Here is a 41,200-nt window from a genome sequence, read left to right on the forward strand (position 1 = left end):
TCGCCAACGGCTGGATTATCGGCGACTTTAAAACCGTGAGTAGTGGTGATGATTTCTGGGCCGCACTGCCAGATCCCTTCGACCCGCTGTTCCGCACCCGCGCCGAAGCGACCGTGGCTCAAGTTCGCGAAGAGATCAAAGACACCCCATGGTGTGTCGGTATCTTTATCGATAACGAGAAGAGCTGGGGCCGCATGGGCACCATCGAAGGGCAGTATGGTATCTCGATCCACACCCTAGGTCGCGACGCTGCAGAGTGCCCGACCAAGGCGGTATTCGTGGAGCTGATGAAGAATAAGTACAGTAGCATCGATGCGCTGAATGCCTCGTGGGGCACCGCAATCGCCTCGTGGGACGCCTTCGCCAAAGGGGTGAAAGATCTCGAGCACAACGACGCGCAGCTGGTAGACTACGCCATCTGTCTGGAAGCCTATGCCAGCGAGTACTTCCGCGTGGTTAACGAGTCGCTAAAAGCGGTACTGCCAAACCACCTGTACCTTGGCTCACGCTTTGCCGACTGGGGGATGACTCCAGAGGTGGTGCGCGCCTGTGCCAAGCATGTGGATGTGGTGTCGTACAACTACTACAAAGAAGGTCTGCACCCGCAGCCTTGGAAGTTCCTGGCTGAGATCGATATGCCAAGCATCATCGGCGAGTACCACTTCGGCGTGAAAGGCGAAGGCCTGCACCACGCGGGTCTGGTTACCGCTAGCTGCCAAGAAGAGCGTGGCAAGATGTACGAAGCCTACATGCACTCGGTTATCGACAACCCGTACTTTATCGGTGCCCACTGGTTCCAATACATCGACTCACCAGTCACCGGCCGCTCCTACGACGGCGAAAACTACAACGTTGGCTTCGTCACCAACGCCGATATCCCTTACCAGCCAATGGTGGATGCCGCTAAGCGAATTCACTCCAGCATGTATCAACGCCGTTTCGGTGGTAAGAAGTAACGATTAGTTGCTAGGGCCTGCACTCTTTAGGGTTTGGCTTTGTTCAAACCAACATCAAAGAGAACAGGCTCTAATGATTAAATTGAGCGTAAGAACAAGCCCGGCGAAAGTCGGGCTTTTTTGTGTCCAGTCGAGTCGTTGAGATATCTACAATATGGTGATTGAAAGCGTGCCTTGACCTGCATCATAGGCGTTGCAACAGCTGCCCTGAGATAATAATGACGAGTTAATCGTTAGCGTTACTAATCAAGGAAGAACCGAGGGCGATATGGAGTTAAAACACACCGAAGTCGGAGCCGTACTACTTATCAAACGGCGGCTGACCATTCCCGAAATCGGCGCAGCGAGCGCCGCATGTTGTGACAAGGTTTTCCTAAAAGCCAGTGAGCTCGGCCTTGAGGTGACTGGGCCTTGGCACTTTATCGCTTATAACCTTCCCCAAGATATTGAAACCCCATTCGATATTGAGTTTTGCCTCCCCGTTTCTAGCGCCGATGGGCTGGCGATTGAAGACGAGATTAGCACTGGCACTCTTGGCAACTTCTACTGCGCAAGCCGAACCTACAAAGGCAGTCTGCAAGGCTTGTTCGAGTTGGGCTACCAACCACTCGTCGCGCAGATTAATGCCGCTAACGGCCGTTACACAGGTGAGAGCCGTGAGATCTATCACGTGTGGCAAGGGCCTGAGTCGGATAGTAATGTTGTTGAGATTCAGTTTGGCTTGCTTGAAAGTGGCAGCGATTAAGTTGCGACCAATCCTAGCGCTGGCTACCCAAACAACTCTTGCGCAATTTGCTCCTTCTCTTTCGCTGCACGCGCTAGGTGAGTCTCCAAAAACAGGGCCGCTTCCTGTAACTGCCCGGTCTCGATAAGTTCCAGTAGCTGAATATGCTCCTGACATTCTCGGCGAGGGATGGGGCGCTTGCCGTTGACGTTGTATTCCACTAAGCGGCGTAGACGGTTTACCCGCTGTAGGGCGTCGAGCAGGAAGATGTTGCCAGACATGGCAACCAGCGCTTCGTGAAACTGTACACCGGCGTTAAACATCTCAGCGGCCGATACCAGCTTTTGGTCGTTGTTGAGGATGTCGATCTGGGCCATCCGTAGCATCTGCAGTGTGGTGTGGTCGATGGAAAAGCCGGGATCGCGCAGGGCCTCTGGTTCAATCAATTGGCGAAAGCGGTAGCTTTGGGCATAGGCGGTGGGGGAGGAGATAAACTCATTGAAGCCCCAGCCATAGCCGATGTTGCGATTCAGCCAGCTGTCTTTTTCCATGGCGAGCAGCGCTTCTTGAATGGCCTTACGGCTAAGTTGGTAGCGCGCCATCAACTCGTTCTCGCTGAAGGTCTTGTTGAGCTTGCCCGACAAGTAGTCTTGGCCGATCTGATAGCAGATCGGGGCCAGATCGCGCCGCTCTTTATCCACCGGGGTTAGCACATTGCCGACATCGCGCTCTGGTAGCTTGGCCAAGAAAAAGCCTTGGTTGGGCTTTTTCGTGAGATAGCCCTGCTGCTGCAGATGGGCCAAGGCCGAGCGTATTGGTGTGCGCGATACCTTGAGCACCTTAGATAGCTCGACTTCCTTTATATGTGCGCCCACGTCCAACTGCTGTTCGATGGTGTAATCAAGTACCCGAGTGGCTAGTTGCTCTGCTGAGCTTGCTCGTCGATTGCTTTGCTGTGTATCCATACCTTAACCAAGTTTGCCCACTCTACGGCTGCGTGGGTGACGCGTATAAGGCCAATTGGCCGTCTTTTTCAGTATTGTTCACTAATTGTATTTTGTGAACAACCTTTGTTTGCTGTGTTTGATATGTGAAAAATGTGTTGTATTTCACAAACCAAAAATACAATAAATATCCTTTTAGGTGCTCGCTCTTATGGGGGTTACTCAGTGCTTCATCCATAACTATCAGATATAAAAGAAAATAACGCTTGGTTTTTAATCTTTGCTACCCACAAAGAGGGTGTTAACGGGATGTTGACACTTTAGCGTGCGTAATCCAATACTGTATTCAGTGTTTACAAAATACAATTATTGAGATGAGCAAAATAACCCTGATACATGCCGTTGATATTGCCATTGCCCCAGTAAGACGTGCCTTCGCACAACACTGGCCAGAGGCCCAAGTCACCCACCTTTGGGATGAGGCGTTGGGCCTTGAGCGCGCCAAGAGCCCCCAGTTGACTCCCGCGCTGCGCGATCGGGTCGCTGTGCTCTACCAGTTGGCGCTTAGCGGCGGCGCCGATGCGGTGATGTATACCTGCTCTGCCTTCGGTGAAGCGATTGAGGGATTGGCCGCTGACGCTAGCCTGCCAGTACTAAAGCCCAACCAAGCAATGTTCGACGAAGCCATCGCCCTTGGTCAGCCAGTGGCGATGTTGGGCTCGTTCCAACCGGCCATGGAGGGGATGGAGCGCGAGTTTCTGAACGCGGCTGAGGGCTGTGGAAAGTGCCTGGCACTGCGCAGCGTGTGTGTTCCCGAGGCCCGCACTGCGTTGCAAGCGGGCGATCTCGATGTTCACAACCAATTGATGTTAGACGCGCTGCAGCAAGTGAAGGAGCCAGTGGTGATGTTGGCGCACTTCTCCTCGGCCCCGGCCAAGGACTTGCTGGAGCTGCGCAGTGACAAAACAGTGTTATCCAGCCCTGACTGCGCGGTTAGGTATCTGCAACACATTTTACGGTCTGAATAGGGCGCTAGCTGATTCAGTGATTTAACAAGAGAGGAAACGATGAAACTACTCGTGTTACCCGGTGATGGTATAGGACCTGAAATCACCACGGCAGCGGTCAGCGTACTGCGAGCCAGCAATGACAAATTTGGCCTGGGCCTGAGCTTCGACTTCGACGATGTGGGCTTTGATAGCCTGAAGAAATACGGCACAACGCTACGCCAAGAAACCTTAGAGAAAGCCAAGGAGTACGACGGCATCGTGTTGGGCACCCAGTCGCATGCCGACTACCCCAAGCCTGCAGAGGGCGGGCGCAATGTATCGGCCGGGTTTAGGATTGGCTTGGATCTTTATGCCAACGTAAGACCGGCGCGCTCGCGGCCATTTCTGCCCACCAATATGAGTGAGGGCAAAAGCATCGACCTGGTGATTATGCGCGAGGCGACCGAGGGTTTTTATCCGGACCGCAATATGACAGAGGGCTGGGGCGAGGTGAAAACCTCACCGGACATGGCGTTGTCTATCCGTAAGATCACCCGCCACTGCTCCGAGCGTATCGCGCGCCGGGCCTTTGAGTTGGCTATGCAGCGCAACAAGAAAGTGACTGCAATCCACAAGGCAAACAGCTTCCACATGACTGACGGTCTGTTTCTGGAGGCGGTGAATGAGGTTGCTAAAGACTTCCCCGAGGTGGAGCTGGACGACCTGCTGGTCGACGCCTCGACCGCCCATTTAGTGCGCACACCAGAGCGCTTCGACGTACTGGTTGCCACCAACTTCTATGGCGACATTATCAGCGATCTGGCTAGCGAGCTGTCTGGCAGCTTAGGTCTGGCCGGTTCGATGATGGCCAGTGACCATCACTGCTGCGCCCAAGCACAACATGGCTCGGCGCCGGATATTGCTGGCAAAGACATCGCCAACCCTACTTCAATGATCCTCTCCGTAGCCATGTTGCTCGAATGGATGGGGCAAAAACACCAGCGCAACGATCTGACTGAGGCGGCCAAGGCCATCAGCCAAGCGGTGGATGCTGCGCTGGAAAACCCTGATACACGCACTGCAGACCTGGGAGGCTCCATGGGCTGCCAGGCCTTTACCGAAGCCGTACTCGGCCAGCTTACTAAAGGCTAGCCGCCCCGCTGGGAAGAGCTGTACAGCACACATAAATGAACAACAGTACCCATACTGAAAGAAAAGGAACATCTCATGTCACTACTTAAAAAGTTCATCGCTCTGCCCGTTCTCGCTGCCACTTTGGCAACGTCAATGAGCGTGGCCAGCGAGTTGGACTACCCAACCAAACGCTTGAACTACACCATCGCCTTTGGACCGGGCGGCGGGAATGACCTGATGTCGCGCACCGTGGTCGATATCCTGAAAAAGTACAAGTTCTACGACAAGACCATCCGGGTGGATAACTTGGCCGGTGGCAGCGGCGCAGTGGGCTTTAACTACGTAGCCCAGCAGCAAGGCAACCCTTATCACTTAACCTCGACCAGCGGTAACTTCTTGGGCACGCCGTTGGTATCGAACACCGGTTGGACCTACCAAGACTTCACGCCCATTGGCCTGTTAGCCCAAGACGCCATGTTTATTGTGGTGCGCGCCGACTCAGACTTTCAATCGGCATCCGACTTTGTGGAATACGCCAAGCATAATCGCGTCACCATCGGTGGCACTGGAGCGGCCGGGCCAGAGCGGGTAGTGGCCAGCTTATTTGCTGAAGCTGCGGGCTTTGATTACGACTACGTCCCTTCGCAAGACGGTGGCGGTATGGTGACCTCACTCACCTCGAAGAGTGTGGATGCGATTGTTGCCAACCCCTCAGAGGTGTCAGGGCAGATCACGGCAGGCAACTTCCGTCCACTGGCGTACTCCGAGTCGCAGCGCAGCACGGTCTATCAAGACGTGCCTACCTTTAAAGAGCAGGGCTACGATTTTGCCTTCTCGCTGCCGCGGGGAGTGGTAATGCCAAGTGAGGTCGACCCGGCGGTACAGCAATGGTGGGTTGAAACCCTACAGAAAGTGGTCGACACCCCTGAGTGGCAGGACTATCTGACCACCAACAGCTTGTCTGGTAACACCGTGTGGGGGGAAGACTTTGCCAAGAATCTGGCTGCCACCAATGCCGATTTCAAGCGTGTGTTAACCCAGATTGGTGCAATTAAGTAGAGAAGGAGGCTGTGCGGCGTTAAGCCGCACAGCGCAGGAGTCGCTATGCGTTTTTGGTTTTCTGTAAGTAGCTTGGTCTTTGCCTTGGGGTTTACGCTCTACGGCTGGCAAACCCTGGAGCTGCATGATTTTAATGGTCGACCTGGCCCCGGTTACTTCCCGTTAATCATTGGATTGGGTTTGACCGTTTGTACCGCAATCAACGTCTTTAAAGACCTACGTACACTGCGCAGCAGCAGTGGTCAGTTGGCTACATCTGGCGTTGACGGTGGGGCAGATGCAGCGTCGCCACGCTTCCAAAAGGACACCCTGGCGGTTGCCGTGTGCATCACGCTGTTGATTGTTGCGCTCAACAGCTTGGGAGCCATTATCTCGATGATGGTGTTTTGCTTGGCCTTCCTTAGCTACTTTAACCGCGGCAAAACGCTGCAGAATATCAGCTACTCAATCATCTTCCCGATGTGCGTTTATCTGCTGTTTGACGTGTGGCTTCAGGCGGGATTGCCTGATGGCTTACTGCGCCATTTCTACTAAGTGCTGTTGAGTACGCGCGAGGGATTGTCTTATGGTTTTTGCAGAAATATTTGAACATCTGGCCTTTGGTTTATCGGTGGCACTCACCCCGACCAATGTGCTGTTTCTACTTATTGGTGCCTTGGTGGGCATGGTGGTGGGGCTGTTTCCTGGATTTGGGCCCGCCGCGGGTATCGCGATTCTGATCCCGATGACCTTCGGGTTAGATCCCACCACGGCGATCATTATGCTGTCGGGCATCTACTATGGCTCGATGTATGGAGGCACCATTACCTCCATCTTGATTAACACTCCCGGAGAGTCGGCCACGGTCGCATCCACCCTCGATGGCTACCCGATGGCCCAGCAGGGGCGAGCAGGCCCTGCGTTGGTGATGCAAGCGATCGCCTCGTTTGTGGGCGGCACTTTGGGGGTAATCCTTATCTGTGGCTTTGCACCGCTGCTGGCGAATTTCGCCTCCTCGTTTGGCCCATCTGAGTACTTTCTGATCATTATGCTGGGGCTGTTGCTGCTGACCACCATGATGGGGGAGAACCGCCTGAACGGGATTATCTCGGCACTGTTTGGCTTTGCTATCGCCATGGTGGGGGTAGATTCGGTAAGCGGCGCGCAGCGTTACACCTTTGGCTCGCCGGAGTTGATTGGCGGCATCTACTTCGTACCGGTGGCCATCGGTCTGTTCGGTATTGGTGAGCTGCTGTATTGCATCTATACCGGCCAGCATAAACGCGAGAATGAACGGGTACAGTTCAGCTTTCGTTCCCGCGATTTTTGGCCAACCACCAAGGACTATATCAGCTCGCGCTTTACCTTTGTGCGTGGCTCAATTATCGGCTTTGTCGCTGGGGTCCTGCCAGGCTCCGGCGCCACCATTGGCTCTATCCTCGCTTATTCGGTGGAAAAGAAGGTTGCCGACGACCCAGAGCGCTTTGGTAAGGGCGAGATGCGTGGGCTGGTCGCCCCGGAGACGGCCAACAATGCCGCCTCTGCCGGTGCTATGGTGCCGCTGATTTCTCTGGGTATTCCCGGCTCTGGTGCGACCGCGGTATTGCTGGGCGCGCTAATGATGTGGGGCTTACAGCCCGGGCCGATGCTGATCGATTCCAACCCCGACCTAGTGTGGGGGCTGGTGGCCAGTATGTACATGGGCAACATGATCTTGGTGGCCTTGAGCATCCTGGCGATCCCACTGTTTGTGAAGTTTCTGGATATCCCCTATCGCTTGGTGGTGCCGGTGATTGTGATCCTGTGTGTGATTGGTGCTTACGCGCTCAACAACAGCATTATCGAAACCTCGATGCTGCTGATCATGGGCGTGGTGGGCTTTGGTATGAAGCTCTATGGCTACTCGCCCGCTGCAACCGTGTTGGCGCTGGTGTTAGGCGGTATGGCCGAGAGCACCTTCCTGCAATCGTTGATTATCAGTCAGGGCAGTCTCGCCATCTTTGTGGAGCGGCCCATCTCCTTGGTGCTGACTCTGGTGATGCTATCCACTCTCGGCCTGTCTTTAGCCTTGCGCATCTACAAAAAGGCCCGTCGCAACAAGCAACCGGAGGTGAACTGTGAACATGCCAAGTAAGCCCGTTGCTGCAGCCACTATACGTGCAGGAGGGCGACTATGAAGATAGGTGTGATTGCTGATGATTTTACCGGCGCTACCGATGCCGCCAGTTTTATCGTCAAAAACGGCTTGAGCGCAGTGCAGTTCTCCGGCGTACAGCCAGACAGTGGCTATGTGGAAGCCGATGCCTTGGTGGTCAGTTTAAAGACTCGCTCGTGCGCGCCAGAGCAGGCGGTAGCCCAGTCACTGGCGGCCTGCGATTGGCTGCTCAGTCAGGGTTGTACCCTGATCTACTTTAAATACTGCTCCACCTTCGATAGCACCGCCGCTGGTAATATTGGCCCGGTTAGCGAGGCCTTGATGGAGCGGCTGGTGGTGGACTGCTGCCTTATCTGCCCGGCGCTGCCGGTGAATGGCCGCACGGTCTATCAGGGGCACCTGTTTGTGTTCGATGCGCTACTCTCGGAGTCGGGTATGCGCAACCATCCGATTACCCCAATGACCGATGCCAACCTGCTGCGCCTTATTGAGCAGCAATCCTCTGGTCAGGCGCAGTTACTCGACTGGCCCACCGTGCAAGCGGGCCGTGAAGCGATAGCTGAGCGGCTTGAGGCCTGCCGCGCCGCTGGCAGTACCTTTGTGGTGTGCGACAGTCTGACTGAGCAGGACCTACTGGCGATCGCCGAGCAGGCTAAACGGCTGCGCTTAGTCACGGGCGGCTCGGGTTTGGTAGGGGCGATTGCGGCCTCGGTGGAACGACAGCAGCCCAGTTTAAAGCGCACAGACGGAGGTGGTGTACAGTCTCAGTTACCCCGCCGTGGCGTGATCCTATCCGGTTCCTGCTCGGTGATGACCAACCAACAGGTGGCTGCCTACAAGCCCCTGGCGGCGCACCATAAAGTGGACATTGGTCGCACCCTCAGCGACCCCGACTATCTTGAGGAACTCACTGGCTGGGTGCTGGGGCACGCTGATGCGCGCTGTTTCCCCATGGTGTATGCAACGGTGGCTGCCGACGAGCTGAGCGAGATCCAACAGCGCTATGGTGAGCAGGCGTCGGCAGCGGTTGAGCAGCTGTTCCATGATTTGGTCAAACAGCTCCACGAGTTTGGCTTCAACACTTTTATCAGCGCAGGGGGAGAAACCTCGGGCACGATTACTCAAGCGCTGGACGTCGAACGCTTCTCGGTGGGGCAGGAGATCGCCCCCGGGGTGCCTTGGATGTACAGCCTCGATGGAAAGCTGCAGTTGGCCCTAAAGTCGGGCAACTTTGGCAGTGAACAGTTCTTTCAATATGCACAGGAGCAACTAGGGTGACGGAACAAGCACAACGTGAACAGCTGGTGGCACTGGCTAAATCGATGTTTGAGCGTGGTTATGCCACCGGCGGTGCGGGTAATCTTTCAGTCCGACTTGGTGACGAGCATTTGCTGGCCACACCAACCGGCGCATCGTTTGGGCGGCTCGACCCGGCGCGTTTGTCGCTGTTGGATATGAATGGCCAGCACCTAAGTGGCGACAAGCCCTCCAAAGAGGTGTCGTTTCATCTGGCTATCTACCAGCAGCGGCCCTCGGCCAAAGCCATCGTGCACCTGCACTCCACCTATCTCACCGCCTTGTCTTGCTTGAGCGAGTTGGATCGGGCCAATGCGATTAAGGCCTTTACTCCCTACTATGTGATGCGGGTGGGGAGCTTGCCGGTGGTGGAGTACTTTAATCCGGGCGATCCGCGCATCGGTAGTGAGCTGGCCAAGCTGGCACCAGACTATCGCGCCTACCTGCTGGCCAACCACGGCCCCGTTGTCACCGGTAGCGACTTACTTGATGCCGTCGACAACGCCGAAGAGTTGGAGGAGACCGCCAAGCTGTACTTATTGCTGCGCGGTAATCAGGTGGCCTATCTATCGGATGAGAATGTGGCGATCTTGGCCAGCAAAGGGGTGTAGTAGCTAAGCCCTGATGGTAACAACAACCCGGCTAACCAACCGGGTTTTCTTTAGTGCTAGATAAACTGCAGCTTCTTCAACACCCATACCTCTATGGCGACCGCTACCGTTAACCCGCCACAGAATGCCGCGAACGCCCAAGGGGTGTCGGTGCCGGGAATGCCTGCGATGTTTACGCCGAGTAGTCCGGTTAAAAAGCCTGCGGGGACAAATACACCGGCGACAATCGAGAGCAGGTAGGTGTTGCGGTTCATTTTTTCTGCCTGAGCTTGCTGCTGCTCTAGCAAGGTGCTGTGTAGCTGTTCGAGGATAAACTCAACGGTTTCGAAGATCCTCTTGGCGTTATCTGACGCATTCTTCAGGCGTAGTTGGTGCTCACTGAATAGACTGAGTTGGCTGCGCTCCAGACTGTCGAGTACCGCGCTTTGTGGCTTAAGGTAGCGCTTTAGTTTGAGTAGGCGGCGCTGTTGTTCGGCGGCGAGCTGGGGTAGCTCTGGGGCGTCTTCTTCGATTAATAACTCAACCGGGCTTAGGTAGTTGTCGATGTGCGCGTTCAGGCCATTAACGATGGCGATGACCACATCGCCGAGAGACTCGGGACCGCTACCCGCGTCAAGTTGATCCAAGATCAGTCGAACGCTTTGCGAGGGAAGCTTACGCACACTTAACAGTGCACCGCGATGCCACAGAATGCGTACGCTCAGCATATCATCGGGCTGGGCACCTTGGTTGAGGTTCACCCCTCTCACGTTTAATAGCAGGGTGTCGGCACTGAGCACCTCACAGCGGGGGCGAGTGTCTTCGGCGAGCAGAAAGTCGATGATTGCTAGGGGTAAGCCTTGGCGCTCCAGCCATGGGCGCACAGCCTCGCCGCCACGCTGCAGGTGAAGCCATTCTCCGGGGGCGATCTGATGATTGCTTGCGGGAGCTATTGGCGTGCGCTGGCCTGCTTGATCGAAGTGCCACGCCGAGACGATAAACTCATCCATTGATCACATCCTTTTGTACCCGAGCAACTTCAAGGTGCGGGTGTAAGCCTGTGCCACTAGCTTGGATGAAATCGCGGGGCTTGTCACGAACACAGCCCGGCGAGGCCGGGCTGTGCTGTGCAGGGGGGGAATGGAATGAAGGCACAGGGCATGTGGCCTATTGGCGGATGCCCTCAACATGCAGCTCCATATCCACATAGCTGGAGCTGCCCATCACTGGGATGCCAAAGTCGGCCAGCTCTAAGCGAGTGGTGCCGATAAAGCCGGCGCGGTAGCCACCCCATGGGTCTTGGCCTTCACCGATAAAGTCGGCGTTGATGGTAATCGGCTGGGTGGTGCCGTGCAGGTTTAGCTCACCTTCGATGGCCAACTTACCGTCGCCCAAGTCGGTTACCTTGGTGCTGGTGAACTCGGCCTTGGGAAACTTGCTGGCATCGATAAAGTCACCACTGCGGATATGCTTGTCGCGCTCGGCGTGGTTGCTGTCGAGGCTGCTGGTATCGACCACAACATGAACCTTCGCGGCGTTAACATCGCTGGCGTCGTAGGAGAAGTCGCCACTGAACTGGTTAAAACGGCCCTTGATAAAGCTGTAGCCAAGGTGGCTGATCTTAAAGTTGATGGAGGCGTGAGCCCCTTTAGTGTCGATAACATAGTCGGCAGCATTGGCTGCCAGTGGCATGCTCAACATCGCTGCCAGTCCGGTCGCTAATAAACGCTTGTTCATTTTGAACTCCCTATCATTTTCCGTAGTGTGTTGTCTTTGTCGACAAAGTGGTGTTTCAGCGCGGCAAGCGCGTGTAGTGCAGCTAAACCTATCAGGGTATACGCCAAGTAGTAGTGAACGGCTCCAGCGATATCCGATTGATTGGCAAACAGTTCACCAAGCGAGGGCACGGTAAACCAGGTAAAGACCTCGATGCCCCGGCCATCGGAGGTGGAGATCAGATAGCCGGAGATAAACAGTGCGAACAGCAGCAGGTACATCAGCAGGTGGGCCGCCTTGGCTGCTACCACCTCATAGGGCTTGCCTTCTACCTCTGGTGCGCCTTTGAGGTGCTTCCAAACCAGTCGAAACGCCGTGACCAGCGCCAGCAGGATACCGACAGACTTATGCCAGTGCGGGGCGGTGCGGTACCACTCGCTGTAGTAATTTAGTCCGACCATCCAATAGCCCAGCGCAAACATGCCGATGACGACAACGGCAACTAGCCAGTGCAGGATGCGACTCAGAGGGTGGTAGTGCTTAACCGTGTTTGCCATTGTCTATGTCCGTTGTTACTTCTCTATAGCGCAGGTAAATAAGAACCGTTCACATCCGCGATTGATACCTTCAATCTAGCTGGCTTGAGGGGCTGGGTAAACGTGACCTACGTTGATTTATTCACAACGCTGCATTGTTAATTGCTGGGTTTTACTGGGTATAGCGCACTAATTAAAAGATAAAAGTCAGAACCCTAAGGATTGGCCAGTATTGCCCGGCCAATCCTCTAACTGCGAGCTCAGACAAACATCGCCTAGCGTTGATCCTTGTTCTCGATAAACGCTTGTACGTCATCGGGCAGCACTGGGCCGTAGCTTCCCAGACAGCAGTCGGTGCACTGCTCTTGGCAGAGCGGCTCAGCGCTATCTGTTTCGGCGGCTGCTATAGAGTTTGGCGCTGACTCTGCTTCACCACGGCCGAGAACCCGAGCGCTAATCGCAAATACCAGCAATACCAGTAGGACAAACAGTTTGAATATCATAAATACATATCGGTTAGGGAGTAATGGCGAGAGGATAAAGTCTTGAATCAATCTAGAGTCAACCCTGTGGCCAAATATCATCGCTTAACGACATAGCTGCTGACCAATAGGGGCAATGGGCGCTGGCTTAGGCGCTGCATAAACCAGTGGGGTGAAGAAAACAGCGACTGGAGTTTGAGTGTGGACTATCTGAAGCGAATAGTTGAAGGCGAAGAGTTGAAAGCGGACAGTGGGAAGGGAATGCCGCAAAAAGGCTAGGCAACTAGCTCCTCGTCATCTTCATCATGCAGAACCTGGCTGGCTAGCTGAGCGGCAGCCTTGGACGACGATGAGTTATTTAACAGGTGGCGATGGGCCAACCGCAGCACGATGCTGAGTAGTTTAACCAGGCAAATGAGTAACACAGTCTTGCTCCACGTGAGAATCAGGTGGCGCAGTCTAAAGTCTGGTGTCGTACTAGAGTCAATGACAAAAACAGGATTTATTCGTGGCATGCCCGGAAGGTTACGATGAGCATAAGTCGTACTTGAAGCAACTAGGCAAAGGACCTGCAGCCATGGCTTACAGGCCCTGTTGCTATTTGGTTCCCTTAAACGGATTATGCTGAAAATCGGTGCGGTATTTGCCCATGTTGCTGCCCATATACAGCACCTCTTTCTCTTGCGTGGGCACGCCGCCCAGCCAGTTCAAACGATCGTGGTCTTTCTGCAGGGCGTTCATGTCCAGTGGCCCACTCTTGCCGCGGATCGACATCTTGATATCGCCGGCTAGACGCTGCGGGCTGCGTAGCAAGCGATTCGGGATGGTGTAGGCATGCAGCTCATTGGCGTTGCGGGTGATGGAGCGGGCCCACGGATCGGTGGAGGTGTGCAAGCCATGCAGATCGCCGGTTAGCGAGACAAACTGCGACTGATTTTGCCCCTGAGTGTGGTCCGAGCCGGCCCTTGGCAAGCTGTGTTGAATGCGCTGCTGGGCCACCCCCTTGCTCCACTGTTCCGCCATCTCAATACCGGTGGGGGCGTTGAGCTTGGGGGTGTTATGTGACGCCTGATCCTGAAAGCGATGCAATGTTTGGTAGTTGTTGTGAATGGTATCGGCAACAATCGAGCGGGCGAGTTGGCGATCGATCCCCCCGTTGTTCACTCGGCCGACATTCGCGACATCCTTTTTCATCTGGCTGGTGGAGGCACCAAAGTGCGCCGACAGCACCCCGGCTGCCCGCGCCATGCGTTCGCGTGTAGTCATTGAAAGCTCCTTGTTTGTGAAACGATCACTAGCGACTAAGCAAAGAGCGATCCTTTTGCCTAAAAACCTCTCCCCGGCGTAGCTGCCGGGCGCTTCACTGCTTGCTGGCGCGGGATCTGGACGCTGCGGGTGGGTTAAGAACGACCCAAGCCCTTGGCACAATTCGGCGCAATGCACTCGAGTGCAATATCGGGCCTAACAGAGGCTGTTTTCACTGAACAAACAGTGGGTGTGGCTCTTTGCGTTGCTATGGGTAGATCGCCCCACATCCCTTAAACCGTCATCTTGTCTTCATTTGGCTGACATATTTCCCCTCTAACGTTGCAGGGGTATTGATTGAACGCGTGTGCAATTGCAGTCAAAGCAATGGAAACCAACAAGGAGACCCCCATGTTCCAACGCACATTACTCGTATCTGCTCTGTTCGCCAGTAGCCTTAGCTTGAATGCTGCTGAACTTGTTATCGCAGGCCGTGACAGCAGCTATGGCGATGCTCTGCAGTTTGTGGTTGATGAGTACCAAAATCAGCAGCCCGACACCAACATCACCTTGGTCAAGCGCCCCAGCAATGGTTTGTATGAGAGCGTGGTGCTGTCGATGCGTGAGCAAACCGGCAACTACGATGTCATCTTGATGGACGATACCTGGGCGCCAGAGTTTCTTAGCAACAACTGGCTCAGCCCCCTGAGTCAACAGGTTGAAGACGAAGACTTTATCTCCGCCTCCTTCGACATTGGCCGCTACCCGAACGCCAGCAGCGCCGCCTACGCGATGCCGATGGTGGGCAACGTGGCGATGTTCGCCTGGAACCGCGCGCTATTTGAACAGAATCAACTGTCAGAGCCCAAGTCTTGGAGCGATGTTCTGAAGTCCGCCGAGGTGATCAGCCAAAGCACCGATACCAATGGCTTGGTGTTCCGCGGCGTGAAGGGCAACCCAATTGTGACCGGCTTCTTGCCCATCCTGTGGGGCTTTGGCGCGGATGTGGTCGACAGCGAAGGCCAAGCCTCGCTGGATACTCCTGAGGCCAAGCAAGCACTGGAAGCCTTCCTGGCGATGAAGCAATACGCACCGCGCGGTGTGGACGTATACAACGCCGATGAAGTGCGCGATTCGCTGCAAAAAGGCAGTGCGGCGATGGCTATCGAGGTGTGGCCGGCTTGGGTGCCGAACCTGGATAACCCTGAGGTTTCTGCCGTGGTCGGCGATATGGAGATTATGGCGCCGCCAGCCGAGGTGGGTCAGCCTTCGCCGATGCTGGGTATCTGGCAGCTAGCGGTACCGGCTGATTCCAACAACAAAGCCGAAGCGGAGGCCTTCCTGGCCTTTGCCACCAGTGCTGAGATCCAAAAAGCGCTGGCGCTGGACTTTGGTATGCCGCCAACCCGCAGCAGCGTTTATCACGATGAAGACGTGGTCGCCAAGTATCGCTGGTATCCCCAGCAGGCTGCGGCACTGAGTACCGGTAAAGCGCGCCCGCGCATCCACAACTGGGCTGAGGTCGAAAGCATCCTTGGCGACTTTCTGCAGCTAGCCATGATGGGTCAGATGAGCGCCGAACAGGCCCTTAAGCAGGCTCAGCGCCGTATTGAGCGCGTCATTAAGGTGTAATCGAACTCGGGTAAATCAGGGCAGCAGCTCTGATTTACCTGACCTAAACCACTATGTTATTTGAAAGCCGTAAACAACTGACCTTGCTGTTACTGCCGGCCCTGTTAATCCTTGGGGCCTTGACGCTGTATCCGATCCTCTCGGTACTGGTAAACGCCTTCGGCTCGGTGGATTATGCCAGCAAGCACTACCTCTTCGTCGGTCTCGACAACTTCCGGGAACTGCTCGACGACTTCTTCTTTATCGCGGCGGTGAAGAACACCTTTGTGTTCACCGTGGTGGCCTCCTGCGCCCAAGTGCTGCTGGGACTGTGGCTGGCGGTATTGTTCCATCGCCAGTTTCCCGGGCGCCGCTTTGCGTTGCCGATCATTATCTATCCGATGATGCTCTCCACCTTGGTTTGCTCGTCGATTTGGCGCTCGTGGTATCACTACGATTTTGGGCTGCTCAACACCGTGCTGACATGGCTGGGATTACCCGCTCAGGAGTGGCTGTTTAACCCAGACTTAGCACTGTACTCGATTGCGCTGGTGGATACTTGGCAGTGGACGCCGATGGCGTTTCTGATCATCTTGGCCGGGCTACAGTCGATCCCCAAAGACATCAGCGAAGCGGCCATGGTCGATGGCGCGAGGCCGCTACGCGCTTTCATGCACATCACCCTGCCGCTTATCCAAAAGCAGGTGATGCTGGCGTTTTTGCTGCGCTCCATCGACACCTTCAAGCTGTTTGACAAGGTCTATGTGATGACCGGAGGGGGGCCGGGTAATGCCACCGAAACCCTGTCGATGTTTGTCTATAAGTACGGCTTTCGCTTTTTCAACCTCGGTATGGCGAGTGCGTCGGCCTTGGTTATGTTATTGATTTCTATGGCGATGACCCTGCTGTACGCACGCAAGGTGATGAAGGGAGGCAAGCAATGAGACGCTACCTACATGGCCTAACGGTGTGGATGATGGTGGGACTATTTGTGCTGCCGGTCGTCTGGATGGTAGCCACGGCCTTTAAATCCCCCGGCGAGATCCTCAATGCTGGCGCGCGGCTATGGCCCGAACAGATCAGCCTAAGCGCCTTCGAGCGTTTGCTTGCCGGGGAGTTTCCGCTGCTGATTGGCAATACCTTGTTGATTGCCCTGATGGCCACCGGACTGTCGCTGCTGGTGAGCTTCTTCTCGGCTTATGCCCTGGTGCGCTACCGCTTTCCGGCTAAGCTTGATGGCGCCTTTTTGCTGGCGGTGCTGGTGATCAAGATGATGCCGCCGATTGTGGTGGCCACCCCACTTTACTCGCTGATTAACCAACTAGGGCTGCTCAATACCAAGCTGGGCTTGGTGCTCTGTTATCAGGTGTACACGCTACCGTTTTGCATCTGGATGCTGCTGGGCTTTATTCGCGATATTCCGCTGGAGATTGAAGAGGCGGCAGCGATGGATGGCGCTCACTTGTTTAAACGCTTGGGCTTTGTGGTGTTCCCGCTGTGTGCCCCGGGCTTGGTCGCCACGGCCATCTTCTCGATGATTTTAGGCTGGAACGAGTTCTTGTTCTCACTGCTGTTTATCCACACCCCTGACAAATTCACCATCCCGCTATATCTGGCCAACTTTATGACCGAAGACGGTACCGCCTGGGGCGAGCTGATGGCGGCAGGATTAGTATCGTCGCTACCGATGCTGGCACTCGCTGGCTATATGCAGCGCTTCTTGTTGCGCGGCTTCTCTCTCGGGCTGAAATAGGACTCATCATGAAACAACTCGAACTAAAAAACGTCACTAAAGCCTATGGTAAGCAGCGGGTCATCCCCGGCGTCGATCTGAGTATCGAACAAGGAGAATTTGTGGTGTTTGTTGGGCCATCGGGCTGCGGCAAATCGACGCTGTTAAGAATGGTGGCCGGGCTTGAGTCGGTCACTGCCGGCGATATCCAGCTTAATGGCCGCTCGTTAAATGGCGTCTATCCTTCCGAGCGCGAAGTGGCCATGGTGTTCCAATCCTACGCCCTCTATCCGCATTTAACCGTGGAAAAGAACATGGCGTTTCCACTGCGTATGGCCGGTCTTAGCAAGGCCGAGGCACTGGCCAAGGTGCACAAGACCGCCGAGAAGTTGCAACTGGGGGCCTTGCTCAAGCGCCTGCCCTCTGAGCTCTCCGGCGGCCAGCGCCAGCGGGTTGCGATTGGCCGGGCCATCGTGCGCGACCCAGCCTTGTTCTTATTTGACGAGCCCTTGTCCAACCTCGATGCCAAGCTACGCGGCGAGATGCGCCTATACCTTAAACAGCTCCATCAGCAGCTTGGTCGCACCATGATCTACGTGACCCACGATCAGGTGGAAGCGATGACCTTGGCTGACCGCATCGTGGTATTGAATCAAGGTCGGATTGAACAGGTGGGCGCGCCAGAGGTGCTCTATAACCAACCGGCCAACCGATTCGTGGCGGGCTTTATCGGTTCGCCGGTGATGAACTTTGTCGACAAAGCGCGCTTTGCTGAGCTTGGTTGTGATGTTGCGTTGCCGACCCACACCGACAGTTTTGGGATCCGCCCCAATCAAATCGCGGTAGCCGGTCATAACCCCGACCTGCTGATGCAGATCTCGGTGGTGGAGCCGCTTGGCCATGCGCGCCTGTATTATGGCCAGTTGAGTGGTGTGAGTGGCGAGCCCTGCAGCGATATCCCGTTTGTGGTGGAGAGCGAGGTGCGTTACAAGGCCGGGGATCTGCTACCGCTGAGCGTGAGCGAGTCCATCGTGCACTGCTTTGACAGCAGTGGAGCACGTATCGAGACCCTCGGCAGCGAACAGGAGGCTGACCATGCTGCATAACCTGAGCCTGACGCTGATCGGCGTTGGCAATGCCTATGACGGCGCGCATACCAACGCCAGTATGCTGGTTGAAGAGCTGGGCTATCGTTTGCTGATCGACTGCGGCCCAACGGTGCCCGCCAAGCTGTTCAGTCAGCTCGAGGTGGGTTCCCTTGATGCGGTGTACCTGACCCACACTCACCCCGACCACTGCTTGGGCATTACCAGCCTACTTAACTGGATGGCCTCAAAGGGGCGCTCGCGTCCGCTTACGCTGGTGGCGCAGCGCGCCCAGTGGCAGGTGCTTGAGCCCTTGGTCAACTTTGCTCACTGGCCCGAGCCCGCGCTGCCATTTCAGCTCGATTGGCAGGCCAGCGAGCAGCTGCAACGCCTTGGGCCGTGGCAGTGTAAAATGGCGCCGACCCGTCATGCCCTGAGCAACCTTAGTATTCAGCTTACCAGCGCCCTCGGGCCGCGGGTGTTTTACTCAGGCGATGGCCTACTCAGCGCCCTGGGTGAAGCCTTAGCCGCAGACAGCGACATGGTGTTTGTGGAGTGTGAAACGCTAAGTCATCACCCCAGCCATGGCTCATGGCAAGATATACAACACCTGCCGCGCAAGGCGCAGAGTCGCTGGTGGCTATACCATATTGAGCCGGTACATCGACAAGCACTGGCAGGTTTGTGCGCTAGCCACTGTGATATTGCAGTGGCGAAAGAGGGGATGCACTGGCAGCTTAGTGCCGATGACAGCAAGGCAAGCAGCAGACACTGGTGTGCAGAGATGTTGAGGGAGAATACCCATTAGTACCATCAATAAGAAAGTGACGGCCTCGGATGTGGCCGCCCATGTCGGCTTGTCGCGCTCTGCGGTATCCCGCGCGTTTACCGAGGGGGCCAGCATTCACCCGGATAAGCGGCAGCGCATCCTCGCGGCTGCCAAGGAGCTGGGTTATCAGCCCAACTTCTTTGCCCGAACCCTAAGCACCCCTGCTCAGCGCAAGCGCTCGAACTTGGTGGCGATCCTCACCAGTGATTTCTCCAACCCCTATCAAAGCTATCTGTTTGAGGAGCTCTCCACGGCGCTGCAGCTCAGCGGTAAGCAGCCGATGCTACTCAATGTGAAGCAGGCCGAAGACCTTGATCAGGCGATCCTTCGCCTGTCTGGCTATCAGGTGGATGGGGTGATTGCGGTGATGGGCTCGCTGCCCGCCGCCAGCTTTAGCCAGTGCTTGAAGCTGTCGCTGCCCTTGGTCACCATGGGGCGCGCCGATGAGCGAGGGCGTATTCCATCGGTGCAGACCGACAACTACCGCGCCGGGCAACTGGCCGCGCAACATCTGTTGAAAGCTGGCCTGACTCGCTTAGGATTCGTGTGTGGTCGGGCCGACGGTCAGGCAAGTATTGAGCGTTTGGCGGGCTTCGGTGATGCGCTCACCGAACATGGGGTGGACGCGCCGCAGGTACTGCATGCCGGGCGCTATGGCTATAGCGCGGGCTTTGAGGTGGCGACCCGAGAGCTGGAAGTGCTGCGCCACTTAGAAGGGGTGTTTTGCGCCTCTGACGCCTTGGCGATGGGGCTGCTAGACAGCTGCCGTGAGGTGGCCAACCTGAACGTGCCCGGGCAACTGCGGGTGATCGGTTGTGACGATGTGCCCCAAGCCGCCTGGCAAGGCTACCAGCTGAGCACGGTGGCGCAGCCAGTGGCCGATATGGTGGCAGCAGTCTTGTCACTGCTCGAAAAGCAGTGGCAAGGCCTGCATAGCGAGCTGGCGGCGGTGCGGGTTGCTCCTTCACTCGTGCTTAGGCGAACCTAGGCGTATTTCGCTTCAAAGCAGCTAGTTGCCGCTAAAGTCCGCATCAAACTCGGTGGCAAAGTAGAGATCCTCGGCGTCGGCTTCCAGATCGTCATGGTTGGCGATCCGCATTAGCTGGCGCTTACTCTTCTCGATATGCATCCACACCGCATGGCGCGCTTCTTCGGCGTTGCGGCGTTGCAGCGCGTTGAGGATCTGTTTGTGGTCATCGATCCACTCGGCCTGCAGCTCTTCTTCGTGCAGGTATTGGTTGTTGAGCTCGTCCCACATCGGATTTGAAACGCGCACCGAGTTCCACATATTGCAGGCCTGATTGATCAGCACCCTGTTTTGGGTGGACTCGGCAATCATCATATGAAATTGCTGGTCCAGCGACTCAAAGCGCGCGCTGTTGCCGTTGATCTCGCGCTCTTGCATCTGCACGATCTTCTTCAGCTCACGTAGCTCGTTAAACTTGATCTGAGTGGCGGCAAAGGCGGCGATGTTGCTCTCTGTGATCTGCCGGGCTTGCAGCAGCTCAAAGGGACCAACGTCACTTTGTGGGGCGATCTCTCGCGGCTTCTGAGGTTGCGGTGTGTCGATAAAGAAGATCCCTGAACCTTGGCGTACTTCCACCAGACCTTTCAGTTCTAACATGATGATCGCTTCGCGAACGGTGGCGCGGCTGGTTTGAAAGCGGCCGCTTAGCTCTCGCTCCGAAGGCAGGCGTTGTCCGGCTTTGAACACCCCGGAGTACAGTAGTTCTTCGATTTGCAGGCCAACGTCATGATAGCGTCGGCGTGATTCTATTTGCTGCATAAGCTTTAACAGACCAAACCAAACTGTGTGCTAGCACCGTCGTGCCAACTCAAGATGTTTGTCGTTTAGCTTGGTTGCCCCTTGTTAGTGAAAAGATAAATGATTATGTCTTTGAAAAGCGGTTCTCTGTCGGAACCTATTTAGAGAAACAAGCATTGCCTGGACAGCAGCAGTACTGTCCAGGCATGCCGATTGCCATTGACTACGACGAGGCGGTAACAAGCATGCCACTCGCCCAGTCAGGCAATTAGGAGACCAGGTAGTCGTATACCGACTGCGCGACTGGAATACCTTCTTTGTCACAACGCTGCTTGTACTCAACCTGCAGGTCGTTTGGTGCCAGTACCTTGTCTTTACCCGGTACTGGTGGCACCGCGTGTAGCTCGCTTACCAAGGTTGCCATGGTAGCGGCAAACAGCGGCGTACCCAGGCGGCTTGGGTCAATCACAATCACCAGGCTGGCCAGCTTACGCATCTTGTCGTAGTCGCCGTACATCTTCACGATGTGGTTGCTGTAGTTAGCGCCCATCAGTACGCCGGTCAGCGCGTCGATGGCCAGTGAGATGCCTGAGCCTTTGTGGCCACCGAATGGCAGCAGGGTCGATACTGCATGTGGGTCGGTGGTGTCGTTACCTTCTGCATCCAGCGCGACGCCCGATGGGATTGGCGAATTGGTCTCTTTGGCGTGCAGCAGCTTACCGAAGGCGGTCGCGCTGGTGGCCATATCGACGATCATTGGGGTGCTGCCCTCAACCGGGAAGCCAAATGCAATCGGGTTAGTACCCAAGAACTTGCTGGCACCGCCGTGTGGCGCAACACAAGTGTCGGTTTGGGTCATCGAGATACCAATCATGCCCGCGCTGGTGGTCTGCTCCATAAAGTAGGACAGGGCACCACAGTGCGAGGTGTTCTTCACGCTAACAAAGCCCAGGCCGGTTTCGCGGGCCAGCTCGATGGCGTGGTTGGTGGCTTCGATCAGGGCTGAGTGGCCCATGCCGTCGTCAGAGTCGAGGATGGCAACTGATGGCGATACTTGCTCGATGCTGAAGTGGGCGTTCGGGTTCAAGCCACCTTCGTTCAGGCGCTTACAGTAGTGCTCTACACGCATTACACCGTGAGAGTGAACACCGGTTGAGTCGGCGTGAACCAACACATCAACCACTTGCTTGGCGCTGTCAGGGTTTAGGCCTGCAGCCAGCAACTTGTTTAAAGCCAGTTGCTTAAGTTCGCTTTCTTTTACAAATTGAGTAGACATGGTCGGTTCCTTAAAAGTTAATCACGCCTTTAATGAGGTCGGCGTTTTCGACCACATCTTGCTTATAGGTCAGACCCACAGTGTCGAACTGGTAGTCTTTGTTTTTCATGATGTCTTCGCTGATCTTGCCTTGGTCCATCAGCTCGATAACCCGCTCGAAATCTTCACGAGTCGCGTTGCGGCTGCTCAGCAGGGTGGTTTCTTTCTTGTGGAAGGTTGGATCGTCCAGTACCAAGTCACCGATGTACAAACCGATGAACACGATCTTACCGCCGTGGCGGATAAGCTCGACGCTGCGGCTCATTGAACCTTTGTTACCGGTCGCATCTAACAGCAGGCAAGGTAGCTCGCCACCGAAGGCGGCTTTTAGCTGGTCAACGTAGTCGTCGGTCAGCGGGTTCAGTGCAGGCACGCCCAGAGCTTTTTCTACGTGGGCGCGGCGCTCGTCGCTAACATCGGCTACCACTACATTGGCACCTTCTGCTTTGGCGATAGCGGCGGCTGCCAGGCCGATTGGGCCAGCACCGATCTGCAGTACGTTTTGACCGGCCTTAACTTCAGCGCGGCGAATAGCGTGGGCGCTAATCGCGAAGCACTCAACCAGGCTACCAGCGCTGTCGCTCAGATCGCTAGGCAGGGCCACCAGGTTGTTCTCTTTTACTGCCAGGTACTCGCTGAAGCCACCGTCTTGGTGAACACCGTACAGCGATACATTCTCACAGCAGTTGGTTTTGCCTTCTTTACAGGCGGCACATACGCCACATGGCAGGCAAGGGATAACCGAGTAGCGGGCGCCTTCTTCGGCCACCTTACAGTCGGCGCCTTTGGCTTCGACCACGCCACAGATCTCGTGACCCAATACACGTGGGTAGCTAAAGAAGGGCTGGCGACCGGCGTAGGCGTGGATGTCGGTTCCACAAATACCTACCGCTTTGATCTTCAGCAGCACTTCGTCGGCTTGATACTCAGGTAGCTCGCGCTCGATATATTCAATCTGATGCGGCTCATTACAGATAAGTGTTTTCATTGTTGTGTTCCTATTTACCGGCGATGGCTTCGATATTGGCCGCCACACTACCTTGTTGAATTGAGATAAACGCGTGCTCTACAGCCGCTTTGAATTCTGGGTTGCTGGTGCTTAGGTCACCGAATACCGCTTTCACAGCCATCAGTGCCTGACACTGTTCGACACCTTGGCTTGCACCCACCAGTGCCTGCTTGAACTCATCAGCCAGTGGGTCGTGCAGTGGCTTGTCGTTGTTCAGGGCATCCAGTACGAAGTGCATCCAACCGGCAATCAACGTTGGCAGACAGGCAGTCTTTGAGCCGCGTTCCAAGTGGTTGAGGATCGGGTCGATGGCGCGCTGTGGCAGCTTTTGTGAGCCGTCCATCGCGATCTGTGCAGTCTTGTGCTTCACATTCGGGTTGCTAAAGCGGGCCAACAGCAGATCGGCGTACTCTTCGAGGTTCACTTCCAGGCTTGGCGACAGGGTCTTGGCCTGCTCTTCCAGCATCAGCTTGCGGGTGGCACGCTTAAAGGTGGCGTCTTCCATGCACTGATAGATGAACTCGAAACCAGCCAGGTTACCGTTGTACGCCAAGAAAGAGTGCGAACCATTGAGCATGCGCAACTTCATCTCTTCATAGGGCAGAACATCGCCAACAAACATCGCGCCGGCTTTGTCCCACTCTGGGCGGCCTGCTACAAAGTTGTCTTCGATCACCCACTGACGGAAGTCCTCACACACGATGCCACAAGGGTCGGCATAGCCGGTGGTTTGCTCAAGGATGGCAAACGACTCATCGGTCATGGCGGGCACAATGCGGTCAACCATGGTGCTTGGGAAGGTCACGTTTTGCTTAATCCAGCTTGCCAGCTCAGCATCGACTTGCTTGGCAAAGCTCAACACCACGTTCTTGGTCAGGTGACCGTTCTCTGGGATGTTGTCGCAAGACATGACACTCAAGGCGGGCAGGCCTTTATCGCGGCGCACTTTCAAGGCTTCGGTTATCAGACCAATTGCCGATTGAGGAGCCGTTGGGTTGGCTAAGTCATGTTGAATAAGGGGATTGTTCAGATCCAGCTCGCCAGATTTCGGGTCGGCGCAGTAGCCTTTCTCGGTAATGGTTAGAGAAACAATCTTTACCTGAGGCTCAGCAATCTTATCGATGGCTGCTTGAATGCCGGTAACCGGGGTATGTAAGGCTTCGGTAACCGTGCGAACCAGACGAGATACGGTATTTGTCGCAGAGGTTTCAACTACGCTGAACAGTCCCTGTTGGGCGTTTAAGTCATCGATTAACTGGGCAGGACCAAACATGTTGATCTCACAAATGCCCCATGGTTGACCAGTGACTTGGTTGGTTAGGTCGTTATAGACCGCTTGATGGCCGCGATGAAAGGCACCAAAGCCGATGTGCACGATATCACTGGACATCGTGTCGCGTGCATACTGGGTGCATTCATCATAGCGGTAGTTCGTAATATCTACGCTGGCCTTATTCATCAATTCCTCCGAATGTTTAACCAATGTGGCCATTCTATCCTGACCAATCCACATAATATCGTGAATGCTATCACACATTGGTTAACCAGTGTAAAAAAGTTTTGTGAGGTCAAATCTAATGAAAAGTCGCGTGTAAATTATGAAACTTCATTAATTGCCTTGGTAATACTGATTTTATGCGGAAAGTGTGAAGTCGGTTTTGTGAGCTGGGGCTCGTTAATTTTGGTTGACCAAATTGAAAGTGGCGCATAACATCTGGTCAAAAGAGTGTTAAGCGATTAACCACTTGTTTTGTGGTGATTACGGCTTAGTCCGCAAGAATTAAGGAGAATACAACGTGTCGAGTGAAATCCTGAGCTTCGGTGAACCGATGTTTGAGTTCAGCCAGGTAGGCGCCAAGCAGGCGGGCGAGCCTGACTTCCTCAGTGGCTTTGGTGGTGATGTCTCTAACTTTGCCATTGCTGCTGCCAGGCAAGGTGCCAAGGTTGGCATGTTGGCCCACATGGGCAACGATGCCTTTGCGGGCGAGTTTGACCGCCTGTGGAAACGCGAAGGCGTGAGCACCGACTGTGTGGTAACCAATCCCCACGCACACACCGGTGTGTACTTTATTACCCACGACGATGACGGGCACCACTTCTCTTTCTTGCGTAAAGGCTCGGCAGCCAGCTTGGTGCGCGCCGACCAACTGCCTCAAGCGGCGATTGCCGACGCTAAGCTGTTGCACGTAACTGCCATCTCCCAAGCGATCAGCGACAATGCCTGCGATGCGGTGTTTGCGGCGATCAATATGGCCCGCGAGTCGAACGCGCTGGTCTCTTACGATACCAACCTACGTCTTAAGCTGTGGTCGCTGGAGCGCGCCCGCGCGGTAATCCGCGAGACTGCATCGCTGGTTGATATCTGCTTCCCAAGCCTGGACGAAGCCCAGCTGTTAACCGGTTTGAAGCAACCAGAAGCGATTATTGATTTCTACCTTAGCCTTGGTGCTAAAGTGGTAGTGCTGAAGCGCGGTAGCGCCGGTGCCACTGTGGCCACCGAATCATTGCGCTACTCGGTAGAGCCTTACAAAGTGACTGCCGTAGATGCAACGGCTGCAGGCGACTCGTTTGCCGGTGCCTTCTGTACCCACTATGTTGCGGGTAAATCACTGGAAGATTGCTTACAGTATGCCAACGCGACCGCTTCAATCACCATCACTGGCTATGGTGCAGTTGCCCCTCTGCCAACGCTGGAGCAGGTAGAAAAACGATTAAGTGGTGTAGCGGTATAAACCGCGCCACCCAAAGCCGAATCTTTAATTAAGGACGAATCATGACGACTTCAACTGAAACCCTGATGGCTCAACTGGCGGAATACAAAGTTGTTCCGGTAATTGCTGTAGACCAAGCTGAGCAGATCTTGCCGCTGGGTGAGCAGCTAGCAACCAATGGCCTGCCAGTTGCCGAGATTACCTACCGCTCAGATGCAGCGACTCAGGCCATCCGCCTGTTGCGTGAAGCCTACCCAGATATGCTGATCGGTGCCGGTACTGTGCTCAACGAGCAACAGGTGATTGAAGCCAAAGAAGCGGGCGCTGACTTTATCGTATCGCCAGGCCTGAACCCTAACACCGTAAAAGCCTGTCAAAAGCACGACATCGTGATTATTCCGGGCATCAACAACCCATCGACTGCCGAGCAAGCGCTGGAGCTGGGTCTGACTGCGGTTAAGTTCTTCCCTGCCGAGCCATCGGGCGGTATTCCGATGATTAAATCGCTGCTGGCCCCTTACGGCATGCTGAAAGTAATGCCGACCGGTGGTATTAACCAAGACAACATCGAGAAGTACCTGGCAGTGAAAGGCATTGTTGCCTGTGGTGGCTCTTGGATGGTTGATAAGTCGCTGGTTAATGCCGGTGAGTGGGAAGAGATCGGCCGCCGCGTTCGTGAAGTTGTCGCGCAGTTGAAAGGTTAATCAGGCATGAGCAGTATCATTACCCGGGTTCAATCCCAGCTATTTAAGGTGCCATTGGCAGAGATCTTGTCGGATGCCAAGCACGGCGACCATGATCACTTTGAGCTGATCACCACCACCATTACCACCGCCGACGGCCTGCAAGGCACCGGCTACACCTACACCGGTGGTAAAGGTGGCTATTCGACCCTGGCCATGCTTGAGCATGACTTGGCGCCGATGCTTCTTGGCAAAGATGCCGCCGATATCGAGCAGCGCTTCGATGATATGGAGTGGCACATTCACTACGTTGGCCGCGGCGGTATCTCGTCGTTCGCCATGTCGGCAGTGGATATTGCGCTGTGGGACCTTAAAGGCAAGCGCGAGCAGCAGCCGCTGTGGAAGATGGCGGGTGGCGAAAGCGATCGCTGTAAAGCCTACCGCGGTGGTATCGACCTGAACTTCTCCAAAGAGAAGCTACTAGATAGCATGCGCAGCTACCTGGAGCAGGGCTTCAATGCGGTGAAGATCAAGGTTGGTCAGGCCGATATGCAGGCGGACATTGAGCGTATTCGTGCGGTACGTGAGCTGATCGGCCCAGACATCACCTTTATGATCGATGCCAACTACGCCCTGAGCGTGGAGCAGGCGATTGAGCTGTCCAACGCGGTTGCCGATTGCGATATTACCTGGTTTGAAGAGCCGACCATTCCCGATGACTATCAAGGCTTTGCCAAGATTGCCGAAGCGACCAAGATCCCGCTGGCAATGGGAGAGAACCTGCATACCATCCACGAATTTGGCTACGCCTTCGATCAGGCCAAGCTCTCTTTCATCCAACCTGATGCCTCAAACTGTGGCGGTATCACCGGTTGGCTACGTGCAGCCAAACTGGCTGCAGAACATGACATTCCAGTGTGCTCACACGGCATGCAGGAGCTTCACGTAAGTCTGGTGTCGTCGCAAGCGAACGCCGGCTGGCTTGAAGTACACAGTTTTCCTATCGACGAATACACCCGTCGCCCACTTGTGGTAGAGGATTGCCTGGCCGTCGCCAGCAACACTCCGGGTATCGGTGTCGAGTTTGATTGGGAAAAACTGCAACCTTACCAGGCGGCAGTAGCAACCCTTAGTTAGTATCCTTTCATTTTCAATTTCTTAGTCATTAGCGTTAGTTTGGGCTCCCTTGTTAGGTGAGCCCTTTTTTTATCTGATCCCTTTTTTTATCTGATCATTGGCGGTAGTGATGTTTGACGAGCTGTTGTTCGATTTACGCTTATTGCTGTCAGCTAGCTTTACACTTGGGCTACGCACTACTCAACTGATTTAAAATAATTTCCAGTAAAACAGAGGGTTAGTTTTGTGGATAGGTAATTGCATATACCATCTGGTAAAACTCATTTCGTAAAAAGGACTTAGCGAATGAAACCGACAACTATCGGGGCTTTGGCGTTGTTTGCCTTGCTATCCCACTCAGCCCACGCGGGTGTCATTGCCGTTGATTACACCGGTAGCTACCACGAAACGGCTGCCCCCGGCGGGGATTTCGACGGCATTGGCGGCTTGGAAGACGTTGCACTGTTTAGCTTGGTGGACGGCGTCAATCTGTTCCAGGGCGCAGTACAGACGCCAGATGACCCTGCTGATGTATTTCTGATTGAGGTCGCTGCAGATCAAACCTTGGTGGCGGCGAGCATTGAATTTGGTAGCAATTTGTTCTTCGACAACGATGACTTTAGCTACAACTATTTGTTTGCTGCCCCGGGCCCTCAATGGACCTTAGAAGAGTCCAGTGAGACCCCCACGATCTTTGATGTCGCTGTGGGTAGTGATTTCGATTTTTCACCGACTGTCATCGACATTCCTTTGTCGCTAGGTGAAGGGATCTACAGCATGTTGCTGGGAAACGGCACCTTTACTGCCGTGGGCTCAGATGGTGGTTACTATCCCGTGGAGTATCAGATGAGCTTTACCATTGAAAGTGACGCGCCAACGGCGGCTGCACCTACACCCGCAATCAGCAGCTTGTTCGGCTTGGCTTTATTGCTGTTAACGGTGCAGCGCAGGCGCGCTTAGTCGTTATACCCGATCAACCTCAAGATGCAGGATTCAGAGGAACTCAATGCCCATAGGGCGAGGCGAAAGTACGAAGGAATGGTGAGCCATTTCAAGTGCTTTCAACGAAGAACTATGGGCATTGAGCTCCTCCCAAAGGGCGAGTTTTCCATCCCCTCATGCTGCGTTACTGCTCCTTGATTTAGACCACTAGATCGGCGGAACAGTGCCTTGCCTGAGGGGATGGAAAATCTCGCTGAACAAGCATCTTGAGGTTGTTCGGGTATAAAGGAAACACAAAAGGGCGCCCTAAGGCGCCCTTAAACTTTTCATCAACGCTTACTTATAGTTGATGTAGAAGGTCTTCTTCTCCATGTACTGCTCGAAGCCGTACTTGCCATCTTCACCGCCGGTACCACTTAGCTTGTAGCCGTTGTGGAAGCCTTGGTGCTGCTCGCCGTGGCCACGGTTTACATAGATTTCACCAGATTCCAGCTCGGTCAGCAGGCGACGAACGTAGCGCATGTTCTGAGTGCAGATCATGGTGGCCAAGCCGTACTCGCTGTCGTTAGCGTAGCCGATCACTTCTTCGAAGGTCTCGAACTTAACAACCGGTAGGATAGGGCCGAATGACTCTTCGTGAACGATGGTCATGTCTTGGGTCACATCGGTCAGTACGGTAGGTTCGAACCAGAAGCCTTTCTCGAACTCAGCGCCGCTTACGCGCTGACCGCCGCACAGTACGGTGGCACCTTCTTCAACCGCTTGGGCAACGAGTGCTTCCATGTGCTCAAGTTCGCGACGGTTAACCTTTGGACCCATGTCAGAGTCGGCGTCCATTGGGTTACCCACCTTCATGGCTTTCACTTTTTCCATGAAGATAGCCATGAACTCGTCGTAGACGCTGGTGTGCACGTACATACGCTCGTTACAGGTACATACTTGGCCACAGTTGTCGAAGCGCGAGTGCAGGGCTGCTGCAGCGGCCTGCTCAAGGTCGGCATCTTCCATCACGATGAACGGTGCTTTACCGCCCAGCTCAAGCTGAACGTGCGCCATGTTGGCCGCGGTTGACTTGATGATCGCTTGGCCAACCGGGGTTGAACCTGTCATGGTCACCATGTTGGTCAGTGGGTGGGCACACAGGGTACCGCCTAGTGCAGAACCGCCACCGGTCACGATGTTCAGAACACCTGCTGGGATACCGGCTTCGATAGACAGCTCAGCCAGCTCCAAAGTGGCCAGTGGGGTTTCTGAGGTTGGCTTAACCACGATGGTGTTACCCGCTACCAGTGCTGGACCAATCTTACGGCCGGCCAGTGCCAGTGGGAAGTTCCAAGCGGTAATCGCAACAACTACACCGCGTGGGATCTTGTAGATGTAGATTTGCTCTTCTTCGTTGTCCGACTGAACAATATCTCCGTCCATCTGACGGGCCCAATCACAGGCGTATTCGATGAAAGACGCGGTCACGTCGACTTCGCCGTAGGCCACTTTCAGCAGTTTGCCTTGCTCTTGAACCAATAGTTTGGCCAGGCGGTCACGCTCGCGGCGGATCAGTGAAGCGAACTTACGTAGGATGTCGGCACGCTCACGGGCTGGGCGTTTGGCCCAATCGGCCTGAGCGCGCTTGGCTGCTTGCATAGCAACATCGGCATCTTTCTCGTCGCCGTTTTGAATAGTCGCTACCACTTCTTCGTTAGATGGATTGATAACCTGATCCAATTGACCGCTCTTCGCGTCGATCCATTGGCCATCTACAAACATTTGATACTGTTTCATTACTCAATGCCTTCCTAGGTTAGAAAGAGTGGTGCAGGGCCAACTTGGGGTTTAGCCCCACACCGATTAACGTCAATAGGTGTGATTAGTTGCTGTTTTGGAACGTGCCCGCATCCAGGATCTGGCGCTTCACGCGGTAGCGGCAGATGTAGTTCCAGTTCCAGCTCGCATCGTACTTGTGGCAAAGCCCCCAATGCAGGCCAGGATCTTCCAGCGGTGTATCGTCGTTCGGGCGGAAGATGCCCAGCGCTTCAGGTGCGCCTTTGATGTAAGACATGATCTCGAAGTTAATGCCATCAGCGGCCCACTGAATGCTGTTCTTCTCAGGTCCGTCGGTGGTAATCAGCGAGGCGATACCGCCGTTTTGGTGCCATACCGCCACTTCGTGACCACTGTTAGAGATCGGGTTGTACTCCGACTTGGTGTAAGGGCCCAAGATATTGTCGGCAATGGCCACGCCATGTTTGATCTCGCGACCACCCATGTTCATGGATTCGCCCATGGTTTCGCCTTTGTAGTACAGGTAGAACTTGCCTTTAAAGAACATCATGCAAGGATCGTGCACCTTGTGGCTGTCAAAGCTGCCTTTCGCTTTCACGTGGAAGCGGTTGTCTTCATCGCCATCCCACTCGCCGTCTTTTGATGGGCTTACAATAGGGGCGTCAGACTTGGTCCATGGGCCGAACGGTGAGTCTGCCCAAGCGATGGCAATCTCTTCAAACTGGCGGTTGGTGTAGGGCGCTTGTACGGTCTGGTAAACCAGATAGTACTTGCCTTCATGAACCAGTACTTCTGGGGTGAACACTGCTCGGTCATCGAAGCGACCTGCTTCGCCGGGGGCGATGGCACATCCGTGTTCAGTCCAGTGTTGGCCGTCTTCAGAGGAGGCGTGCCACACTTCGGTTTTATCCCATGGGAAGACTTTGTCATCTGGGTTGTCAGAGCCGAAACCGACGGTCTCGCCTTCCCCTTTGGTATACCAGCAGTGATAGACACCATCTACCTGAATAACGGCGGTTGGGTCGCGACGAATCACGCCCTCTTCATAAGCGAAGTCACCGGTCAAAGGGGCTTCATCAAATTCAATTAACCACTCAGGGCCACGTTGGTCGTAGCCGAGTTCGATAGCACGGCGCGACGCCAAACTGAGTTTTTTTACTTCGTTTTCAGACATATCCATATTACCAGATACTAAAGATGCTATCAGGTTAACCAATTTTGCGTTTTTGGTACACCTGTATTTTGGGGGCGGCACGGGAACTTGTCATAAGTATGAGCTTGTGCACGTTTTTGTTGCCGGAGGAGGCAAGTGAGCACAGTGTTTGCCGGTTGCCTAGTCGGTCATGCTGACACTCGCTGGCTGGTTAGCCAGTGGTTGCCTGCAGCATAACAAGCTGGCAAGTGTTGTGCGAACCTTGAACAAGCAGAGTGATACTTGGAGCACTAAATAGTGGATTGGCTGACATGCTGATACAAACGGGGGAGAACGTAGCGTGATCTTAGCTGGGGTCAGTGAGTCGGGGGAGGGAGTGGCAAAGGGATACCCAAATGCGGCGCTAGCTCCTGAGGCAGTATGTTGCGGCAGGAGCTGAGCGCGCAGGTTAGCGGCTGATGAGCGACTACACGTTGCTTACGCAGAATCCGCTTTCATCGAACACGTGACAGCTAGCTGGCGAGAAGTACAGATCCAGCTTCTGGTAGGCGGTCACTTCTTTATCGCCTGGGTGGTGCACAATAAAGTTGTCTTGCTCGGCAAAGCGGCCGAATAAGTACGTGCTGTTACCCAAGCGTTCAACCACTTCGCTCTCGAACTGAATCTTGATGTCGCCGTCTTGCTGGTCGACCGAGATATGTTCTGGACGAACACCCACTTTCACAGCGGCATCGATGCTTAGGTTGTGCTCGGCGGCTACGGCAAGTTCAATCACTTGCTGGTCGTCTAGTCGTACGTGGATCTTACCTTCAGCGATGTCTACCACTTTGGCATCAACGAAGTTCATCTTCGGCGAGCCGATAAAGCCGGCTACGAACATATTGGCAGGCTTGTTGTACAGATCCAGCGGGGTACCCACTTGCTCAACACGGCCGTCACGCAGTACCACAATCTTGTCGGCAAGGGTCATCGCCTCTACCTGATCGTGGGTTACGTAGATCATGGTGGTGTCGATTTCTTGGTGCAGCTTGGCGATTTGCAAGCGCATCTCAACCCGCAGCTCGGCATCAAGGTTTGATAGCGGCTCATCGAACAAGAAGGCTTTAGGGTTACGTACAATGGCGCGGCCAATGGCTACACGCTGACGTTGACCACCTGATAGCTCTTTTGGACGCCGCTTAAGAAGGGCTTCAAGCTGCAGCGTTTTGGCTGCCAACTCAACGTTCTTCTTAACTTCGCTCTTAGACATGCCGTTCATCTTCAAGCCAAAGCCCATGTTCTCTTCCACGGTCATGTGGGGGTAGAGGGCGTAAGACTGGAACACCATTGAGATGCCACGATCGGCCGGCTCGACGTCGTTAACACGCTTGTCATCGATATGGATATCACCGCCAGAGATTGTTTCCAGACCTGCAATTAGGCGCAACAGCGTTGATTTACCGCAGCCCGATGGGCCAACGAAAACAACGAACTCTCCGTGCTCGATATCTAAGTCTACTCCATGAATAGTTTGGACTTTGCCAAACCGCTTCTCTACATTAGATAGTTTTATTCCTGCCATTATTTAGTCCTAAAGATGAACTCTTACCTAGTTGTCAACCAAATTACCCTAAAAAAGACCATTGGTTAACAGGTTTGTGGATTTAGCGTCCATATTGTGAACCAACTCATAGTTATAGGGTTGGAGACTTAGTTACTACATACGATGCCTCCGAATTTGAGCTGGGTCACATTAAACTTGTCAACCAATTGCTAGTCTAGCCCCATGATTTGGTAGGCCAATACTTTTTTTTGGCCAAGTAGCTGGCCCGGGACAGGCGCTATTACTGGACTTAGGGCAAATCAAAGGAAGGTAGTTATGGAACTAAGGTGCTGGGCTCAGATCTCAGCGCGGGCTCAAGGGACGTCGAGTACTGCTAGTAGCAGAGGCGAAACAAAAGAGGGCGCATGCACATTGCTGCAACAATCCACCTCTCTCTTCGGCCTTAGCCAACAGTTCAAATAGCAGTACAGATGTCTAGCCAAGCGCTAAACAAAGTTGATTAACCACGTAGCCAGAATAGCGGCTGTGTAATATTGATTGATGTAAATTGAGGTCATAGTTTTGAAAGTCGACAAAAGGTTATTATTCCTTCTCCCCGCATTGTTTCTATACATAGCCTTTACTATGTTTCCGGTAATGAAAGGGATCTCGCTATCCTTAACCGAATATGCAGGCGTGGGTGAAGCCACTTTCGTTGGAATGGACAATTACAAAGAGATTTTCCAAGACCAACGTTATCTGCAAGTTCTCAAGAACACCTTGGTTTATGGCATCACCGTTGTCATCTTCCAAAACGGCCTGGGACTTATCTTTGCAGCCATCCTAAACAGCATCCCCGCAGTACGCGACGCAATCCGTACCGCCTTGCTGGTTCCTTCAATGCTATCACTGGTTATCGCCGGCTACGTATGGCAGTTCCTGTACGCACCAATGGGCGGTGGCTTAAACGAGTTGTTGGTATCTTTGGGCTTAGGCAGCTGGCAGCGGGTATGGCTGGGTGACTCAAGCATCGCGCTGTTCTCGGTAGCGGCTGTGCACGTGTGGATGTTTGTTGGTTACTCCACCGCTATCTTCCTGGCTGGCTACTCAGGTATCTCTTCTGAGGTGAAGGATGCAGCTCGCGTAGACGGCGTGTCTCCTATCAAATCCTTCTTCTACATCGATATTCCATTGTTGGCGCCGGCCATCACGGTAAACATTACCTTGGCAACCATCGGTACCCTGAAGTCTTTCGAATTCCCATTCATTATGACCGCGGGTGGACCTGACTACGCAACGATGACCCTAGGTTTGAGAATCTTCCAGTTGATCTTTAGTGAATTTAAGTATGGTTCTGCTGCTGCGCTATCGGTAGTGATGATTCTACTGGTTGCCCTTATCACGGTTGCTCAAAACAGCTACCTACGTTCGAGAGAGGATAAGATCTAATGGATGGTATTACTATTAAAAGCAAGGTGGAAAGCGTGGACTCATCCTCGAATAGCAAATTAGCCAGCATCTTTTGTATGCGGAATATTAAACAAGGCTCAATGATTTTCTTAATGAGCGCTGTGACCCTAATATTGCTATCTCCAGTGATTTATATGGTGTTCATGTCTTTCCGTAGTCGTCGGGAAATTATGATGGAGCCGTTAGCGTTGCCAACTAAGTTTCATTTTAGTAATTACCTGAATGTAATTGCCGATATGAACTACCTTGGTACCGTAATGAATACCGTAGGTGTAACAGTTGTAACTATTATTTTGGTGTCGATTCTGTCTTCACTAGCTGCTTACCCACTAGCTAGATTGCGCAGCAAGGTTTCATCATTAGTTTATGTTTTCTTCCTGCTGGGTATGGTTATTCCACCGTTTGCAGCATTAACGCCTTTATATCTGTTTATTCGTGATTTGGGCTTGCTGGATACCTATGCGGCACTGGTTATCGTATATACAGTTGGACACTTGCCTTTGGGTGTATTCTTCTACACAAGCTTTATGAAGGCGATTCCAAAAGAGTTGGAAGAGGCGGCTACCCTGGATGGCGCAAGCCCACTGAAGATCTACTGGTATGTCATCTTCCCAATGCTTAAGCCAATCACCGGTACGCTGGCTATCTTCATCACCTTGGGTGTATGGAACGACGTAGTTAACCCGCTGTTGTTCATTACCACCAATGAGAAGCTTACCATTATGCCTGCGGTACTGCGTTTCTTGGGCACCTACTCGGTAGACCCAACCAAGTTGTTCCCAGCTGCGGTACTGGCGTCCTTGCCACTGTTGGTTGTGTTCTTCGCACTGTCTAAACAGATTGTGAATGGTATGACCGCAGGTGCGGTGAAGTAATTGGATATATGCCAGGTAGAATGTTATTTATTCACCTGGCATTTTTTATGATTTATTAAGTTTTGGAGAGAGGTTGTGATATTTGAATCTTTTTCCATGTGGCGTTTATTTGATCATATTTTTTTATTTTGTGATCTGCGCTGAAAGCGTTTACCTGTGTTTTATGTAAGAATGCAAGTGGACGAATGAACGACCGTTAATGTAATGCTTTAGCAACATTGTGTTAGTGAATAAACTAATGCAGAAAATATAACGACATAAGGAAGCAACGATATGGAACTTAAGAATGCTGTAGCTGGCTCATTATTAGCTACTTGTATGTTCAGCTTATCTACTCAAGCTGCGACAGAGCTGGAAGTATCCAGCTGGAAGGGAGCCGGTGCAGAAGTCGCTAACTTTCCTCTGATTATCGAGCGTTTCGAAGAGAAATACCCAGATATCAAAGTTAAATTAAACTACATGGCTCGTAACGACATGGTGACCAGTATTCCAGCGCGTATGCAAGCTGGCAATCCACCTGATGTTGTAATGGTTGATGCCGAGTTTATTTTGCACTGGGGCGGTAATGGCCAGTTGATGCCTCTAAATGACCAAGCTTATGTTGAGCGTGTGCAACCTCACCTGAAGCGCTTTTTAGGTCTGGGTGACGACATCTACTATTCAATGCTGCAAGTGTCTGGTATGGGTGTGTACGTAAACGATGACCTGTTCAGACAGGCCGGCGTTGAGAGCTATCCAAACACCATTGATGAGCTAGTAGGCGCTTGTAAGGCGTTTAACGACAAAGGAATTCAGCCTTTGCTAATGGCCGCGAACAACGGTGGTTGGACTCCTTATGTTTACTTCTTGGCGATGGCGCTGGCTGATTCTGATACGCCAAACCCAACCCGTATCGATGATTTCGTAAGCGGTGAGAAGAAATTTGCTGACGACCAAGCGATGAAGAATGCCTTCGAAGGCTTCCGTGCGATGATCAACGCAGACTGCTTCGATCCAATGGTGTCTGCCGGTACTGACCCATGGTCTGTTGCTCTGACTACCTTCCAATCTGGCCGTGTTGCGATGCTGCCTCAGGGTATGTGGAACATCACGCCATTTAGCAATGACCAACTGCCTGAGAACTTCTCACTGCACCCATTCCCAGTAATCAATGGCAGCAAGCCAGTGGTGATGGATTACAACGGTCCGGGTTGGGCGATTCCAAAAGATTCTGGCCAAGTTGAAGCGGCTAAGAAATGGATCGACTTCTGGATGACCGATGAGAACTTGAAAGAGTACTTGACCGCTGACACCTCGATCACCACCTTGCAAGGCGGTACTTCTGGTGTACCTTCGCTGGCTGCGCCATACGAAGATGCACGTACTGCTGGTCAAGTTGTGACCTTCCCGGTGGGTTCTATCCCAGCAGATTTGGGTGCCGAAATGCCGCATGACATCACCTCGTTCATGCTGGACCCAGATCAAGACTACAACGCTATCTTGGCCCGTTGGGACAAGCTTGTAGAAAAAGAACTGAACTAATTAGCTGTTGAAAAGCTGATAGCTTAGCCACGTACCAGGCAAACACATTGTGCTTGTCTGGTACGGATTCGGTCACTACTTAGCGTGCAGCGCTGAGGCAATGGGACTTAAAGGACGTCCCCGACAATCGGTAATTAACAATAGATATGTGTGATTTATAGCGTCACAAGGAAACATCCGCACCAAACCTGTGTGGCAGGGTTTTCTTGGTTAGAACCCCAGCAAGAATTAGAGTTTTGAATATGCAAAAAGCCTCGTTTAAGTTGAAGATCATCTTGGTCGTAGTTGCAGTATTACTCGCCTCCCTCCTGTCATCCTTTCTGGTTACAAAGAGAATAATCAGCGATAGCATCGAGCAGACCTATCTTGAGCATCTGACAACTCAAGTTGAGCTGATCTCGGAGCGGGTTGAGTCCGAGGTGGCATCAGGGATCCGCATCGCCGAGAGCGTTAACCTCAATCTCTCTAATCTTGCCCATATTCAACACGCGACTGGGTTTTATCGCGTATCCAAAGTGATGTTTGGCTCCTTGTTCACCCCCGATCCTGAGGTCGAGTTTGTTGAAGGGCAGCCGCCCACGTTCACCAAACTTGATGAGACCACCGAGCAGCATTATTTACAGCTAGATGAAATCGCCCAACGTGAGATTAATCTTAGTAATGTGTTTTACGACAGCGGCATACCGCTGATGTCGATTTCCCAAAGCTCACTGGACTCCAGTGGCGGTACCGACATCTTTATTCTCGACTTGTCGAGGATCTTGCAAGGTCTTGAGAACAAAGACGTTGAAGGCAGCTACATCCAAGTTATCGATAATAACGGCGAGGTGGTGTTCTCCAACCTTGTGGACGTGGACGATGTGACTAGCCTGGAGCAGAGTATCTCGATCCACGACCGCGAGTGGAAGGTCACCGGCTATATCGACAATCAATACATTGCCCAAAAAAGTGCTGACCTAAACCAGCGCATCACCCTGCTAATGCTTCTGGCCGCGGCGCTGTTTGTCGCTGTTGCTGTGATTGCCATCAACCTGACCTATCGGCCGATCTCTGCCTTGCGCGGGGTGATTGATGCGCTGTCATCCGGCGAGGCCGATCTGACCCGTCGACTGAATGTCACCAACAATGACGATATCGGCAAGATCTCGTCAGGGGTAAACAGCTTTGTTAGCAACCTGCAATCGATTTTGCTGAACCTGCGTAGCTCCAGTGAGCAAACCACCCATCAAGTCGGCGAACTGCAAGATAAAACCGACGCCAACGAATCAATGATGCTGCGCCACAACGAAGAGATTATCCAGGTGGTTACCGCTGTCGGTCAGATGGCGCAGGCCGCCGATAGCGTGGCCCAATCGAGCGAAGAGGCCTCAGCGCTTGCTCAAGAAGCGCTGACCAGCGCCGACGCCAGTAAGCAAGTGGTTGAAGAGTCGGTCACCTCGGTGAACGCACTGAGCTCGGAGTTCGAGCAGATGGTGAAATCCGCCAACTCGATGAATGCCGACGTAGAAAAGATTTCCACGGTCCTCGATGTGATCGGAGGCATTGCTGAGCAAACTAACCTGCTGGCACTCAACGCGGCCATTGAGGCCGCGCGTGCCGGTGAGCAGGGCCGAGGATTTGCGGTGGTCGCCGATGAAGTTCGGCTATTGGCTGCCCGTACCCAGCAAAGCACCTCTGATATTGAGAACATGCTAACCAATCTGCAGCAGGGCAGTCAGGCGGTTAAGCAAGAGCTGGAAGCAACCCGATTAAGTTGCTTGGCCACTTCTGACCAAACCATGAAAGTGCATGAGTCTCTGGACTTGGTGCTCAATGCGGTTAACGAGATCGTGGCCCGTAACCAGGAAATTGCCTCCGCCGCCACCGAGCAGCGCACCGTGACCAGCGAAATCCACCAACGTATTGAAGAGATCAATGGCATGGTGGAAGACCTAAAAGTAAATAGCCGGCAGTCTGTTTCCAATATGAAAGAGCTGGCCAGAGCCAATCAATCGGTTGATGAGTTAGTCGGGCGTTTCACCCTGGCTTAACTTAGCGCACGTTTTGAAAACTATCTTTTCGGGTCGGCTAGTCAATGGTCGACCCTTATATTATCTTCTAGCCAGTACTACGTAAGCTAATTAGTCTGGTGTTCAACATCGCCCGCAAAACCATTTCTACGACGTCGTGGTAAACCTCTCGCTCTCCTATTTACCTGATAATTGGTAAATCAATATTGCGTGACATAAATGCTTGTGAAATAAGCAAAAAAGCTTATTGTCATTAGCTTTAGTCGTGTAAAACCAAGGTGTTAAGTCGTCCATATGCTTTGGTTGTGATGTTTATGAGATATTGATCTCATTTTTGCTGGCTCAACATATTAGACCAAAATCCATTATTGGTTGATTGCTGATCAAATATGTTAGATCTATCACTTTATTTTGGTTGGCCTTTCGATACCATTTCTTCAGCCAATGGGTAATTGGTTAATTAGTTTTTAGGAAGAACGTACTACTTACTGGAAATCTAAAAGGGATGTAGGTCCCGGAACGGACGAAAGGAACAATAATGAAAAGCAACTATTTTAAGATCTCAGCAGTGGCGTCTAGCCTTCTGATTGCGATGTCTGCACAGGCCGCAATTCCTGAGGGTGCAAGTTTCAAAGGTTATGCCGTAGCAGGTGCTGGTTTCTCGAACAGCGACATTCTGAATACTGCCGCGTATGACTGGGCAAACAACGGCTTCAACATCTTCCGCCTAGACGGTACTCACTACGACCACTCTGGTGGCCGCCTGGGTAACGAAGCGAACTGGCTTGAGATGTACATGGGCTACGGTTTCGCAGAAACTAACGGAATGACGTGGGGCTTCAAAGCAAACGTTGTTTCTGACGGTGCTACTCTGGATCTGGATGAAATCTACACCCAAGCGACTGGCGTGTTTAAGTCTAACCCTGATGCAACCATCTGGGTTGGTAAGCGCTACTACGGCCGTGTAAGCACAAACATCAACGATACCCTGCCACTGCAAAACGATGGCTACGGTTTCGGTATCGAGACCGTTGATATCGGCTTCGCTGATCTGGAACTGAGCGTAACTCGCAACCTGTACGATGGTAGCTCAAACGATGACCAAAATGCTGTTTTGGGCGATCTGACTGCATTCCAATCTGCGATTAAAGGTATTCACATTACCGATGGCGCTGCACTAGACCTGTTCGCTAACTACGGTGCCCATATTGGCCCTAACTCTAAGAGTGATGTGACCAAAGAAAACACTGATAGCGCATACCAGCTAGCTACCCAACTGCGTCTGGGTGACTGGAACAACTGGAACAACATCTTCCTGCGCTACAGCAACAATGCTTCACACTCTATCACCGCGACTTACCTGATCATGCCTGAGCATCAGATTGGTGGTTTCTGGGAAGGTGTTTACAACGTAACTGATAACTACCGCATCCACTATGTATGGTCTCACGAGACGTCAATGTTTGATGACGAAGCGCGTTTCCGTACTGGTGCCCGTGGCTACAACTACGGCGACGTAGATAAGAAGCACTGGAATGCCGTAGTGCTGCGTAACAGCTACACCTGGAATGAGCGCTTCACTACTGAGCTGGAAACTGGCTATGAGTCAGCGAAGTTCAAAACTATTGATGGCGGCTCTCAAACCAACGATGGTTATAAAGTGACTCTGTCTCAAAACATCCATATCAACAGTGGCTTCTGGGATCGCCCAGTTCTGCGCTTCTTCGTGACCTACGCGTCTCAAGATGTGGCCAAAGCAACCACCACTGATTGGAACTCTTGTGATGAAAACTGGGTTTGTGATGGCCCATCTAAAATCGGCAAGACCAACGCAACTACCGTTGGTGCTCAGTTCGAAGCTTGGTGGTAAGCCTCGCTCAATAAGCTGATTTAATCGCTCCTAGTAAAGCCCGCATAGTTGCTATGCGGGCTTTTTATTTTCGGCCCTAAACCACCTACTTCAGTAGGTGGTTATCATCCGGTGAGGCTTTGCCTGAAGACCCGCTCATGCTAAATGCGCCTTTGATTTTTAGCGAAGTCAAAAGGACAAATAACATGAGCAGATACAAGCAAGCATCACACGTATTTTGGCGGTGTCAATATCACATAGTTTGGACGCCCAAGTACCGATTTAGGATATTGAGAAATAATGTAGGGAAAGAAGTCTATCGGTGTATTCAAGTTTACTGTGCTCAGTTGGGATGTGAGGTCGTCGAGCTCAGCGTCCAAAGTGACCACGTACACTTGATTGTAAAGGTTCCGCCAAAG

40 protein-coding genes (1 of these 40 running past the window's edge) are annotated in these 41,200 nt (G+C 53.3%); 26 read left to right on the forward strand and 14 right to left on the reverse strand.

All coding sequences use genetic code 11. The features are described from left to right. Together G461_RS0119460 and G461_RS0119465 are read left to right on the forward strand one after the other, a co-directional pair. On the forward strand, positions 1 to 956 hold the 3' end of the coding sequence (locus G461_RS0119460) for a beta-galactosidase (RefSeq protein WP_035480747.1). The gene continues 1,312 nt to the left of window position 1, outside the view; only the last 956 of its 2,268 coding nucleotides appear in the window; its start codon lies off the left edge, out of view; it ends in the stop codon at positions 954 to 956. A 268-nt stretch (positions 957 to 1,224) separates the two neighbouring features. Next, positions 1,225 to 1,701, forward strand: coding sequence for a GyrI-like domain-containing protein (locus tag G461_RS0119465; protein ID WP_026973092.1), 477 nt, complete (start codon positions 1,225 to 1,227; stop codon positions 1,699 to 1,701). A gap of 23 nt (positions 1,702 to 1,724) precedes the next feature. Here the strand turns inward: G461_RS0119465 and G461_RS24920 are convergent, their stop codons facing one another. Continuing rightward, positions 1,725 to 2,645 (reverse strand): GntR family transcriptional regulator, encoded by a 921-nt coding sequence (locus G461_RS24920; protein WP_051333703.1) that lies wholly within the window; start codon positions 2,643 to 2,645, stop codon positions 1,725 to 1,727. Positions 2,646 to 2,998: 353 nt separating this feature from the next. Here G461_RS24920 and G461_RS0119475 point away from each other — a divergent pair, with 353 nt between their 5' ends. From G461_RS0119475 to otnC, 7 genes are all read left to right on the forward strand, one after another. Continuing rightward, positions 2,999 to 3,652: an aspartate/glutamate racemase family protein gene (locus G461_RS0119475; RefSeq protein ID WP_026973093.1), complete on the forward strand. Its 654-nt coding sequence runs from the start codon at positions 2,999 to 3,001 to the stop codon at positions 3,650 to 3,652. A 39-nt stretch (positions 3,653 to 3,691) separates the two neighbouring features. Next, on the forward strand, positions 3,692 to 4,765 hold the full coding sequence (locus G461_RS0119480) for an isocitrate/isopropylmalate dehydrogenase family protein (RefSeq protein ID WP_026973094.1): 1,074 nt from the start codon (positions 3,692 to 3,694) through the stop codon (positions 4,763 to 4,765). 75 nt (positions 4,766 to 4,840) lie between these two features. Beyond that, positions 4,841 to 5,806 (forward strand): Bug family tripartite tricarboxylate transporter substrate binding protein, encoded by a 966-nt coding sequence (locus G461_RS0119485; RefSeq protein ID WP_026973095.1) that lies wholly within the window; start codon positions 4,841 to 4,843, stop codon positions 5,804 to 5,806. Between the two features lie 45 nt (positions 5,807 to 5,851). Continuing rightward, positions 5,852 to 6,340 (forward strand): tripartite tricarboxylate transporter TctB family protein, encoded by a 489-nt coding sequence (locus tag G461_RS0119490; RefSeq protein WP_026973096.1) that lies wholly within the window; start codon positions 5,852 to 5,854, stop codon positions 6,338 to 6,340. Between the two features lie 31 nt (positions 6,341 to 6,371). Then, positions 6,372 to 7,919 carry a tripartite tricarboxylate transporter permease gene (locus G461_RS24925; protein ID WP_035480748.1) on the forward strand — a complete coding sequence of 516 codons (1,548 nt, stop codon included), beginning with the start codon at positions 6,372 to 6,374 and terminating at the stop codon, positions 7,917 to 7,919. A gap of 39 nt (positions 7,920 to 7,958) precedes the next feature. Continuing rightward, positions 7,959 to 9,218: a 3-oxo-tetronate kinase gene (gene otnK / locus G461_RS0119500; protein WP_026973097.1), complete on the forward strand. Its 1,260-nt coding sequence runs from the start codon at positions 7,959 to 7,961 to the stop codon at positions 9,216 to 9,218. Next, a complete protein-coding gene (otnC, locus tag G461_RS0119505) occupies positions 9,215 to 9,847 on the forward strand; it encodes a 3-oxo-tetronate 4-phosphate decarboxylase (protein WP_026973098.1) in 633 nt (210 codons plus the stop codon). The genes otnK and otnC overlap by 4 nt, the downstream gene beginning before the upstream one ends. A gap of 56 nt (positions 9,848 to 9,903) precedes the next feature. On the opposite strand, the gene G461_RS0119510 is transcribed toward otnC, so the two are convergent. The 6 genes from G461_RS0119510 to G461_RS0119535 form a co-directional block, all read right to left on the reverse strand. Next, complete coding sequence (locus tag G461_RS0119510) at positions 9,904 to 10,836, reverse strand: CorA family divalent cation transporter (RefSeq protein ID WP_026973099.1); 933 nt, start codon at positions 10,834 to 10,836, stop codon at positions 9,904 to 9,906. A 157-nt stretch (positions 10,837 to 10,993) separates the two neighbouring features. Then, positions 10,994 to 11,563, reverse strand: a complete 570-nt coding sequence (locus G461_RS0119515; protein ID WP_026973100.1) for a YceI family protein — start codon at positions 11,561 to 11,563, stop codon at positions 10,994 to 10,996. Then, positions 11,560 to 12,099: a cytochrome b gene (locus G461_RS0119520; RefSeq protein ID WP_026973101.1), complete on the reverse strand. Its 540-nt coding sequence runs from the start codon at positions 12,097 to 12,099 to the stop codon at positions 11,560 to 11,562. The genes G461_RS0119515 and G461_RS0119520 overlap by 4 nt, the downstream gene beginning before the upstream one ends. Before the next feature lie 254 nt (positions 12,100 to 12,353). After that, positions 12,354 to 12,581, reverse strand: a complete 228-nt coding sequence (locus G461_RS0119525) for a hypothetical protein (protein ID WP_026973102.1) — start codon at positions 12,579 to 12,581, stop codon at positions 12,354 to 12,356. Between the two features lie 254 nt (positions 12,582 to 12,835). After that, a complete protein-coding gene (locus G461_RS26175) occupies positions 12,836 to 12,985 on the reverse strand; it encodes a hypothetical protein (RefSeq protein WP_157360369.1) in 150 nt (49 codons plus the stop codon). Positions 12,986 to 13,157: 172 nt separating this feature from the next. Further along, on the reverse strand, positions 13,158 to 13,826 hold the full coding sequence (locus G461_RS0119535; RefSeq protein ID WP_026973103.1) for a hypothetical protein: 669 nt from the start codon (positions 13,824 to 13,826) through the stop codon (positions 13,158 to 13,160). 390 nt (positions 13,827 to 14,216) lie between these two features. Here G461_RS0119535 and G461_RS0119540 point away from each other — a divergent pair, with 390 nt between their 5' ends. The 6 genes from G461_RS0119540 to G461_RS0119565 are packed head-to-tail and all read left to right on the forward strand — an operon-like array spanning position 14,217 to position 20,050. Then, positions 14,217 to 15,437: an extracellular solute-binding protein gene (locus G461_RS0119540; RefSeq protein ID WP_026973104.1), complete on the forward strand. Its 1,221-nt coding sequence runs from the start codon at positions 14,217 to 14,219 to the stop codon at positions 15,435 to 15,437. A 53-nt stretch (positions 15,438 to 15,490) separates the two neighbouring features. Next, positions 15,491 to 16,360, forward strand: coding sequence for a carbohydrate ABC transporter permease (locus G461_RS0119545; protein WP_026973105.1), 870 nt, complete (start codon positions 15,491 to 15,493; stop codon positions 16,358 to 16,360). Next, positions 16,357 to 17,169, forward strand: coding sequence for a carbohydrate ABC transporter permease (locus G461_RS0119550; protein WP_026973106.1), 813 nt, complete (start codon positions 16,357 to 16,359; stop codon positions 17,167 to 17,169). Before G461_RS0119545 ends, G461_RS0119550 begins: the two co-directional genes overlap by 4 nt. An 8-nt stretch (positions 17,170 to 17,177) precedes the next feature. After that, entirely contained in the window at positions 17,178 to 18,254 is a 1,077-nt protein-coding gene (locus G461_RS0119555; RefSeq protein WP_026973107.1) for an ABC transporter ATP-binding protein, read from the forward strand. After that, on the forward strand, positions 18,244 to 19,041 hold the full coding sequence (locus G461_RS24930) for an MBL fold metallo-hydrolase (protein WP_051333704.1): 798 nt from the start codon (positions 18,244 to 18,246) through the stop codon (positions 19,039 to 19,041). The genes G461_RS0119555 and G461_RS24930 overlap by 11 nt, the downstream gene beginning before the upstream one ends. Positions 19,042 to 19,072: 31 nt before the next feature. After that, complete coding sequence (locus G461_RS0119565) at positions 19,073 to 20,050, forward strand: LacI family DNA-binding transcriptional regulator (RefSeq protein ID WP_211236297.1); 978 nt, start codon at positions 19,073 to 19,075, stop codon at positions 20,048 to 20,050. A gap of 21 nt (positions 20,051 to 20,071) precedes the next feature. Here G461_RS0119565 and G461_RS0119570 read toward each other — a convergent pair whose 3' ends face one another. Continuing rightward, a complete protein-coding gene (locus G461_RS0119570) occupies positions 20,072 to 20,848 on the reverse strand; it encodes an FCD domain-containing protein (RefSeq protein WP_026973109.1) in 777 nt (258 codons plus the stop codon). A 41-nt stretch (positions 20,849 to 20,889) separates the two neighbouring features. On the opposite strand from G461_RS0119570, the gene G461_RS26180 reads away from it, so the two are divergent. Next, on the forward strand, positions 20,890 to 21,099 hold the full coding sequence (locus G461_RS26180) for a hypothetical protein (RefSeq protein ID WP_157360370.1): 210 nt from the start codon (positions 20,890 to 20,892) through the stop codon (positions 21,097 to 21,099). Here the strand turns inward: G461_RS26180 and G461_RS0119575 are convergent. Genes G461_RS0119575 through G461_RS0119585 form a run of 3 tightly spaced genes read right to left on the reverse strand, consistent with a single transcriptional unit; the run spans position 21,096 to position 24,610 of the window. Then, the gene (locus tag G461_RS0119575; protein WP_026960083.1) at positions 21,096 to 22,103 is read right to left on the reverse strand and encodes an Ldh family oxidoreductase; all 1,008 of its coding nucleotides are present in this window, start codon (positions 22,101 to 22,103) and stop codon (positions 21,096 to 21,098) included. The genes G461_RS26180 and G461_RS0119575 overlap by 4 nt on opposite strands. A gap of 10 nt (positions 22,104 to 22,113) precedes the next feature. Continuing rightward, on the reverse strand, positions 22,114 to 23,130 hold the full coding sequence (locus G461_RS0119580; RefSeq protein ID WP_026960084.1) for a zinc-binding alcohol dehydrogenase family protein: 1,017 nt from the start codon (positions 23,128 to 23,130) through the stop codon (positions 22,114 to 22,116). A gap of 10 nt (positions 23,131 to 23,140) precedes the next feature. Next, entirely contained in the window at positions 23,141 to 24,610 is a 1,470-nt protein-coding gene (locus G461_RS0119585) for a mannitol dehydrogenase family protein (RefSeq protein WP_026973110.1), read from the reverse strand. A gap of 337 nt (positions 24,611 to 24,947) precedes the next feature. Here G461_RS0119585 and G461_RS0119590 point away from each other — a divergent pair, with 337 nt between their 5' ends. The 4 genes from G461_RS0119590 (at position 24,948) to G461_RS0119605 (ending at position 28,621) form a co-directional block, all read left to right on the forward strand. After that, complete coding sequence (locus G461_RS0119590; RefSeq protein ID WP_026973111.1) at positions 24,948 to 25,883, forward strand: sugar kinase; 936 nt, start codon at positions 24,948 to 24,950, stop codon at positions 25,881 to 25,883. A gap of 41 nt (positions 25,884 to 25,924) precedes the next feature. Beyond that, positions 25,925 to 26,566, forward strand: coding sequence for a bifunctional 4-hydroxy-2-oxoglutarate aldolase/2-dehydro-3-deoxy-phosphogluconate aldolase (locus G461_RS0119595; RefSeq protein WP_026960087.1), 642 nt, complete (start codon positions 25,925 to 25,927; stop codon positions 26,564 to 26,566). A gap of 6 nt (positions 26,567 to 26,572) precedes the next feature. After that, a complete protein-coding gene (locus G461_RS0119600; RefSeq protein WP_026973112.1) occupies positions 26,573 to 27,682 on the forward strand; it encodes a mandelate racemase/muconate lactonizing enzyme family protein in 1,110 nt (369 codons plus the stop codon). A gap of 285 nt (positions 27,683 to 27,967) precedes the next feature. Beyond that, the gene (locus tag G461_RS0119605; RefSeq protein WP_026973113.1) at positions 27,968 to 28,621 is read left to right on the forward strand and encodes a hypothetical protein; all 654 of its coding nucleotides are present in this window, start codon (positions 27,968 to 27,970) and stop codon (positions 28,619 to 28,621) included. A gap of 318 nt (positions 28,622 to 28,939) precedes the next feature. Here G461_RS0119605 and aldA read toward each other — a convergent pair whose 3' ends face one another. The 3 genes from aldA to G461_RS0119620 form a co-directional block, all read right to left on the reverse strand. Beyond that, positions 28,940 to 30,382 carry an aldehyde dehydrogenase gene (gene aldA / locus G461_RS0119610; RefSeq protein ID WP_026973114.1) on the reverse strand — a complete coding sequence of 481 codons (1,443 nt, stop codon included), beginning with the start codon at positions 30,380 to 30,382 and terminating at the stop codon, positions 28,940 to 28,942. Positions 30,383 to 30,467: 85 nt separating this feature from the next. After that, positions 30,468 to 31,556: a glycoside hydrolase family 117 protein gene (locus tag G461_RS0119615; protein WP_026973115.1), complete on the reverse strand. Its 1,089-nt coding sequence runs from the start codon at positions 31,554 to 31,556 to the stop codon at positions 30,468 to 30,470. A 445-nt stretch (positions 31,557 to 32,001) separates the two neighbouring features. Then, entirely contained in the window at positions 32,002 to 33,096 is a 1,095-nt protein-coding gene (locus G461_RS0119620) for an ABC transporter ATP-binding protein (protein ID WP_026960092.1), read from the reverse strand. 606 nt (positions 33,097 to 33,702) lie between these two features. Here G461_RS0119620 and G461_RS0119625 point away from each other — a divergent pair. The 6 genes from G461_RS0119625 to tnpA form a co-directional block, all read left to right on the forward strand. Next, positions 33,703 to 34,506: a carbohydrate ABC transporter permease gene (locus tag G461_RS0119625; protein ID WP_211234239.1), complete on the forward strand. Its 804-nt coding sequence runs from the start codon at positions 33,703 to 33,705 to the stop codon at positions 34,504 to 34,506. Between the two features lie 209 nt (positions 34,507 to 34,715). Continuing rightward, a complete protein-coding gene (locus tag G461_RS0119630) occupies positions 34,716 to 35,402 on the forward strand; it encodes a carbohydrate ABC transporter permease (RefSeq protein ID WP_211236298.1) in 687 nt (228 codons plus the stop codon). A gap of 273 nt (positions 35,403 to 35,675) precedes the next feature. Next, on the forward strand, positions 35,676 to 36,923 hold the full coding sequence (locus G461_RS0119635) for an ABC transporter substrate-binding protein (RefSeq protein WP_026973117.1): 1,248 nt from the start codon (positions 35,676 to 35,678) through the stop codon (positions 36,921 to 36,923). 242 nt (positions 36,924 to 37,165) lie between these two features. Further along, positions 37,166 to 38,953, forward strand: coding sequence for a methyl-accepting chemotaxis protein (locus G461_RS24935; protein WP_026973118.1), 1,788 nt, complete (start codon positions 37,166 to 37,168; stop codon positions 38,951 to 38,953). 517 nt (positions 38,954 to 39,470) lie between these two features. After that, on the forward strand, positions 39,471 to 40,802 hold the full coding sequence (locus G461_RS0119645) for a carbohydrate porin (protein ID WP_026973119.1): 1,332 nt from the start codon (positions 39,471 to 39,473) through the stop codon (positions 40,800 to 40,802). 185 nt (positions 40,803 to 40,987) lie between these two features. Next, on the forward strand, positions 40,988 to 41,200 hold a 213-nt coding region (gene tnpA, locus G461_RS25990; RefSeq protein ID WP_157360324.1), incomplete at its 3' end, for an IS200/IS605 family transposase.

Source organism: Aliagarivorans marinus DSM 23064 (assembly GCF_000429485.1).
GTDB lineage: Bacteria > Pseudomonadota > Gammaproteobacteria > Enterobacterales > Celerinatantimonadaceae > Aliagarivorans > Aliagarivorans marinus.

Coding starts and splice junctions, on each gene's coding strand:
- G461_RS0119600 (WP_026973112.1), top strand. CDS start 26,573: ATGAGCAGTATCATTACCCGGGTTCAATCCCAGCTATTTAAGGTGCCA.
- G461_RS0119635 (WP_026973117.1), top strand. CDS start 35,676: ATGGAACTTAAGAATGCTGTAGCTGGCTCATTATTAGCTACTTGTATG.
- G461_RS0119540 (WP_026973104.1), top strand. CDS start 14,217: ATGTTCCAACGCACATTACTCGTATCTGCTCTGTTCGCCAGTAGCCTT.
- G461_RS0119555 (WP_026973107.1), top strand. CDS start 17,178: ATGAAACAACTCGAACTAAAAAACGTCACTAAAGCCTATGGTAAGCAG.
- G461_RS0119585 (WP_026973110.1), bottom strand. CDS start 24,610: ATGAATAAGGCCAGCGTAGATATTACGAACTACCGCTATGATGAATGC.
- G461_RS0119625 (WP_211234239.1), top strand. CDS start 33,703: ATGTTTCCGGTAATGAAAGGGATCTCGCTATCCTTAACCGAATATGCA.
- G461_RS0119545 (WP_026973105.1), top strand. CDS start 15,491: ATGTTATTTGAAAGCCGTAAACAACTGACCTTGCTGTTACTGCCGGCC.
- G461_RS0119510 (WP_026973099.1), bottom strand. CDS start 10,836: ATGGATGAGTTTATCGTCTCGGCGTGGCACTTCGATCAAGCAGGCCAG.
- G461_RS0119550 (WP_026973106.1), top strand. CDS start 16,357: ATGAGACGCTACCTACATGGCCTAACGGTGTGGATGATGGTGGGACTA.
- G461_RS0119595 (WP_026960087.1), top strand. CDS start 25,925: ATGACGACTTCAACTGAAACCCTGATGGCTCAACTGGCGGAATACAAA.
- G461_RS0119475 (WP_026973093.1), top strand. CDS start 2,999: ATGAGCAAAATAACCCTGATACATGCCGTTGATATTGCCATTGCCCCA.
- G461_RS0119605 (WP_026973113.1), top strand. CDS start 27,968: ATGAAACCGACAACTATCGGGGCTTTGGCGTTGTTTGCCTTGCTATCC.
- G461_RS0119520 (WP_026973101.1), bottom strand. CDS start 12,099: ATGGCAAACACGGTTAAGCACTACCACCCTCTGAGTCGCATCCTGCAC.
- G461_RS0119490 (WP_026973096.1), top strand. CDS start 5,852: ATGCGTTTTTGGTTTTCTGTAAGTAGCTTGGTCTTTGCCTTGGGGTTT.
- G461_RS0119525 (WP_026973102.1), bottom strand. CDS start 12,581: ATGATATTCAAACTGTTTGTCCTACTGGTATTGCTGGTATTTGCGATT.
- G461_RS0119575 (WP_026960083.1), bottom strand. CDS start 22,103: ATGTCTACTCAATTTGTAAAAGAAAGCGAACTTAAGCAACTGGCTTTA.
- G461_RS0119580 (WP_026960084.1), bottom strand. CDS start 23,130: ATGAAAACACTTATCTGTAATGAGCCGCATCAGATTGAATATATCGAG.
- G461_RS24920 (WP_051333703.1), bottom strand. CDS start 2,645: ATGGATACACAGCAAAGCAATCGACGAGCAAGCTCAGCAGAGCAACTA.
- G461_RS24925 (WP_035480748.1), top strand. CDS start 6,372: ATGGTTTTTGCAGAAATATTTGAACATCTGGCCTTTGGTTTATCGGTG.
- G461_RS0119465 (WP_026973092.1), top strand. CDS start 1,225: ATGGAGTTAAAACACACCGAAGTCGGAGCCGTACTACTTATCAAACGG.
- G461_RS0119615 (WP_026973115.1), bottom strand. CDS start 31,556: ATGTCTGAAAACGAAGTAAAAAAACTCAGTTTGGCGTCGCGCCGTGCT.
- G461_RS24930 (WP_051333704.1), top strand. CDS start 18,244: ATGCTGCATAACCTGAGCCTGACGCTGATCGGCGTTGGCAATGCCTAT.
- G461_RS0119485 (WP_026973095.1), top strand. CDS start 4,841: ATGTCACTACTTAAAAAGTTCATCGCTCTGCCCGTTCTCGCTGCCACT.
- otnK (WP_026973097.1), top strand. CDS start 7,959: ATGAAGATAGGTGTGATTGCTGATGATTTTACCGGCGCTACCGATGCC.
- G461_RS0119570 (WP_026973109.1), bottom strand. CDS start 20,848: ATGCAGCAAATAGAATCACGCCGACGCTATCATGACGTTGGCCTGCAA.
- aldA (WP_026973114.1), bottom strand. CDS start 30,382: ATGAAACAGTATCAAATGTTTGTAGATGGCCAATGGATCGACGCGAAG.
- G461_RS0119515 (WP_026973100.1), bottom strand. CDS start 11,563: ATGAACAAGCGTTTATTAGCGACCGGACTGGCAGCGATGTTGAGCATG.
- G461_RS24935 (WP_026973118.1), top strand. CDS start 37,166: ATGCAAAAAGCCTCGTTTAAGTTGAAGATCATCTTGGTCGTAGTTGCA.
- G461_RS0119620 (WP_026960092.1), bottom strand. CDS start 33,096: ATGGCAGGAATAAAACTATCTAATGTAGAGAAGCGGTTTGGCAAAGTC.
- G461_RS0119645 (WP_026973119.1), top strand. CDS start 39,471: ATGAAAAGCAACTATTTTAAGATCTCAGCAGTGGCGTCTAGCCTTCTG.
- G461_RS0119480 (WP_026973094.1), top strand. CDS start 3,692: ATGAAACTACTCGTGTTACCCGGTGATGGTATAGGACCTGAAATCACC.
- G461_RS0119535 (WP_026973103.1), bottom strand. CDS start 13,826: ATGACTACACGCGAACGCATGGCGCGGGCAGCCGGGGTGCTGTCGGCG.